The 54,739-nt window shown below is 65.3% G+C and carries 56 protein-coding genes and 1 pseudogene (2 of these 57 running past the window's edge); 37 read left to right on the forward strand and 20 right to left on the reverse strand.

The genetic code is table 11. The annotated features are described in order from the left end of the window. Nucleotides 1-60: the end of an acyl-CoA dehydrogenase gene (locus QHC78_RS17830; RefSeq protein ID WP_319746943.1), read on the forward strand. It extends 1,737 nt beyond the left edge of the window; the window shows 60 of its 1,797 coding nt (coding positions 1,738-1,797); its start codon lies beyond the left edge, outside the window; it ends in the stop codon at nucleotides 58-60. A 56-nt stretch (nucleotides 61-116) separates the two neighbouring features. On the opposite strand, the gene QHC78_RS17835 is transcribed toward QHC78_RS17830, so the two are convergent. Then, nucleotides 117-734 (reverse strand): RBBP9/YdeN family alpha/beta hydrolase, encoded by a 618-nt coding sequence (locus QHC78_RS17835; protein WP_319746944.1) that lies wholly within the window; start codon nucleotides 732-734, stop codon nucleotides 117-119. A gap of 225 nt (nucleotides 735-959) precedes the next feature. On the opposite strand from QHC78_RS17835, the gene QHC78_RS17840 reads away from it, so the two are divergent. From QHC78_RS17840 to QHC78_RS17880, 9 genes are all read left to right on the forward strand, one after another. Then, complete coding sequence (locus QHC78_RS17840; RefSeq protein ID WP_319746946.1) at nucleotides 960-1,604, forward strand: peroxiredoxin; 645 nt, start codon at nucleotides 960-962, stop codon at nucleotides 1,602-1,604. Between the two features lie 87 nt (nucleotides 1,605-1,691). After that, on the forward strand, nucleotides 1,692-2,099 hold the full coding sequence (locus tag QHC78_RS17845; RefSeq protein WP_319746948.1) for a DoxX family protein: 408 nt from the start codon (nucleotides 1,692-1,694) through the stop codon (nucleotides 2,097-2,099). A 275-nt stretch (nucleotides 2,100-2,374) separates the two neighbouring features. Beyond that, entirely contained in the window at nucleotides 2,375-3,397 is a 1,023-nt protein-coding gene (locus tag QHC78_RS17850) for a sulfate ABC transporter substrate-binding protein (RefSeq protein ID WP_319746950.1), read from the forward strand. A 44-nt stretch (nucleotides 3,398-3,441) separates the two neighbouring features. Next, nucleotides 3,442-4,326 carry a sulfate ABC transporter permease subunit CysT gene (gene cysT, locus QHC78_RS17855; RefSeq protein WP_319746952.1) on the forward strand — a complete coding sequence of 295 codons (885 nt, stop codon included), beginning with the start codon at nucleotides 3,442-3,444 and terminating at the stop codon, nucleotides 4,324-4,326. Next, entirely contained in the window at nucleotides 4,323-5,222 is a 900-nt protein-coding gene (gene cysW, locus QHC78_RS17860) for a sulfate ABC transporter permease subunit CysW (RefSeq protein WP_319746954.1), read from the forward strand. Before cysT ends, cysW begins: the two co-directional genes overlap by 4 nt. 22 nt (nucleotides 5,223-5,244) lie before the next feature. Continuing rightward, on the forward strand, nucleotides 5,245-6,303 hold the full coding sequence (locus QHC78_RS17865) for a sulfate/molybdate ABC transporter ATP-binding protein (protein ID WP_319746956.1): 1,059 nt from the start codon (nucleotides 5,245-5,247) through the stop codon (nucleotides 6,301-6,303). Nucleotides 6,304-6,306: 3 nt separating this feature from the next. Then, nucleotides 6,307-7,050, forward strand: coding sequence for a phosphoadenylyl-sulfate reductase (locus QHC78_RS17870; protein ID WP_319746958.1), 744 nt, complete (start codon nucleotides 6,307-6,309; stop codon nucleotides 7,048-7,050). A gap of 10 nt (nucleotides 7,051-7,060) precedes the next feature. Next, complete coding sequence (gene cysD / locus QHC78_RS17875; protein ID WP_319746960.1) at nucleotides 7,061-7,975, forward strand: sulfate adenylyltransferase subunit CysD; 915 nt, start codon at nucleotides 7,061-7,063, stop codon at nucleotides 7,973-7,975. Further along, nucleotides 7,975-9,291 carry a sulfate adenylyltransferase subunit 1 gene (locus tag QHC78_RS17880; protein ID WP_319746961.1) on the forward strand — a complete coding sequence of 439 codons (1,317 nt, stop codon included), beginning with the start codon at nucleotides 7,975-7,977 and terminating at the stop codon, nucleotides 9,289-9,291. The genes cysD and QHC78_RS17880 overlap by 1 nt, the downstream gene beginning before the upstream one ends. 56 nt (nucleotides 9,292-9,347) lie before the next feature. On the opposite strand, the gene QHC78_RS17885 is transcribed toward QHC78_RS17880, so the two are convergent. Both QHC78_RS17885 and QHC78_RS17890 read right to left on the reverse strand, forming a co-directional pair. Further along, nucleotides 9,348-9,794: a YbaN family protein gene (locus QHC78_RS17885; RefSeq protein ID WP_319746963.1), complete on the reverse strand. Its 447-nt coding sequence runs from the start codon at nucleotides 9,792-9,794 to the stop codon at nucleotides 9,348-9,350. Between the two features lie 33 nt (nucleotides 9,795-9,827). Beyond that, nucleotides 9,828-11,963 carry an ATP-dependent helicase gene (locus QHC78_RS17890; RefSeq protein WP_319746965.1) on the reverse strand — a complete coding sequence of 712 codons (2,136 nt, stop codon included), beginning with the start codon at nucleotides 11,961-11,963 and terminating at the stop codon, nucleotides 9,828-9,830. A gap of 91 nt (nucleotides 11,964-12,054) precedes the next feature. Between QHC78_RS17890 and QHC78_RS17895 the strand changes: the two genes are divergently transcribed. Beyond that, complete coding sequence (locus tag QHC78_RS17895; protein ID WP_319746967.1) at nucleotides 12,055-13,191, forward strand: PA0069 family radical SAM protein; 1,137 nt, start codon at nucleotides 12,055-12,057, stop codon at nucleotides 13,189-13,191. Between the two features lie 22 nt (nucleotides 13,192-13,213). Here QHC78_RS17895 and QHC78_RS17900 read toward each other — a convergent pair whose 3' ends face one another. Continuing rightward, nucleotides 13,214-13,669: a TM2 domain-containing protein gene (locus QHC78_RS17900; RefSeq protein WP_319746969.1), complete on the reverse strand. Its 456-nt coding sequence runs from the start codon at nucleotides 13,667-13,669 to the stop codon at nucleotides 13,214-13,216. A 111-nt stretch (nucleotides 13,670-13,780) separates the two neighbouring features. Here QHC78_RS17900 and rpsP point away from each other — a divergent pair, with 111 nt between their 5' ends. The 8 genes from rpsP to QHC78_RS17940 all read left to right on the forward strand — a co-directional run bounded on the left by rpsP (nucleotide 13,781) and on the right by QHC78_RS17940 (nucleotide 18,832). Next, nucleotides 13,781-14,041, forward strand: coding sequence for a 30S ribosomal protein S16 (rpsP, locus tag QHC78_RS17905; RefSeq protein ID WP_319746971.1), 261 nt, complete (start codon nucleotides 13,781-13,783; stop codon nucleotides 14,039-14,041). 4 nt (nucleotides 14,042-14,045) lie between these two features. Continuing rightward, complete coding sequence (rimM, locus tag QHC78_RS17910) at nucleotides 14,046-14,657, forward strand: ribosome maturation factor RimM (protein WP_319746973.1); 612 nt, start codon at nucleotides 14,046-14,048, stop codon at nucleotides 14,655-14,657. Nucleotides 14,658-14,752: 95 nt separating this feature from the next. Further along, nucleotides 14,753-15,526: a tRNA (guanosine(37)-N1)-methyltransferase TrmD gene (trmD, locus tag QHC78_RS17915; protein WP_319747039.1), complete on the forward strand. Its 774-nt coding sequence runs from the start codon at nucleotides 14,753-14,755 to the stop codon at nucleotides 15,524-15,526. 122 nt (nucleotides 15,527-15,648) lie between these two features. Further along, on the forward strand, nucleotides 15,649-16,032 hold the full coding sequence (gene rplS / locus QHC78_RS17920) for a 50S ribosomal protein L19 (RefSeq protein WP_319746975.1): 384 nt from the start codon (nucleotides 15,649-15,651) through the stop codon (nucleotides 16,030-16,032). A gap of 195 nt (nucleotides 16,033-16,227) precedes the next feature. Then, the gene (locus tag QHC78_RS17925; protein ID WP_319747042.1) at nucleotides 16,228-16,875 is read left to right on the forward strand and encodes a CoA pyrophosphatase; all 648 of its coding nucleotides are present in this window, start codon (nucleotides 16,228-16,230) and stop codon (nucleotides 16,873-16,875) included. Nucleotides 16,876-16,955: 80 nt separating this feature from the next. Next, nucleotides 16,956-17,957 carry a CobD/CbiB family protein gene (locus QHC78_RS17930; protein ID WP_319746977.1) on the forward strand — a complete coding sequence of 334 codons (1,002 nt, stop codon included), beginning with the start codon at nucleotides 16,956-16,958 and terminating at the stop codon, nucleotides 17,955-17,957. A gap of 111 nt (nucleotides 17,958-18,068) precedes the next feature. Further along, complete coding sequence (locus QHC78_RS17935) at nucleotides 18,069-18,320, forward strand: hypothetical protein (RefSeq protein WP_319746979.1); 252 nt, start codon at nucleotides 18,069-18,071, stop codon at nucleotides 18,318-18,320. A 119-nt stretch (nucleotides 18,321-18,439) separates the two neighbouring features. Continuing rightward, nucleotides 18,440-18,832 carry a DUF3597 domain-containing protein gene (locus tag QHC78_RS17940; RefSeq protein WP_319746981.1) on the forward strand — a complete coding sequence of 131 codons (393 nt, stop codon included), beginning with the start codon at nucleotides 18,440-18,442 and terminating at the stop codon, nucleotides 18,830-18,832. A 41-nt stretch (nucleotides 18,833-18,873) separates the two neighbouring features. On the opposite strand, the gene QHC78_RS17945 is transcribed toward QHC78_RS17940, so the two are convergent. Further along, nucleotides 18,874-19,137: a hypothetical protein gene (locus tag QHC78_RS17945; protein WP_319746983.1), complete on the reverse strand. Its 264-nt coding sequence runs from the start codon at nucleotides 19,135-19,137 to the stop codon at nucleotides 18,874-18,876. 412 nt (nucleotides 19,138-19,549) lie between these two features. Beyond that, entirely contained in the window at nucleotides 19,550-19,768 is a 219-nt protein-coding gene (locus tag QHC78_RS17950) for a hypothetical protein (protein ID WP_319746985.1), read from the reverse strand. A gap of 151 nt (nucleotides 19,769-19,919) precedes the next feature. Here QHC78_RS17950 and QHC78_RS17955 point away from each other — a divergent pair, with 151 nt between their 5' ends. Further along, a complete protein-coding gene (locus tag QHC78_RS17955) occupies nucleotides 19,920-20,237 on the forward strand; it encodes a hypothetical protein (protein ID WP_319746987.1) in 318 nt (105 codons plus the stop codon). Nucleotides 20,238-20,306: 69 nt separating this feature from the next. On the opposite strand, the gene rng is transcribed toward QHC78_RS17955, so the two are convergent. The 8 genes and pseudogenes from rng to QHC78_RS17995 all read right to left on the reverse strand — a co-directional run bounded on the left by rng (nucleotide 20,307) and on the right by QHC78_RS17995 (nucleotide 27,003). Then, nucleotides 20,307-21,773 (reverse strand): ribonuclease G, encoded by a 1,467-nt coding sequence (gene rng, locus QHC78_RS17960; RefSeq protein WP_319746988.1) that lies wholly within the window; start codon nucleotides 21,771-21,773, stop codon nucleotides 20,307-20,309. A gap of 123 nt (nucleotides 21,774-21,896) precedes the next feature. Further along, on the reverse strand, nucleotides 21,897-22,493 hold the full coding sequence (locus QHC78_RS17965) for a Maf family protein (protein WP_319746990.1): 597 nt from the start codon (nucleotides 22,491-22,493) through the stop codon (nucleotides 21,897-21,899). A 46-nt stretch (nucleotides 22,494-22,539) separates the two neighbouring features. After that, entirely contained in the window at nucleotides 22,540-23,013 is a 474-nt protein-coding gene (gene rlmH, locus QHC78_RS17970) for a 23S rRNA (pseudouridine(1915)-N(3))-methyltransferase RlmH (RefSeq protein ID WP_319746992.1), read from the reverse strand. 79 nt (nucleotides 23,014-23,092) lie between these two features. After that, nucleotides 23,093-23,446: pseudogene (gene rsfS / locus QHC78_RS17975) on the reverse strand (ribosome silencing factor); the annotation flags it as partial. Nucleotides 23,447-23,448: 2 nt separating this feature from the next. Then, nucleotides 23,449-24,063: a nicotinate (nicotinamide) nucleotide adenylyltransferase gene (nadD, locus tag QHC78_RS17980; protein ID WP_319747044.1), complete on the reverse strand. Its 615-nt coding sequence runs from the start codon at nucleotides 24,061-24,063 to the stop codon at nucleotides 23,449-23,451. Between the two features lie 8 nt (nucleotides 24,064-24,071). Then, nucleotides 24,072-24,980 carry an oxygen-dependent coproporphyrinogen oxidase gene (gene hemF, locus QHC78_RS17985; protein ID WP_319746994.1) on the reverse strand — a complete coding sequence of 303 codons (909 nt, stop codon included), beginning with the start codon at nucleotides 24,978-24,980 and terminating at the stop codon, nucleotides 24,072-24,074. After that, the gene (purD, locus tag QHC78_RS17990) at nucleotides 24,977-26,272 is read right to left on the reverse strand and encodes a phosphoribosylamine--glycine ligase (protein ID WP_319746995.1); all 1,296 of its coding nucleotides are present in this window, start codon (nucleotides 26,270-26,272) and stop codon (nucleotides 24,977-24,979) included. The genes hemF and purD overlap by 4 nt, the downstream gene beginning before the upstream one ends. A gap of 2 nt (nucleotides 26,273-26,274) precedes the next feature. After that, the gene (locus QHC78_RS17995) at nucleotides 26,275-27,003 is read right to left on the reverse strand and encodes a YebC/PmpR family DNA-binding transcriptional regulator (protein WP_319746996.1); all 729 of its coding nucleotides are present in this window, start codon (nucleotides 27,001-27,003) and stop codon (nucleotides 26,275-26,277) included. 206 nt (nucleotides 27,004-27,209) lie between these two features. On the opposite strand from QHC78_RS17995, the gene QHC78_RS18000 reads away from it, so the two are divergent. The 6 genes from QHC78_RS18000 (at nucleotide 27,210) to QHC78_RS18025 (ending at nucleotide 34,714) form a co-directional block, all read left to right on the forward strand. Further along, nucleotides 27,210-28,733 (forward strand): helicase HerA-like C-terminal domain-containing protein, encoded by a 1,524-nt coding sequence (locus QHC78_RS18000; protein ID WP_319746998.1) that lies wholly within the window; start codon nucleotides 27,210-27,212, stop codon nucleotides 28,731-28,733. Nucleotides 28,734-28,808: 75 nt separating this feature from the next. Continuing rightward, the gene (locus QHC78_RS18005; protein ID WP_319747000.1) at nucleotides 28,809-29,291 is read left to right on the forward strand and encodes a MarR family winged helix-turn-helix transcriptional regulator; all 483 of its coding nucleotides are present in this window, start codon (nucleotides 28,809-28,811) and stop codon (nucleotides 29,289-29,291) included. Nucleotides 29,292-29,395: 104 nt separating this feature from the next. Continuing rightward, the gene (locus QHC78_RS18010; RefSeq protein WP_319747001.1) at nucleotides 29,396-30,811 is read left to right on the forward strand and encodes an efflux transporter outer membrane subunit; all 1,416 of its coding nucleotides are present in this window, start codon (nucleotides 29,396-29,398) and stop codon (nucleotides 30,809-30,811) included. A gap of 58 nt (nucleotides 30,812-30,869) precedes the next feature. Further along, the gene (locus QHC78_RS18015) at nucleotides 30,870-32,180 is read left to right on the forward strand and encodes an HlyD family secretion protein (protein ID WP_319747003.1); all 1,311 of its coding nucleotides are present in this window, start codon (nucleotides 30,870-30,872) and stop codon (nucleotides 32,178-32,180) included. A gap of 21 nt (nucleotides 32,181-32,201) precedes the next feature. Continuing rightward, on the forward strand, nucleotides 32,202-33,809 hold the full coding sequence (locus QHC78_RS18020) for a DHA2 family efflux MFS transporter permease subunit (RefSeq protein ID WP_319747004.1): 1,608 nt from the start codon (nucleotides 32,202-32,204) through the stop codon (nucleotides 33,807-33,809). Between the two features lie 47 nt (nucleotides 33,810-33,856). Continuing rightward, entirely contained in the window at nucleotides 33,857-34,714 is an 858-nt protein-coding gene (locus QHC78_RS18025; RefSeq protein ID WP_319747006.1) for an N-acetylmuramoyl-L-alanine amidase, read from the forward strand. Between the two features lie 25 nt (nucleotides 34,715-34,739). On the opposite strand, the gene upp is transcribed toward QHC78_RS18025, so the two are convergent. Continuing rightward, nucleotides 34,740-35,390 (reverse strand): uracil phosphoribosyltransferase, encoded by a 651-nt coding sequence (upp, locus tag QHC78_RS18030; RefSeq protein ID WP_319747007.1) that lies wholly within the window; start codon nucleotides 35,388-35,390, stop codon nucleotides 34,740-34,742. 114 nt (nucleotides 35,391-35,504) lie between these two features. On the opposite strand from upp, the gene QHC78_RS18035 reads away from it, so the two are divergent. Both QHC78_RS18035 and lpxO read left to right on the forward strand, forming a co-directional pair. Next, complete coding sequence (locus QHC78_RS18035) at nucleotides 35,505-36,479, forward strand: quinone oxidoreductase family protein (protein WP_319747008.1); 975 nt, start codon at nucleotides 35,505-35,507, stop codon at nucleotides 36,477-36,479. A 36-nt stretch (nucleotides 36,480-36,515) separates the two neighbouring features. Then, nucleotides 36,516-37,415: a lipid A hydroxylase LpxO gene (gene lpxO / locus QHC78_RS18040; protein WP_319747010.1), complete on the forward strand. Its 900-nt coding sequence runs from the start codon at nucleotides 36,516-36,518 to the stop codon at nucleotides 37,413-37,415. 4 nt (nucleotides 37,416-37,419) lie between these two features. Here lpxO and QHC78_RS18045 read toward each other — a convergent pair whose 3' ends face one another. After that, nucleotides 37,420-38,640, reverse strand: coding sequence for an MFS transporter (locus QHC78_RS18045; RefSeq protein WP_319747011.1), 1,221 nt, complete (start codon nucleotides 38,638-38,640; stop codon nucleotides 37,420-37,422). 240 nt (nucleotides 38,641-38,880) lie between these two features. Here QHC78_RS18045 and QHC78_RS18050 point away from each other — a divergent pair, with 240 nt between their 5' ends. Genes QHC78_RS18050 through QHC78_RS18070 form a run of 5 tightly spaced genes read left to right on the forward strand, consistent with a single transcriptional unit; the run spans nucleotide 38,881 to nucleotide 45,167 of the window. Next, nucleotides 38,881-40,116, forward strand: a complete 1,236-nt coding sequence (locus QHC78_RS18050; RefSeq protein WP_319747013.1) for an NAD(P)/FAD-dependent oxidoreductase — start codon at nucleotides 38,881-38,883, stop codon at nucleotides 40,114-40,116. Between the two features lie 8 nt (nucleotides 40,117-40,124). Further along, nucleotides 40,125-42,158 carry a hydantoinase/oxoprolinase family protein gene (locus QHC78_RS18055; protein ID WP_319747014.1) on the forward strand — a complete coding sequence of 678 codons (2,034 nt, stop codon included), beginning with the start codon at nucleotides 40,125-40,127 and terminating at the stop codon, nucleotides 42,156-42,158. Next, nucleotides 42,155-43,801 (forward strand): hydantoinase B/oxoprolinase family protein, encoded by a 1,647-nt coding sequence (locus QHC78_RS18060; protein ID WP_319747015.1) that lies wholly within the window; start codon nucleotides 42,155-42,157, stop codon nucleotides 43,799-43,801. Before QHC78_RS18055 ends, QHC78_RS18060 begins: the two co-directional genes overlap by 4 nt. After that, nucleotides 43,798-44,769: a Bug family tripartite tricarboxylate transporter substrate binding protein gene (locus QHC78_RS18065; protein WP_319747017.1), complete on the forward strand. Its 972-nt coding sequence runs from the start codon at nucleotides 43,798-43,800 to the stop codon at nucleotides 44,767-44,769. Before QHC78_RS18060 ends, QHC78_RS18065 begins: the two co-directional genes overlap by 4 nt. Continuing rightward, nucleotides 44,766-45,167 (forward strand): RidA family protein, encoded by a 402-nt coding sequence (locus tag QHC78_RS18070; RefSeq protein WP_319747018.1) that lies wholly within the window; start codon nucleotides 44,766-44,768, stop codon nucleotides 45,165-45,167. The genes QHC78_RS18065 and QHC78_RS18070 overlap by 4 nt, the downstream gene beginning before the upstream one ends. Before the next feature lies 1 nt (nucleotide 45,168). On the opposite strand, the gene QHC78_RS18075 is transcribed toward QHC78_RS18070, so the two are convergent. Beyond that, nucleotides 45,169-45,897, reverse strand: coding sequence for a GntR family transcriptional regulator (locus tag QHC78_RS18075; RefSeq protein ID WP_319747020.1), 729 nt, complete (start codon nucleotides 45,895-45,897; stop codon nucleotides 45,169-45,171). 353 nt (nucleotides 45,898-46,250) lie between these two features. Between QHC78_RS18075 and QHC78_RS18080 the strand changes: the two genes are divergently transcribed. After that, nucleotides 46,251-47,558: an aromatic ring-hydroxylating dioxygenase subunit alpha gene (locus QHC78_RS18080; RefSeq protein ID WP_319747022.1), complete on the forward strand. Its 1,308-nt coding sequence runs from the start codon at nucleotides 46,251-46,253 to the stop codon at nucleotides 47,556-47,558. A 177-nt stretch (nucleotides 47,559-47,735) separates the two neighbouring features. Then, complete coding sequence (locus tag QHC78_RS18085) at nucleotides 47,736-49,181, forward strand: glutamine synthetase family protein (protein WP_319747023.1); 1,446 nt, start codon at nucleotides 47,736-47,738, stop codon at nucleotides 49,179-49,181. 52 nt (nucleotides 49,182-49,233) lie between these two features. Here the strand turns inward: QHC78_RS18085 and QHC78_RS18090 are convergent, their stop codons facing one another. Beyond that, a complete protein-coding gene (locus QHC78_RS18090; protein WP_319747024.1) occupies nucleotides 49,234-50,253 on the reverse strand; it encodes a class 1 fructose-bisphosphatase in 1,020 nt (339 codons plus the stop codon). Next, nucleotides 50,250-52,949, reverse strand: a complete 2,700-nt coding sequence (pepN, locus tag QHC78_RS18095) for an aminopeptidase N (RefSeq protein ID WP_319747026.1) — start codon at nucleotides 52,947-52,949, stop codon at nucleotides 50,250-50,252. The genes QHC78_RS18090 and pepN overlap by 4 nt, the downstream gene beginning before the upstream one ends. Nucleotides 52,950-53,090: 141 nt before the next feature. On the opposite strand from pepN, the gene QHC78_RS18100 reads away from it, so the two are divergent. After that, nucleotides 53,091-53,774, forward strand: coding sequence for a DUF4136 domain-containing protein (locus QHC78_RS18100; protein ID WP_319747029.1), 684 nt, complete (start codon nucleotides 53,091-53,093; stop codon nucleotides 53,772-53,774). An 18-nt stretch (nucleotides 53,775-53,792) separates the two neighbouring features. On the opposite strand, the gene QHC78_RS18105 is transcribed toward QHC78_RS18100, so the two are convergent. Then, nucleotides 53,793-54,431, reverse strand: a complete 639-nt coding sequence (locus tag QHC78_RS18105) for a TetR family transcriptional regulator (RefSeq protein ID WP_319747031.1) — start codon at nucleotides 54,429-54,431, stop codon at nucleotides 53,793-53,795. 166 nt (nucleotides 54,432-54,597) lie between these two features. On the opposite strand from QHC78_RS18105, the gene QHC78_RS18110 reads away from it, so the two are divergent. Continuing rightward, a protein-coding gene (locus QHC78_RS18110; protein ID WP_319747033.1) for a DMT family protein crosses the window boundary here: on the forward strand, nucleotides 54,598-54,739 show its 5' end (the start). Its footprint extends 203 nt past the window's final position; the window shows 142 of its 345 coding nt (coding positions 1-142); its start codon is at nucleotides 54,598-54,600; its stop codon lies off the right edge, out of view.

The following is a 54,739-nucleotide window of genomic DNA, read 5'->3' on the forward strand; positions in this document are numbered from 1 at the left end:
CGGCGCGAGATTCTCGAGGGCGGCCCCAGCACCCTGGCAATGCCGGTCGACGCGTTCTGACGCGGCGCTGCTGCCCGGCGGTCAGCGCTGGCGGCGCGCGCGGCGTTTTTGCCGGGTCAGGACGCCGGCCGGTGATGGGACTTGGTCGAGGACGGCGGCAGCGGCGGCGTGCGGCACGGGGCGACGGGAATCCGCCAATGAGCGCGGCGTCGCAAGGCCGCCAGCAGCTTCAAGCCTTGGGGCCATTCGCCGTAGCCCGATTCCGCGTTGATATGCCCGCCATCCTCGACTTGCTCGAAGCGGCTGCCCCATGCCTCGGCAAATGCGCGGGCGCGGGCCACCGAGCAATAGGGGTCGTCGGTGCTGGCCACGACCACGCTCGGGAAGGGCAAGGTTTGCATGGGTACCGGGCAGAACGAGCGCAGCTCGGCCGGCGTGCCGCGCTGCTCCACGTCGGCCGGTGCGACCAGCAGAGCGCCGGCAACTCTTTCCCGTATGCGCAGCGGTAAATGGCATACCGTGATGCAGCCCAGGCTATGGGCGATCAGCAGCGGCGGCCGCGACGCTGTTTCTATGGCGGCGGCGAGGGCCGCGGTCCAGTCATGCAGGTCGGGCGATGCCCAGTTGCGCTGCTGCACGCGCACGGCACGCGGCAGGCATGCCTGCCACCGGCTTTGCCAGTGGCCGGGACCGGAATTGTTCCAACCAGGGACGATCAAGGGTTGCAGTCGCATGAGCGCATCATGGCCACGTTCTTCATGACTGGGAACGAAGAATTTGGCTTTTGTTAATAACGCCAGTTTTGATGGCAGCGCCGCCGCGGGCGGAACGGCTTATGCTTGAAAATAAGTATTACGCCCGGGTTTATGGTGGAAAGCTATAAAGATATGTGCAAACATTTGTTCCCGCTTCCCCGGCGGCCCGCCAGAATTCTTTCTTTGAAAACGTAGGAGACCGACATGGCCGCATTGCGACTGGGCGACACTGCTCCCGATTTCGAACAGGATTCCTCCATCGGACGCATCCGTTTCTACGATTACCTCGGCGACAGCTGGGGCGTGCTGTTCTCGCACCCGGCGGACTTCACGCCGGTATGCACGACCGAACTGGGCTATACGGCGAAACTGGCGGATGAGTTCGCCAAACGCAACGTCAAAGTGCTGGCCTTGTCCGTCGATCCGGCCGATTCGCACCAGAAGTGGATAGGCGACATCAACGAGACGCAGGCTTGCTCGGTGAATTTCCCTATCATTGCCGACGCCGACCGCAAGGTGGCCACGCTCTACGACATGATCCATCCCAACGCCAGCGCCACGGCCACGGTGCGCTCGGTGTTCATCATCGATCCTGCGAAGAAGGTGCGCCTCATCATCACCTATCCGGCCAGCACCGGGCGCAACTTCGACGAGATCCTGCGGGTGATCGATTCGCTGCAGCTGACCGACAACTACAGTGTTGCCACGCCGGTGAACTGGAAGGATGGCGACGACGTCATCATCGTTCCAGCTTTGCAGGATCCCGAGGAGCTCAAGCAGAAATTCCCGAAGGGCTACAAAGCGGTACGTCCTTACCTGCGTATCACGCCCCAGCCCAACAAGGAGTAGGCGGCGCTCCGGCATGGCAAAGGGTGGTGCCTGCGTCACGGACATGTGCTGTAATGCGGGCCGTCATCCTCGATCAATAGGAAAGCCATGCTTCAGACCGCCGACGATCTCGGTAAGCTCCTGCTGCGCGTCTCCATCGGGGTGCTCATGCTTATGCATGGCATCCCGAAGGTGATAGGCGGCATCGGTTTTGTCCAAAGCCTGCTCGCTTCGCATGGATTACCCGCCTTTCTCGGGTATTTCGTCTATGTGGGCGAGGTCGTGGCGCCCATCCTGCTGCTGGTAGGCATCTACACCCGGCTGGCCGGGCTCATCGTCGCGATCAACATGGTGGTGGCGATCGCCTTGGCCCACGCCAACCAGATCTTCTCGGTGACCAAGAACGGCGCGTGGGCGCTGGAGCTGCAGGGCCTCTATCTGGCCGGCGGCCTGGTCATCGCCCTGATCGGGGCGGGCCGGTTCAGCGCCGGCGGGAAGGGCGGCCGGTTCAACTGATCCCTCAGTACGGCGCCGGGGCCGCTGGCGTCCGGCCGCTGTCCCTTCGGCGCCCTCTCGCCTCCCGCCTACTATGGCGGCCTCCATGTTGCGTCGCAAGAACGCACCGGGCCGCGCTTGGCCCGGCGGCGCAGCCGCCCGCTCGCATCGGAACATTTGTTCTGTACCGGGCGGCGTTTATACCGGTATGGAATAAGTAACCATCGAAGATGTCGTTCCCAAACAGCGGCGTCTGACCCACCATTCACCTTCCTTCAAACTCGACGGGGTGTCGAATGGCGTGGGTGTGGGGAAGAAAGCTCGGTATCGTCTTGCTGGCGCTCGCCGCGACCGCCGGGCCTGTTGCTGCGCAGCAAAAGCAGATACTGCTGAACGTTTCGTACGATCCTACGCGCGAGCTCTACAAGGATCTGGACAAGGCCTTTGCGGCCGAGTACATGAAAAAGGCCGGCGTGGCGCTCACCATTCGCCAGTCGCATGGCGGCTCCGGCGCCCAGGCCCGTTCGGTGATCGACGGGCTGGATGCCGACGTGGTAACCCTGGCGCTGGCCTACGACATCGACGCCCTGCATGAGCGGGGCAATCTGCTTCCTGCCGATTGGCAGAAGCGCCTGCCGCACAATAGCGCGCCCTATACGTCCACGATCGTGTTCCTGGTCCGCAAGGGCAATCCCAAAGGCATCAAGGATTGGAACGACCTGGTCAAGCCCGGCGTCGCGGTCATCACTCCCAATCCCAAGACGTCAGGTGGCGCGCGCTGGAATTACCTGGCGGCGTGGGCGTATGCGCTCAAGCAGCCGGGTGGCAGCGAGGCCAGGGCGCGGGAGTTCATCGCCGCGCTGTTCAAGAACGTGCCGGTGCTCGATAGCGGCGCCCGCGGCGCGACCACGACGTTCGTCGAGCGCGGCCAGGGCGACGTGCTGCTGGCCTGGGAGAACGAGGCGCTGCTTTCGCTGAAAGAACTCGGCCCGGACAGGTTCGACATCGTCGTGCCGTCGCTGTCCATCCTGTGCGAGCCGCCGGTTGCCGTGGTGGACAAGAACGTGGACAAGAAAGGGACGCGTCAGGCGGCCCAGGCCTATCTGGAGTATCTGTACACCAGGCAGGCGCAGGAAATCATCGCCCGCAACTACTACCGCCCGCGCGATCCCGAGGTTGCCGCCAAGTATGCCTCGGTCTTTCCCAAGGTCAACCTGATCACGATCGACGAGGTGTTCGGCGGATGGCAGAAGGCGCAGAAGACCCACTTCGACGACGGTGGAACCTTCGACCAGCTCTATCAGCCGGGCAGGCGTTGATCTTCTGCCTGCCGTCCCCCGCGTTCATGGAAATCCTGTAGCAGATGTCCTCTTCTTCCATCCTTGCAACCCTCGCGCCGGCTGGCCCGAGGCGGCGCGCGCATCGCTTCGGTGTGCTGCCGGGTTTCGGCCTGAGCATGGGGTTCACGGTGTTCTACCTTAGCCTGATTGTGCTGGTGCCGCTATCGACGCTGTTTTTCAAGAGCGCGACGCTTGACTGGCAGGCCTTCTGGGCAACGGTGACGGCGCCGCGCGTGCTTGCCTCGTATCGGCTGACCTTCGGCGCGGCCTTGCTTGCGGCGCTGGTCAACCTGGTGTTCGGGCTGGCCGTGGCATGGACCCTGGTGCGCTATGAGTTCCGCGGCAAGAAAATCGTGGACGCGTTGGTGGACCTGCCGTTCGCGCTGCCTACGGCCGTCGCCGGCATCTCGCTGACCGCGCTGTATGCCTCCAATGGATGGATGGGAAGCTGGCTGGAGCCGCTAGGCATCAAGGTCGCGTACACGCCGGTAGGCGTGGTGGTGGCCCTCGTCTTCATCGGCCTGCCGTTCGTCGTGCGCACGGTGCAGCCGGTGCTCGAGGATGCCGAGCGGGAGCTGGAAGAGGCTGCCGCCAGCCTCGGCGCCAGCCGTTGGCAGACATTCGTCAAGGTGTTGCTGCCCACCATCATGCCGGCGCTGCTGACCGGCTTCGCGCTGGCTTTTGCGCGCGCGGTGGGCGAGTACGGATCGGTCGTGTTCATCGCCGGCAATATGCCCATGATTTCGGAGATCACGCCGCTGCTGATCATTACCAAGCTCGAGCAATACGACTACGCCGGCGCCGCGTCGATCGCACTGGTCATGTTGGCCCTGGCGTTCGTGTTGCTACTGGTCATCAATCTGCTGCAGTGGTGGCAGGCCCGCCGCGCGGGGAGCAAGGCAATATGAGCGCAACCCCCCGTCCTGCGCACCTGGATGAACCGCCGTGGGTACGGCGCCTGCTGCTGGCCATCTCGCTGGGCTTTCTCGCGCTTTTCCTGATAATGCCGCTGGCAGCCGTATTCTCGGAAGCGCTCAAGAAAGGCTGGGCCTTGTACCTCGAGGCCCTGGTCGAGCCGGACGCTGTTGCCGCCATCCGGCTGACCCTGATCGTTGCAGCCATCGCCGTGCCGCTGAATCTCGTGCTGGGCGTTGCGGCGGCATGGGCCATCACGAAATTCCGCTTCCGCGGCAAGCAAGTCCTGGTGACGCTCATCGACTTGCCCTTTTCGGTGTCGCCGGTGGTGGCCGGCCTGATCTACGTCCTGCTGTTCGGCACCCATGGCTGGCTCGGGCCATGGCTGCAGGCGCACGACATGAAGGTTGTCTATGCGGTGCCGGGCGTGGTGCTGGCCACGCTGTTCGTGACCTTTCCCTTCGTGGCCCGCGAGCTGATCCCGCTGATGCAGGCACAAGGCAGCGACGAGGAGCAGGCGGCGCTCACGCTGGGGGCCTCGGGCTGGAAGATATTCTGGCGGGTCACGATGCCCAACATAAAATGGGGCCTGCTTTACGGGGTCATCCTGTGCAATGCGCGCGCCATGGGCGAGTTCGGGGCGGTTTCGGTAGTGTCCGGCCACATAAGGGGCTTGACCAATACCATCCCGCTGCATGTGGAGATTCTCTACAACGAGTACGCCTACCAGGCCTCGTTCGCCGTAGCGTCCGTGCTTGCCCTGCTGGCACTGGCCACCCTGATCCTCAAGAGCCTGGTCGAATGGCATGGCGCCAAGCCGGCCGAGGCTGCGGTTCTTGCCCCCGAATTTTCCGGCGCCGCGCCGCTGCAACTGAAGGCGGCCGGTTGACCGCCCTCACGGAACGAAAGACATGAGTATCGAAGTTCGCAATCTCTCCAAGCGTTTCGGGAGCTTCCAGGCTCTCAAGGACGTGTCCCTGCACATCGAGTCGGGCGAGCTGGTCGCACTGCTGGGCCCTTCGGGCTGCGGCAAGACGACCCTGCTGCGCATCATCGCGGGGCTGGAAACGCCGGACGAAGGCAGCGTGTATTTTTCTGGCGAGGACGCTACCGACGTGCACGTGCGCGAGCGCCAGGTCGGCTTCGTGTTCCAGCATTACGCGCTGTTCCGGCACATGACCGTGTTCGAGAACGTGGCATTCGGCCTGCGTGTCAGGCCGCGCGGCCAGCGGCCCTCGGAAGCCCAGATCAAGGAGAAGGTCCATCAGTTGCTGAACCTGGTGCAACTCGATTGGCTGGCCGACCGCTATCCCTCGCAGTTGTCCGGCGGCCAGCGCCAGCGCATCGCGCTCGCCCGGGCGCTGGCGGTCGAGCCCCGCGTATTGCTGCTGGACGAGCCTTTCGGCGCGCTCGATGCCAAGGTGCGCAAGGAATTGCGCCGCTGGCTGCGGCGCCTGCATGACGAGCTGCACGTGGCCAGCGTATTCGTGACCCACGACCAGGAAGAAGCTCTGGAAGTCGCCGACCGCGTCGTGCTGATGAACGCGGGACGTATCGAGCAGGTCGGCACGCCGACCGAAGTCTGGGAACGGCCGGCCACGCCGTTCGTCTACGGCTTCCTGGGCGACGTCAACCAGTTCCACGGCAAGGCTCATGCGGGCGTGCTGCAGGCCGAGGGCCTGACGATCCGGTCGCCCGAGCTGGCCAATGCGCAGCATGCCAATGCCACCGCCTACGTGCGCCCCCACGAATTCGATGTGCAGCGTTACAGCGATGGCGACATCGGGCTCGTGACCACCTTCAACCGGGCTTACCTGGCCGGACCGAGCGCGTACCTGGAGCTGACCCGCCAGGGGTCGGACCAGCCTATCGAAGTCGAGCTTCCGGCGGAAGTCTTCCGCCAGCTCGACCTCAAGACTGGCGAAGCGCTCGTCGTCAAGCCCCGCAACGCCCAAGTTTTCCTGACCTGAACCATGATGCCTGCTACCGCCTCCACTTCTTCCTCCCTGTCTGCACGCTGGACGGATTTGCTGGATCGCCTCGAGGCCATCGGCCGCGCGCATGGCGATGTTGCGCTGGCGTCGTCGCTGGCCGCCGAAGACATGGTGCTGACGCACGCCGTGTTCGAGCGGAACTTGCCGATCCAGATCTTTACCCTGGACACTGGCCGGCTCAATCCCGAAACCTTGGCCATGGTGGACCGCATCGCCGAGCGCTACGACCGCTCCATCCAGGTTGTGAGGCCTGATCCGGAAGCTGTCGAACAGTACGTGACGGCCCATGGCATGAACGCCTTTTACGAAAGCGTCGAGCTGCGCAAGGCTTGCTGCGAGATACGCAAGGTCGAGCCGCTAAGGCGCGTCCTGGCAGGGCGCAGCGCCTGGATCACCGGGCAGCGGCGGGAGCAGGCCGTCACGCGGGGCGAGCTGCCGCTCGACGAGCATGATCCGGTATTCGGGCTGCATAAGTACAACCCGCTAGCTCTCTGGACCCAGGAAGACGTGTGGGGGACGATCCGCGCGCTGGACATTCCCTACAACCCCTTGCACGACCGCGGCTATCCCTCGATAGGCTGCGAGCCCTGTACCCGCGCCATCCGCCCCGGCGAAGACGTGCGCGCCGGCCGCTGGTGGTGGGAATCGTCCGACTCCAAGGAGTGCGGACTGCATGCCGGCAATCTTTCGACCATTCCGGTCTCTGTCGTTACAACCAAGTAATCGCTGAATCATGTCCGCTATCTTGAACACCACGCGCAGCCACCTGGATTGGCTGGAATCGGAAGCTATCTTCATCATGCGCGAAGTCGCGGCCGAATGCGCCCGGCCGGTGCTGCTGTTTTCCGGCGGCAAGGATTCGTGCGTGCTGCTCAGGCTGGCGGAAAAGGCCTTTCGGCCCGGGAAGTTCCCGTTCCCGCTGATGCATATCGATACTGGCCACAATTTCGACGAGGTCATTGCCTTCCGCGATGCACGCGCCGCCGAACTGGGCGAAGAGCTGATCGTGCGCAGCGTGGAGGACTCCATCAAGCGCGGCTCCGTGGTCCTGCGCAAGGAAACCGATTCCCGCAACGCCGCGCAGGCGGTCACGCTGCTGGAAGCCATCGAAGAATTCGGTTTCGATGCGTGCATAGGCGGCGCCCGCCGCGACGAGGAAAAGGCCCGGGCCAAGGAACGCATCTTCTCGTTCCGGGACGAATTCGGCCAATGGAACCCCAAGGCGCAGCGGCCGGAGTTGTGGAATCTCTATAACACCCGGGTGCATCCAGGCGAGAACATGCGCGTGTTCCCGATTTCGAACTGGACCGAGCTGGACGTCTGGCAGTACATCGCCCGCGAGAACCTCGCGCTGCCGTCGATCTACTACGCCCACCAGCGCGACGTGGTGCGCCGCAAGGGCCTGCTCGTGCCCGTGACGCCGCTCACGCCGCCCCAGGAGGGCGAGCAAGTGGAGAACCTGACCGTGCGGTTCCGCACGGTGGGCGACATCTCCTGCACCTGCCCGGTAGCCTCCGATGCGGCCGACCCGATGGCCATCATCGCCGAGACCGCGGTGACCGACATCACCGAACGCGGCGCCACCCGCATGGATGACCAGACCTCGGAAGCTTCGATGGAGCGCCGCAAGAAGGAAGGATATTTCTGATGAACGCGATGACCGATCCCGCATTCTTTTCCGCGACCGACAACGGCGTGCTGCGGCTGATCACGGCCGGTTCCGTCGACGACGGCAAGTCCACGCTGATCGGCCGCCTGCTCTACGACAGCAAGGGCATATTTGCCGACCAGCTCGATGCGATCTCGCGTGCCAAGTACAAGCGTACGGTGGGCGACACGATCGATCTGTCGCTGCTTACCGACGGTCTGGAGGCAGAACGCGAGCAAGGCATCACCATCGACGTGGCCTACCGGTACTTTTCCACGCCCGCGCGCAAGTTCATCATTGCCGACGCGCCCGGCCACGAACAGTACACGCGCAACATGGTGACCGGAGCCTCCACCGCCGACGTCGCCGTCATCCTCATCGATGCCACGCGGGTGGTGGACGGGCAATTGCTCACCCAGACCAAGCGGCACAGTACCTTGGCGCACCTGCTCGGCATCCGGCATATCGTGGTGGCCGTCAACAAGATGGACCTGGTGGAATGGAGCCAACCGGTATTCGAGCGTATCCGTGATGCCTATGCGGCGCTGGCCTCCAAGGTCGGGATCCAGCAGTTCCACATTCTTCCGTTGTCGGCGCTGACCGGCGACAACGTCGTCGGCAAGTCGGCCCGCACGCCGTGGTACGAAGGGCCGGCCCTGCTCCAACTGCTCGAAACCCTGCAGGCAGGCAGCGATGCAGCCGGCAAGCCCTTGCGGTTTCCGGTCCAGATGGTGGCCCGCCATGGCGGCGACCGGGCCGATGATTTCCGTGGATACATGGGGCAATTGGCGAGCGGCTCGGTCCGGGTGGGAGACCGGGTCCTGATCCAGCCGTCCGGGGTTCCCGCCAGCGTCAAGTCGCTGGTCGTCTACGGCGGACAAGTGGAACAGGCGGTGGCTGGCGACTCCGTGACCATCGTGCTGAACGAGGACGTGGACGCGTCGCGAGGCGACGTGCTGGTGCACGAATCGGCGCCCGCCACGGTCGTCCGCGAGTTCGAGGCCGAGCTGTGCTGGCTGGACACCCAGGCGCTCAATCCGGCGCGCAAGTATCTGCTTAAGCACGGCACGCGGCTCACCACCGCCAAGATCAAGGCGCTGCTGACGCGGCGCGACATCCACGAGCTGGAAGAAGTGGAAACCGCCGGTACGCCGTTCGCGATGAATGACATCGGGCGCGTGCTCGTGGCCACGCGTGACGCATTGGCCCTGGACCGCTACGACGACCTTCCTGCTACGGGAGCTTTCATCCTTATCGACGAGGCGACCCATCAGACGGCAGCCGCCGGCATGATCAGGGTCGCGGCGGAGCGCTGAGACCGCCCGGCCGAACGGCCGCATCGCGACCCGGGCTACGGATGCGACGCCGGTCCTTATACGGGGCGGTCATCGCCTCCGCCCGGGTCCGCCGTCGGCCGTGGACCCCGGCCGGGCTCCGGACGCAGCCATAGCCAGACCGCGACCGTCAGCATGATGCCGCTCGCCAGCGCGGCAATCCAGAGAGGTACCGGTGCAATGAACAGCACCGCGGCGCAGAATGCCATGGTGATGGCGGCGCTCCACTTCGTGCGGCGGCTGATCGAGCGGTCGGTGTTCCAGTTGCGGAGCATGGGACCGAACACCGGATGGCCTTCGAGCCAGGCCAGCAGCCGTGGGGAACCGCGCGCCGCGAGCCAGGCCGCCATCAGGATGAAGATCGTCGTCGGCAGCCCGGGCACGAAGATGCCGATGACGCCCAAGGCCAGGCACAGCAAGGCGGCCAGCAGTATCAGGCCACGCATGACGGCGTTGGGGTGGGGCGAGGGCGGTCGTTCCTGCATGGTTGGGATGGGCGCTGGACCCGGCTCATTGTTTCATGAGCGACTCGGCCCGTCATCGGACGGCAGCCACTTGGCGAACAGCCGTTTGGGCATTGCCGGCGATATCCACCATTTCCTTTGCACGTTATCCCACTGCGCGCCCAACTGCTTGGCCGCGTCCTTTTCGCTGTACGGCACGGTCAGGTAGAGGCGGCCCGGTGGCACGGGCGCAGCAGGGCGCGCCCGGGCTCCGGCCCGTGCCGAGTCCAGATCCAGCGCCCGGATGAAGTGGCTCTCATGAGCGGCGGGCGTATAGAGGAATAGTTTGTCGCTGGTCCGCGTCATGGCGACGTAGAACAACCGGCGTTCTTCGCCCGGGTCGGCGTAAGACTGCGGGAATTCGCCATCCACGACAAAGGGCATGTGCACGAAGCGCCATTCCTTGCCCTTGGCCGCGCGCGCCGTCGTCAGCGTGAGCGGATGCCGGTTCTTCCGGAAGGCCCCGCTGCGGCGCTGCGCCTGGTGCAATCGTTCGAGCAAGCCGGCGGCATCCAGGCCTGTGGACCTCGCATACGCAATGAACCCGTCGATGGAGCGGGCAACCGCGAGGGCGTCGACCCGGTGCACGAACAGGCGCCGGGTCGTATCCGCCAACCGCAGTTCGCGCGCGGCGAAGGCCAGCAGTTCGCCTGCCGGCAGAGCTGCTACCTGTTCGATCAAGTGGTCGCAGACCTGGGCGAAGCGCGCACGCCACCGCCGCGTGGCAGGATCGACGGTTTCTTGCGCTTCGGAGGTGCGGCTCAGGCGGCCGCTGTAGAAGTAGCGGATCGTCTCGGGAGTGACCGCGATCGTACGCTCTGCGTCGGCCCACTCGCTTTCCGTGTACGACAGGGCTGCGAACAGGCCCAGCGCCCGAAGAATGGCTTGTACCTCGGCCCGCTCGCTCACGGGCGCCATGGACTGCCGCGCGATATGCAGGATGCCTCGCAGCATCAGGATCTCGATACGGTCGAAATAGCTTTGGCAGCCGTCCATCGCATAGGGAATTCCATGCTCGATGAATGCATTCTCCAGCGCGATGCTTTGGTGCGCGTCGCGCAAGACGACTGCGCAATCAGCCAGGCCGCGACCGGACCGGTCCTCGCGTATCCGCGCCAGCGCTTCCACCAGTTTGCCGCAGCAATCATCCGGCGACGCGGCGTCGTAGCGAATGACCTCCACATCGGTATCGTCCTGCCTGCCCGATTGGAACGGCTGGGCAGTCAGCGCCTGGGCGCAGGCGCCGAGCGTTGCCCCGCAACGGAAGGAGCAGGTCAGCGGCAGGCGGCGCGTCCCCGGAAACAGCTGTTCGAAGGCGGTGCCCATGTAGCGGGGGTCCGCCCCGTTCCATGAATGGACGACCTGTTCCTTGTCGCCGGCGGCGATGATTCGGGTGTCCGGGCCGGCCAGCCTGCGGAGCAAGGCGATCTGGGCGGCGTTGGCGTCGTGCCATTCGTCGGCCACGATCAACGCCGGAGAGGGCAGCGATACGTATTCGCCTATTTGTTCGCACACGCTCAAGACGTCGGTGACCAGGTCGTGTTCGCTCTGGAAGGCGAAATGTCCGGCGTCGATCCGGCGCATGCGTTCATAAGTGCGGCAGATGGACACCAGCCCGCGCGGCAAGTCGAGGCTGTCTGCCAGTTCCGCATCCGAGGCGTCTTCGAACCGGGCCAGCGTCAATGTCCCTTTGAGCCGCGACAACTGGTTGATGACGATTTCGGCGTGGAGGTTGTTCAGGTCGTACCCATAGTCGCCATCGGCCCGCGGGTCGGCCGCGGCTTCCTCGATGGCTTCGAGCACGTAGGGCCGCATGGCTTCGGCATTGGCCAGATACACCTGGGCGCCTTCGATGATGCCCTGTTCCCGCCATCGTGCCAGCAGCGAGCGCGCGAAGTCGGCATACGTGGCGACACGGACGTTGCGGGACGCCCCGGCCTCGGCCAGCCGCCGCTGAAAGACCTGCCGCGCGGCATCGGTGAAAACCAGCGCCAGGATTTCGTCCGGCGGGGTGCCCTGGCGTTCCCGGTAGGCCACGCAGTGGGCGAGCGTGGTCGTCTTGCCCGAGCCCGCGACGGCATCCACCAGCAGGAACCGGGCGGTCTGCGCGACGATCTGCCGTTGTTCGGGGGTCAGCAATAGGGAACTCATGGGCGCAGTGTAAAGCACCGTTCCCCGGGCGCCTGGCGGGGCGGCAGACCGGCGCTTGAATTTTTATACTGTATGGATATACAGTATCCGCATGGAACACGATATCCCGCCTGAGCAGGCTTATCCCGACGCGCCGCCCACGCCCCAGCGGGGCCGCGGCGCCGTGGTCAACGTTGCCCACCGGTTCGAGCAGGACCGGCGCAGCCAGGTGGACGACGGGTGGGGTTCCAGCGAGGAAGCGCCGCCTCCCCTGAAAACCGAGGTCGCTATCGAGCGGGCCCGGAAGATACTGTCTCGCAACGACTCGCCCGACATTCCGTTCGACCGCTCGATCAATCCCTACCGGGGCTGCGAGCACGGCTGCGTTTACTGCTTCGCCCGGCCAACCCACGCCTACCTGGGGTGGTCGCCAGGCCTGGACTTCGAAACGCGGCTGGTCGCCAAGGCCAACGCGGTCGAGGCGTTGCGGGCCGAACTGGCGCGCCCGGGATACCGGGTCGACGTTATCAACATCGGCTCGGCCACCGATGCCTACCAACCCATCGAGCGACACTGGAAGCTCACCCGTGGCCTGCTGGAACTGCTGCTCGAAACCCGGCACCCCGTATCGCTGGTGACCAAGGGTGGCCTGGTGGCCCGGGATGTCGACCTGCTGGCCAAGCTGGCCGAGCTCAAGCTGGTCGCCGTCTATGTCACCGTGACTACCCTGGACGCCGGTGTGGCGCGCACGCTCGAGCCGCGCGCGGCTGCGCCGTGGCGCCGGCTGGAAGCGATACGCCAGCTCACCGGCGCCGGCGTGCCCGTAGGCGTATCGCTCGCACCCGTCATCCCTTTCATTACCGACGACCAGATCGAACGCGTGCTGGAGGCCTGCGCTCACGCGGGGGCCCGGGCCGCTTTCTACACCGTGCTGCGTTTGCCTTGGGAGGTCAAAGACGTTTTCGTGGATTGGCTCGACGCGCATTTTCCCGACCGCAAGGCGAGGGTCCTGCACTGTATCGAGGATTTGCGCGGCGGCAAGCTCAACGATCCTCGCTTTGGCAGCCGCATGCGCGGGCAGGGCATCTGGGCCGAGTTAATCGACCAACGATTCAAGCGAGCTGCCCGCAAGCACGGGCTTGCAGGGCGCCGCATCGACCTGGAAACGGGCTTGTTCAGGCCGCCGGCGCCCATGCCGGCGCAGGATGCGTCCGGGCCGCAGGCGCGCCAGCTGTCCCTTTTCCGCTAGCGCGCGGCCGGCCGGCGGCAGGCTAAACCGTTACGCCGTCGAAGATGCTCTGGAACAGCAGGACGATGCCCAGCATCAGGATGGCGGTGCCGATGGCCAGGGTCAGGATGGCTACCAGCACCGGTCCCCAGCCGGTCTGCGAGCGGCGTGCATGGCCGGCGTTGTACCTGGCGTCGAACTTGGCGTCCGGCGTCAGGCAGATGACCAGGGCTTCGATGAATCCCGCCACCGCCGGGACCAGGAACAGGAAGAAAGCGGGGTGGAAATACCATGCTTCGCTGCGTAAGGCCGCGCCCACCATCAGGAGGGAGAACAGCAGAGGTACCCAGGCGCGGCGGCGCCCCAGGTACCACCAATGGGCGCCGGCCCACCCCAGCAGGAAGGCCAGCAGGCCTGCCACGGCCTTGTGCCGGAACGGCGCGCCGGGGTTGGGAGGCGCATCTGCATCGGAATGAGGAGGGGTGTGGTGGGAATCCATCGTGGAATGCCTTGATTTTGAAGGACTTTACCGTATCCTTGCTTGCTAGGCCTAGCCTGGCGGGCTATACTTTATGGCTTTTCTCAGTCAACTCTTTTCCAAGGATTACCTATGGTGGTGATTCGTATGTCTCGCGGCGGTTCGAAGAAGCGCCCCTTCTACAACCTCGTTGCAGCCGATTCGCGCAATCGCCGCGATGGCCGCTTCATCGAGCGCGTGGGTTTCTACAACCCCGTTGCTTCCGAGGGTGAAGAAGGCCTGCGCATCGCGATGGACCGCATCGAGCACTGGACCAAGAACGGCGCGCAACTCTCGCCCGCCGTGGCCCGTCTCGTCAAGCAATACGGCGCCAAGGTCGCTTCGGCTGCCTGATCACGTGGTTTCGGCCGCGTCCTCCGCTCCGGAAGTCGATCCCGCTCCGCCCGCCGATCTGGTCGAGGTCGGGCATGTCGCGCAAGCCTATGGCTTACGCGGCGGGGTCAAGATCCAGCCGTATTCGGCGCAATCGGAATCTTTGCTGGGCACCCGCACATGGTGGCTGGCCAAAGGAACGGAAATGCGGCGCGTCGAAGTCGCCAGCGCCAAAAAGCACGGCGCGGCGGTGACGGCGACCTGGGCCGGCGTAGCCGACCGGGAGCAGGCGCAAGCCTGGAAAGGATGGGCGGTGCTGGTGCCGCGCAGCCAGTTTCCCCCGCTCGCCGAAGGCGAGTTCTACTGGGTGGATCTGATCGGCTGCGAATTGATCGGCAAGGACGCCGCCGGGCAGGATGTCGTCCTGGGTACGGTATCCGAGGTCAGCGACAACGGTGCCCACGCCATTCTCCATGTGGCGTGCGTCGAGCCGGTGGCGCCGGGCCAGCCGACGCAGCCCTTGCTCGACGCCCGGGGCAAGCGGCGCGAAACGCTGGTGCCGTTCGTGCAGGCCCATATCCAGGGCGTGGACCTCGATGCGCGGCGTATCGAGAGCGATTGGCCCGACACGTTCTGACCCGGGCTCGCCGGTACGGGTGACCGCTCCCCTCGATGCGGCGCGGATGACAAAGCGGCAACTGAGGAGTATCGGCCCTGGCCATGGATCGGATGCTGCGGTTCGACGTAATTACGCTGTTCGGCCCGATGTTCGAGGCTGTCAGCCAGCAGGGCGTAACCGGCCGGGCGCATGCGCAGGGCAGGTGGCAGTTGCATACGTGGAATCCGCGTGATTTCACGGTAGACGTGCATCGCACGGTGGACGACCGGCCCTATGGCGGCGGTCCCGGCATGGTGATGCGGATAGAGCCGCTCGAGAAGGCGGTATGCGCGGCGCGCGAGCAGCGCATGCATGCCGATCTGCCCGAAGCGCCGGTGGTTCTGCTGTCGCCGCAAGGCCGGCGATTTGACCAGGCCCAGGCGCAGTCGCTCGCGAGCGGAACCGGTGCCATCCTGGTGTGCGGCCGCTACGAAGGGATAGACCAGCGGTTCATCGACCGCTGGGTGACGCAGGAAGTGTCGCTGGGCGATTTCGTATTGTCTGGCGGGGAAATCGCTGCGATGGCGATGATGGACGCGGCGGTCAGGCTGCTGCCCGGCGTGCTGAACGATGACGAGTCCGCCGTGCAGGATTCGTTCAACGAGCGGCTGTCCGGCTTGCTGGATTGTCCGCACTATACGCGGCCCGAAGTCTATGAGGGCCGTCCGGTGCCCGACGTGCTATTGTCAGGCCACCATGCCAACATCGAGCGTTGGCGGCGCCGGCAGTCGCTGGAGGCGACGCTGAAAAAGCGTCCCGACCTGATCGAGGCGGCGCGCGCGCGGGGCTGGTTGAGCCGCGACGACGAGAAGTTTCTGTCCGGCCTGCAAGGGAAGGACAAGCGCTGACCGCATCGGCGGGCAGCGTCGCAGCAAGCCTGTGGGGCATGGGCCCCGTGGGTTAACCCCATCCTCTGGTGGCGGTGCATGAAAAGCAGAACCGCCTCGCATGATGGTTATCGGAGATGAAAATGGACCTCATCAAAGTCCTCGAGCAAGAAGAGCTGGCCCGCTTGACGGCCAACAAGACCATTCCCGAATTCGCTCCCGGCGATACCGTAGTGGTCAACGTCAACGTGGTTGAAGGCAACCGCAAGCGCGTCCAGGCATACGAAGGCGTGGTCATCGCCAAGCGCAATCGTGGCCTGAACTCGTCGTTCATCGTTCGTAAGATTTCGTCCGGCGAAGGCGTGGAGCGTACGTTCCAGCTGTATGCCCCGACGATCGCTTCGATCGAAGTCAAGCGCCGTGGCGACGTTCGTCGCGCCAAGCTGTACTATTTGCGTTCCCGTTCGGGCAAGTCGGCCCGGATCAAGGAAAAGCTCGTACGCAATACGTCGGCTGCCAAGGCTTGATTCCAGCGGTATCGCAAGACAAAGGCGCCTCGTACGGGCGCCTTTTTTTATCTTTTCCCCATGTCATTGCCCATTCCACCCGGCCGTCCCGATTCCCCAGCCGACGGCTCCCTGGACGATACGCCGGAGGAGATCCAGCCGGCGAGCCTTGCACCGCCGCAAGGCCGGCCCCAGCGGCGGCCGGCCTTCGACCCGATGGAGCAGCCCTGGGTGCCCAATCCGGGAGGGCTGGCGCCCGTGCCTGGAGGACGGCTCACGCCCGACGCCTTGCGCAGCCGATTCGCCGCGCCGCCCGCATGGACGCCCGACGCACAAGACATCAATCCGGCCCGTGCCGCCGACCAGACCATGCGGCTGGCTTCGGTACTGATACCGCTCGTGATGCGGTCCGATGGAATTCACGTCATGCTCACGCAGCGCACCGCGCACCTGCACGACCATGCCGGCCAGGTCAGCTTCCCGGGAGGGCGCGTAGAACAGAGCGATCCGACCGTAGCGGACGCCGCCTTGCGCGAAACCGAGGAAGAGACCGGCCTGCCGCGTAGCCTGGTGGAAATCATCGGCCAGCTGCCCGACTACTTCACCGGGACCGGGTTCCGGGTCGTGCCGCTGGTCGGCCTGGTGCAGCCCGATTTCCAGCCTGTTCCCGACCCTTTCGAGGTGGCCGAGGTATTCGAAGTACCGCTAGGCTTCCTGATGGACCCGGCCAACCATCGCCTGCACCGCGCATCGCTGCCGGCCGGCGAGGTCCGAACCTACTATTCCATGCCGTGGAGGCAGTTCTTCATATGGGGAGCAACCGCGGGAATGCTGCGCAACCTGTATCAGTTCCTGCGGGCATGAGCCCAGCCGCCGGAAGGGCGCGCGCCAGTTCTGTCCGTCCAACCATGCGAAACTACGGTCATGCACTTTAGAATGCGCTCATGAGCTTCTTCGCACTTCTTCTTGCCTTTCTCGCTGAACAAATCAGGCCTTTGCCCCGCTTCAATGCGGTCCATGAGGCTGCACGCGCCATTTGCCGATGGGCGGGCCATGCGCTGGATGCTGGCAGCCGGGGCTATGCCGTACTCGGGTGGATGCTGGTGGCCCTGGTGCCCAGTCTCGCCGTATGGCTGGTCAGTTCGCTGGCCTGGGCCGTGCATCCGTTTTTCGCATTGGTGTTCCATGTCGTCGTGCTCTGGTTCACGCTGGGCTTTCGCCAGTTCAGCCACCATTTCACCGAGATCCAGTTCGCGCTGGCCCGTGGTGACGTCGCGTTGGCGCGCAGCCATCTGCAGGAGTGGCTCGGTGCTTCCCGCGCCGGCGTCTCGGCCGACGCCATGACGGTCCCCGAAGTGTGCCGTACCGCTATCGAGGAAGGCGTGGTGGCGTCGCACCGCAATGTGTACGGGGTGTTGTTCTGGTATGCCTTGCTGCCCGGCCCGTCGGGCGCCGTGCTCTACAAGCTGGCCGGCATCGCGCGCCAGGAATGGGGGCAGCGGGCTGACGCCTTCGGCGACGTGGCGCGCGAAGCCTTCCGCCTTCTCGATTGGATTCCCGCCAGGATGACGGCCATAGGCTTTGCCATCGTCGGCAACTTCGAAGATGCCTTGTACGGATGGCGCCAGCGCGCCGCCGCCTGGGAGGATTCCCAGCGCGGCGTGGTCGTCGAGAGCGCCGCGGGTGCGCTGGGCGTGCGCCTTGCGCCGGCCCCGCACAAATGGCAACCGGCGGCGGCACCCGTTGCACCGGCCGACGACCTGGTGGGACCCGTACAGCCCGCTTCGGCCGCGAGCGAGTTCGCTGCAGCGGCCGAGACTGCCGACGAGCCGGCCCGGCTCCCGGATGCTTCCACCCTGCATGCGGCGGTGGGCTTGTTGTGGCGAGCCGTGGTGCTGTGGATGGTCCTGCTATTGCTGGTGTCCCTGGTGTCCTGGGCATCTTGACACGCGGACAGGCCGGCGCGGCAGCGCGCCTGTCCATGCTGCACTGCAGGAGGCCATTCTGTGCGTCTGGCGCTATATTGGGGCCTCGAACAGACGGAGCGGGGGCCTGCCATGTTCTCTTTCCAGTATTGCCCGAATCGTACTTCCCGCGTGCTGGAGGTGGAAATCGACCCTCACCAGCGCGGCCCGGGCCTGTGGGACGCCAACTGCAAGATTTACGAGCAAAGCGAGGGCAAGCGCCTGTTGCTCGGCCCGACGCTGTCGCTGCGGGGCATCGCGGCGCAATCCGAGGAAGAATGCCTGGACGAAGCCGAGATCCGGATTGCCGACGAAATCGAGCACGACCGCTGGTTCAAGCTCTAGGCTGCCCGATGTTTCTGTAGAAAGTTCATCCCGTTACACACCCGGGGCGGCTGTCCTGCCCGTCCCCGTTACAATCGGCGCAGGCATGTGCCTGCAACCGTAACGACGAGGGGGAAGGTATGAGCATTTTCAAGACGATTCTCAACAAGATTTTTCCGTCCAGCCATCCCGCCGTTGCCGACGCCGCATCGCCCGCGGCCACCCCGGCAGCGCCGGCGGGAGCCCCCGCAGGAACACCGCCCGCCGCCATGCCGGCGGTGGATGTCGCGGCTGTCCTGAACGAGATGGCGTCCAAGCATCCCGAGAAACTGAACTGGAAGACCTCCATCGTCGACCTGATGAAGCTGCTCGGGCTGGACAGCAGCCTGGCGGCGCGCAAGCAACTTGCGACCGAGCTGAATTATGGCGGCGATATGAACGATTCCGCTTCCATGAACATCTGGCTGCACAAGCAAGTGATGCAGAAGCTGGCCGAGAACGGCGGCAAGGTTCCCGACGACCTCAAAAATTGAGCGGACGCCGCGTTCTGCGGCTTCGAACCGTTTCTGTCCCATCAATCGGACGGGCGGGCTCCCGCGGCACGCCGCCGCGCGTAGGCCGCCCAGTCGTCCAGCAATTGCCGGCACAAGGCATGCGCTTCCTTTGGCAGCCCCTCGGGGAGCAGTTCCGCGGCCCCGGTCGACTCACGTTCGAGCGCCGCGGCGATCTGCCATAGGCGCGGATCGTCTGCTTGCAGCCCATCGATCAGTGCGCGCAGTACCGCTCTGTTGACCGAGGCGTGGACGAGTGCTTGCGCAGCCAGAGAAGTGTCTTCCATCTGAGTCTCCCTGTTCGAACAAAGGCGTGCCGCCGGCTCTCGCATGGTTCCTCCTGCGCGAGCCGAGCGGCGTGTAAAGAAAGCCGTTGGCATCGGCTCTCTTCCGGGCGATGGTACCTCGCATGGGCAACACGCCCGCCCGGGGCGATGAGCTCCCGTCCCGGGATATTGAGGATTGTTTGCGCTGCTGGCGCGCCGCCCGTCGTTAAATTTCGTCGCTTGGGCCAACGAGGGGGGCGGTCTTGTTAATAGCAATCCTGCTGATTTGGGCGCTTGGCGCCCTGGCGGTTGTCTACTGGGTGGAGCGCAAAAGAAGGAAGTAGGCCGCTGACGAGGCCCGCATCCGGCTGGTTCGGTGGGCCGGGCCCGGCCGTGCGGGACGCCTGGGCCCGTTGGACGGCCTCACGAATAGTCAGGGTTGTCCGCTGCCGGCATTGGGATCGTCCTCGGCGCGAGAGCGCTTGCCGTGGCCCAGTTGGCGGTGATATTCCACATCTGTCTGGTCACGGTCGGTTTCGCTCATGTCGGGTTCGTCGCGGGGGACGGCAGGCGTGGGGGTGGAGTTATTCGTGTCCTTGAGCTTATCGTCGATGGGCTCGCTGCGGGCAGGTCCTGGTGGGTGGGTTGCCATGTCGGTCTCCTTGAAAGAGGACCATATCGCAGCAAGCCGCGTGCCCCGCGGTCTGGGGCGAGGGCAAGAATCTTCCTACGATAAACGATCGCAAACAGCCGCTCTCCAGGAGCCCTGGAGCAACTAGGATGTAGCTTTCGGTGAGGTGCAAATGGTTGCACGTTCAATGGAGTTTCCAGCAGGGCGGCTGCGCGCGCGGATGCTGCGGAACGTCAGGTCGTACGCGCGCGTTTCCATTTCGGTATCCTCGAGCAAATCGGACCGCATCCTCGAGCAGCGCATGGCCGAGTGGCTGCGTAAGGAGCTGGTTCGCGGCGACCTGTGCGCCCGGGAGTTCTTCGTCCACCGCAGCGCCGGTGACGACTGGCGGCATGCGCTCTACATGGCTTGCGCCGCGATGGGCCATAAGCACGGCGGCTTCGCGGCCCGTGCGCAATTGGACGGCGTGGTGCTTTGCGCCCGTGTCTGAACGGCGGGGTGCCGGAACGGGCTGGGGCCTTCCCGGTGTGCGGCGGCGCTTGCCGGGTGCGGCCGGATATCAGATCAGGATAATGTCGTACTGTTCCTGGCTGTAGATCCCTTCTACCTGCAGCGAGATGGGTTTGCCGATGAAGTCGCCCAGGGCGGCAAGGTTCTGGCTTTCTTCTTCGAGGAACAAGTCCACGACCGCCTGGGATGCCAGGATCCGGAATTCCTTGGGATTGAACTGGCGCGCTTCGCGCAGGATTTCGCGCAGGATTTCGTAGCACAGCGTGCGCGCCGTCTTGACCTGGCCGCGCCCCTGGCAGGTGGGGCAGGATTCGCACAGGACGTGGCTGAGCGATTCACGGGTCCGCTTGCGCGTCATTTCGACCAGGCCCAGTTGCGTGAAACCGTTCAGCGTGATGCGGGTGCGATCGCGCGCGAGGGCCTTGCGCAGCTCGGCCAGCACCGCTTCCCGGTGCTCGGGATTCTCCATGTCGATGAAATCGAGAATGACGATGCCGCCGAGGTTGCGTAAGCGCAGCTGGCGGGCGATGGCCTGGGCCGCTTCCAGGTTGGTCTTGAAAATCGTGTCGTCGAAGTTGCGTCCACCGACGAAACCGCCGGTGTTGACGTCTATGGTCGTGAGCGCCTCTGTCTGGTCGATGATGAGGTAGCCGCCCGACTTGAGTTCGACGCGCCGCGAGAGCGCGCGATTGATTTCATCGTCGACGTTGTACAGATCGAAGAGCGGTCGTTCCCCGTTGTAGTGAACCAGTTTGTCGATGACCGACGGGGTGAACTCCCGGGCCCATGCAAGCAGCCGGGTGAAGCTGCTGCGCGAGTCGATCTGGATGGAGGCGGTTTCGGCACTGACTACGTCGCGCAATACGCGCTGTTCCAGGTTGAGGTCTTCGTGCAGCAGCCACGGCGCACCCTTGGTCCGCGCCTGCTGCTGCATGATGGCCCAGAGCTTGCGCAGGTAGGCGATGTCGGCCGCGAGCTCTTCGTCGCTTGCATCTTCGGCCTGCGTGCGGACGATGTAGCCGCCTTTTTCGTCCTCCGGAACCAGCCGCTGGACGCGGTCGCGCAATTGCGTGCGTTCGGCCTCGGACTCGATACGCTGGGAGATGCCGATGTGCGGGTCGTAGGGCAGGTACACCAGCATGCGCCCCGCGACGCTGATCTGCGTGGACAGTCGCGCTCCCTTGGTCCCGATGGGATCCTTGATGACTTGCACCATCAAGGTCTGGCCCTCGAACAGCAATTTCTCGATCGGGGTGGCGGGGTGCCCTCCGTGTGCGCGCTCCTGCCGGCTCTCGCGGATGTCGGCGATGTGCAGGAAGGCCGCGCGCCCCAGGCCGATGTCGATGAAGGCGCTCTGCATGCCGGGCAGGACGCGGGCGACCCGGCCCAGGTAGATGTTTCCGACGTAGCCCTTCTGCGAGGTGCGCTCGATGTGGAGTTCCTGCACGGCACCTTGCTGGATGACGGCAACCCGGGTTTCGTACGGAGAAACGTTGATGAGGATGTCTTCGGTCATGGAACCTGCCGGTGAGCATTGCGCGACTATGCGCAGCTTACCGCGACTCGGCTGCGGGCGGTGCACGCCGGGGGGCGGCACGGGTGCCGCCGCATGCCGAAGGCGCGATAGGCGTATAGGCGCTCAAGGCAGCACGATGCCGGCGCACGCAAGGAGACGGGCCGTCTCGTACAGCGGCAGTCCCATGACGCCGGTGAAGCTGCCGGAGATGTGCCGCACGAAAATGCCCCCCAGTCCCTGTATGCCGTATGCGCCGGCCTTGTCGTAGGGCTCGCCGGTATCGCAATAGCGCTCGATGTCGCGCGGCGTCAATTCGCGAAACTGAACCTGGGTGATCGACTCGTCCTCGTGCAGGACGCCTCGGCTCACCACGGCGAGCGCCGTGTGAACCACGTGGGTCGATCCGGACAGCCGCTGCAGGATGCGTACCGCGTCGGCCCGGTCGACGGGTTTGCCCAGCACGTCTCCATCGAGGATGACCGTGGTGTCCGCAGCCAGGAGGGGGCGTTCGGGCATATGCCGCAGCCGCATGGTCTCGGCGCCCAGCAGCGCTTTCTCGCGTGCCGTGCGGCGCACATAGTCGGCCGCGGGCTCGCCCGGCAACTGGGGCTCGTCCGGTCCCGCGGCCGGAGGGGCCAGCAGCACGTCGTGCTCGACGCCCAGCTGGGCCAGCAACTCCGTCCGGCGCGGGCTTCGAGAGGCAAGGTAAATGGCAGTCATTATTCGCTCCGGGGTGACCCTGGCGCGTGCGGCGGCCGGACCGACGCTAACCTCCCCTATGGTAGGGGTGGTTCGCCAGGATAGACCAGCTTCGATACAGTTGTTCGGCTAGCAGCACGCGGACCATGCCATGAGGCAAGGTCAGGCTGGATAGACGCAGCATCCCCGCGCACCGGCGCTTCAGCTCCGGATCGAGTCCATCGGGTCCGCCTATGATCAGGCCGACGTCCTGTCCATGATCGCGCCATTGCTGCAGCTGACGGGACAGCTCCACTGTGGTGAGGTCGCGCCCGCGTTCGTCCAGGGCGATCCAGCGTCCGCCCGCCGGTAACGCGGCTTCGATGCGCTTGGCCTCCAGCGCCTGCATCTGGGCGGCCGTCTTGCCCGTCGTGCGAGGCTCCGGACGGACTTCCCGCAGTTCGATGGGGCAATCGGGAGGCAGGCGCTTGGCGTAGTCGGCGAACGCCTCATCCACCCACCCCGGCATCCGGTGGCCCACCGCAACGATTACGAGTTTCATCGAGTTCCCATGCCCATCAGGGGCGGCGGATCGGGCTTCGCCGGTCCGCCTGTATCACAGTTGCGAGTGCGCCTTAGCGAGCGGGTGGCGACGCAAGCTTCATGCGCACCGGCTTGCCGCCCCACACTTCTTCGAGGTTGTAGTAGTCGCGGATGGCCGGCTGCATGATGTGGACGACGATGTCGCCCAGGTCCACCAGCACCCACTCGCCGGTCTCTTCGCCTTCGGTGGCAACGACCTCGCCTCCCAGGGCCTTGACCTTTTCGCAGACACTGGAGGCCAGTGCGCGGGTCTGCCGGTTCGACGTGCCGCTGGCGATGACGACACGGTCGAACAGGCTCGTCAAGTGCGTGGTGTTCAGTACGGTGATGTTTTGTGCTTTGACGTCCTCGAGGGCATCGACGACGGCGCGTTGTAGTTTGCGTATGTCCATGTTTAGACCTGATACAGGCGATGCTGCCTGATGTATTGCAGCACGGCGGGGGGGACGAGGCCGTCGACCGGTTCGCCCCGGGCGAGTCGCTGCCGGATGGCGGAGCTCGATATCTCCATTTCCGGCATGGGCAGCCTGTGCAGGGTGCGCCCGTGCGTGGCGAGTGCGGCATGCAGTTCGGCGCTCGGGCCGGGCTCGGCGCCGGGTCGGCTGGCCACTGCGAGATCGGCCAGCGCAACGATGTCTTGCCAGTCTTTCCAGGTACAGAAATTGGCCAATTGATCTGCCCCGAGTATCCAGACGTATCGCACGGGGCTAGCAAGCGGCGTGCCCATGCCGGCCGTGAGCGCACGCAAGGTGTCGATAGTGTAGCTCGGGCCGCCGCGGTCGATCTCGATACGGTTCAGGGCCAGGCCGGGCTGGCCGGCGATAGCCAGCGCCACCATTTCGGCCCGCTGGTCGGCAGTGGCCGCCAGCGGTTGGCGTTGCCACGGCGCGGCTGCGGGGATGAGCTGGACCGAGTCGGCAGCCAGATGGGCAAGCGCGGTCCGGGCCAGGGCCAAGTGGGCCTCGTGGATGGGATCGAAGCTTCCTCCCAGCAATCCGATGCGAGAGATGGGCGAAGTCAAATCCATTCCCGTGGCGGCAGCAGTTCGTAGAGGCGGGCCTCGGGCGAACCGGGCTCGGGATGCCAGTCGTAGCGCCATTGGGCATGCGGCGGCATGGACATCAGGATGGACTCGGTGCGCCCGCCCGATTGCAGGCCGAACAGGGTACCGCGATCGAACACCAGGTTGAATTCGACGTAGCGCCCGCGGCGATAGGCCTGGAAATCGCGCTCGCGCTCGCCATAGGCCAACGGTAGCCGGCGCTGGACGATGGGGAGGTAGGCTTCGAGGAAGTGGTCGCCCACGGAGCGGGCGGCGGCGAACGCGTGGTCGAAGCCGCCTTCGTTGAAGTCATCGAAGAAGATGCCCCCGAGCCCCCGGGCTTCCTTGCGGTGCTTGAGGTAGAAGTAGTCGTCGCACCACTTCTTGAAGCGCGGGTAGAGGTCGGTACCGCTAGGGTCCAGCGCTGTCTTGCAAGTGCGGTGGAAATGGACCGCGTCTTCCTCGAACGGATAGTAGGGCGTCAAATCCATGCCTCCGCCGAACCAGAACACGTCGTCGGCGTCCGAGAGGTGGACGGATTTGGCGATGAAGACCCGCACGTTCATGTGCACGGTCGGCACGTACGGATTGCGGGGGTGCAGCACGAGGGATACGCCCATGGCTTCCCACGGCCTTCCGACCAGCTCGGGCCGGTGGGCGCTGGCCGAGGGCGGCAGGGTGGCGCCGGTCACGTGGCTGAACAGCACGCCGCCGCGTTCGAATACCCGCCCGTTTTCGATCAAGCGCGAAATGCCGCCACCGCCCTCGGCGCGTTGCCAGGCATCGGAACGGAAGGGCTGGCCTTCGATGCGCTCGAGGCTCTCGACGATGCGCGATTGCAGGCCCGTGAAATAGTCGCGGGTCAGCGCGGTGTCGATGATCATGCCGTGCCGGGCTCCGTCGTGGCCGTGCGGCGCGACATCGCACGCCAGCCGATGTCGCGGCGGTATTGCGCACCGTCGAAGTGTATGGATTGCAGTACGTCGTACGCGCGCTGCTGGGCTAGCTTGACCGAATCGCCCAGCGCGGTGACGCACAGCACCCGCCCGCCGCTGGTCTTGACCACGCCGCCGCTTTGGGTCGTGCCGGCATGGAACACCATGCTGTCCGGCGTCTCGGCCGGCAGGCCGCTGATGACGTCGCCGGTGCGCGGCGTGCCGGGATAGTTGTGGGCCGCCATGACCACGCCCAATGCGGTGCGGCGGTCCCAGTTGATGTTCGCCTGGTCGAGCGTGCCCGCCACCGCGTGCTCGAAGACTTCGAGCAGATCGCTCTTGACGCGCATCATGATGGGCTGCGTTTCCGGATCGCCCATGCGGCAATTGAACTCCAGCACCTTGATGCCCTGCGCGCTTATCATCAGCCCCGCGTACAGGAAGCCGGTGAACGGAATGCCGTCCTTGGCCATGCCCTGGATGGTGGGCCAGATCACCTCGCGCATGATGCGGCCGTGAAGCTCGGGCGTGACGACCGGCGCGGGCGAATACGCGCCCATGCCGCCGGTGTTGGGCCCTTGGTCGTTGTCCTGGAGCCGCTTGTGGTCCTGGCTGGTGGCCAGGGGCAGGACGTGCCGGCCATCGCACAGCACGATGAAGCTGGCTTCTTCGCCTTCCAGGAACTCTTCGATCACGACGCGGGCGCCGGCCTGTCCGAGCTTGCCGTCCCCCAGCATCGCATCGACGGCGGCATGCGCCTCTTCCAGCGTGGCGGCCACTACGACGCCCTTGCCCGCGGCCAGGCCGTCGGCCTTGACCACGATGGGCGCGCCTTGCTGGTCGAGATAGGCGTGTGCCTGGGCCGGGTCGGTAAAGGTCTGGTACTTGGCGGTGGGAATGCCGTGCCTGACCATGAAGGCCTTGGCGAAGTCCTTGGAGCTTTCGAGCTGCGCGGCGGCCTTGGTGGGGCCGAAGATCTTCAGGCCCCGCGCGCGGAAAATGTCGACCACGCCGGCCGCGAGCGGCGCCTCGGGCCCGACCACGGTCAGTCCTATGCCTTCTTTTTCGACGAAGTCCGCCAGCTGTGCCGGATCGGTAATGGGAACGTTCTGCAAGTGCGGGGTCAGCGCCGTGCCGCCGTTGCCGGGCGCCACGTAGACCTTCTGGGTCTTGGGCGATTTGGCCAGTTGCCAGGCCAGGGCGTGTTCGCGGCCGCCGGAGCCGATGACGAGAAGTTTCATGGTCACTGCTCGTCCATGACCGCGGTGGTGTAGACCTCCTGGACATCGTCCAGGGATTCGAGCGCGTCCAGCAGCTTTTGCATTTTTTCCGCGTCCTCTCCGGTCAGGGCGGTTTCGTTGAGTGCCTTCATCACGATGCCGTCCATTTCCGCCTTCAGCCCGCCCTTGTCGAAGGCCTGCTTGACCGCGGCATAGTCGGCCGGGGCGCTGATAACCTCGATCACGCCTTCGTCGTCGGTGATGACGTCTTCCGCGCCGGCCTCGAGCGCGAGCTCCATGACCTTGTCTTCCGAGGTGCCGGGCGCGAACAGGAACTGGCCGCAGTGCTTGAACATGAAAGCCACCGAGCCTTCCTGGCCCAGGTTTCCGCCATGCTTGGAGAATGCATGGCGCACTTCGGCCACCGTGCGCGTGCGGTTGTCGGTCATGCAGTCGACGATGACGGCCGCCCCGCCCACGCCGTAGCCTTCGTAGCGGACTTCCTCGTAGTTGTCGCCGTCGGCGCCGCCGGTGCCCCGCGCGATGGCGCGCTGGATGGTGTCCTTGGGCATGTTGGCGTCAGTGGCCTTGTCCCATGCCAGGCGCAGGCGAGGGTTGGTTTCGGGATCGGGCCCGCCCGCGCGGGCCGCCACGGTGACTTCACGTATCAGTTTGGTCCACAGCTTGCCGCGCTTGGCGTCCTGACGCCCTTTGCGGTGCTGGATATTGGCCCATTTACTATGTCCGGCCATGGAAATCGCTTGTGTTGTAACGGTGAGGTGTCCATTTTAGCTTGACCGGCAAGGCGGGGGCGCCGGGGAATGTCCTCTTGCTGCCGATACCACAGCCGAGCATCATGCAGGAGGCGCCGCCCGCGGCCGCGGTTTTGACAAGCCGCGGCCTTGCGCACAGAATCCCCGGCTATCCCATCCTTCTGCCCCTGCATAACGGAACCGCCATGGTCGACCCCATCCTTCTCGCCAAGAACGCAAACACCGATCTCTTCCTGCTGCCGGGCATGGCCAACCGCCATGGCTGCATCACGGGGGCGACCGGTACCGGCAAGACCGTGACGCTCCAGGTGATGGCTGAATCGTTTTCCCGCCTGGGCGTCCCGGTGTTCATGGCCGACGTCAAAGGCGACCTGACCGGGATTTCGCAAGCCGGCGTGGCGACGCCCAAGCTGACGGCGCGGCTGGAGTCGCTCGGGCTGGACCAGCCGGTCTGGGGCGGCGCGCCCGTCACGCTGTGGGACGTCTTTGGCGAGCAAGGGCACCCCGTGCGCGCCACGGTCTCGGACATGGGGCCGTTGTTGCTGGGCCGGATGCTCAATCTCAACGATACCCAGGCCGGCGTGCTGACCATGGTGTTCCGCATCGCCGACGACAACGGCTTGCTGTTGCTCGACCTGAAAGACCTGAGGGCCATGCTGCAATACGTGGGCGATAACGCCGCCCAGTTCAAGACCCGCTATGGCAACGTCTCGCCTGCCTCGGTAGGGGCCATTCAACGGGGGCTGCTGGCCCTGGAGGAGCAGGGGGGCGACCGCTTCTTCGGCGAGCCCATGCTGAACATCGACGATCTCATGCAGACCGACGGGCAGGGCCGGGGCGTGGTCAATATCCTGGCCGCCGACAAGTTGATGCAGTCGCCTACGCTTTATGCGACGTTCCTGTTGTGGATGCTGTCGACGCTGTTCGAGCACCTGCCCGAGGCGGGGGATACCGACAAGCCGAAGTTCGTCTTCTTTTTCGACGAAGCCCACCTCTTGTTCGACGACGCGCCCAAGGCGCTGCTGGACAAGATCGAGCAGGTGGTGAGGCTGATCCGTTCCAAGGCAGTGGGGGTGTATTTCTGCACCCAGAATCCGCTCGATATTCCGGAGGCGGTACTGGGCCAGCTGGGCAATCGCGTGCAGCATGCCCTGCGTGCCTTCACCCCGCGTGACCAGAAGGCGGTGAAGTCGGCCGCCGAGACGATGCGGCCCAATCCCGCGCTCGATGTCACCGCCGCGATCACGGAATTGGGGGTGGGCGAGGCGTTGGTGTCGCTGCTGGACGAGAAGGGCCGGCCGGGCATGACCGAGCGCGTCTACGTCGTCGCGCCGGGCAGCCGCATCGGCCCGGCTACCGATGCCGAACGCCAGGCGCTGCGCCAGTCCTCGCTGGTAGCGGGCGTATACGAGAAAACCGTCGACCGGGAGTCGGCCTACGAGATGCTGACCAGCCGGGCAGCCGGGGGCGAGCAGTCCGCCGCGGCCTCGCCCGCGGAACAGGAGGCCAAGCCGGCAAAAGCCGACGACGACGGGCTGATCGGCGGGCTGCGCGACGTGTTGTTCGGCTCGACCGGGCCCCGCGGCGGAAGGCGCGAGGGCGTTCTTGAATCGGCCGCCCGCAGCGCCGTACGGTCCATGGGTACCCAGCTTGCGCGCGACCTGACGCGGGGCCTGCTTGGTTCCCTGCTGGGCAAGCGTCGCCGCTGATTTGCAGATCCGCAGATCGCTGGGGCCGTCTGTTACTGCATTGACAATCATTGCCCATGCAGCAATAATCACCGCATGGCAGATTCCGTTTCTTCTCGCGACCGGTCGCCGCCGGCTTCCGCCGGCCGCTACGATCCTGGCGACAGCCTGGGCTACCTGATCAAGCAGGCCCACAACTCACTGCAACGGGCCGTCGATGCGGAGATGACTGCGCTCGACCTGACCGCGATGCAGTGGGGGCCACTCATGCTGCTTGCCATGGGGCGAGGCGACACCGCCGCGGAACTGGCCCGCTCGGCCTGTTCGGATACCGGCGCAATGACGCGCATGCTGGACCGGCTCGAATCCAAGGGCTTGATCCGCCGGGTGCGCAGCGCGGAAGACCGCCGGGTCATCAAGCTGGAGTTGACCGAGGAAGGCATCCGTGCCACCGAGCAGATCCCCCAGCGGTTGCGCCATGCGGTCGATCAGCATACGCGCGGGTTTTCCGACGAGGAGGTGCAGCAATTGAAGGCCTTGCTACGGCGCATGATCGCTAACGGTTCGTCCCCCGGGTAGGTCGCGCGGGTGCGCGCCCGGCTGTTTTTTAACCATATAGCTGCCTAAGCAGTAATAGCCTGGGCAATTAAATTCAGCAAATCGTAAGGTTTATGAGAAAGCTCTTGTTAGTTCCCCTGGTGGCCGCGTTGGCGGCGTGCGCCAGCATGGACCGGGAGGCCGCTCCCCAGGCCCGGCTGCTCGATGGAAGTTCGTTGGCCGCGGAACAGGCCGATGTGCAATGGCCGGTGCAGCAATGGTGGCACCGTTATGGCGATCCCCAGTTGGACGCCTTGATCGACGAGGCGATTGCCGGCAGCCCGTCCGTCGTCGTGGCGCAGGCGCGCCTGGCGAGGGCCGAGGCGGCCGTCGGCGCCGCGCGGGCCGACGGACTGCCGCAGGTCGACGGAACGTTCAGCGCGACGCGGCAACGCTACACCGAACACGGCGCCATTCCGGCGCCGTTGGCGGGCGGGGTCCGCACCGACGCGCGCCTGGCTGTGAACGTCGGCTATGAGCTCGATTTCTGGAACAAGAATGGCTCGCTGCTGAAGGCCGCCGTGTCTGAAAGCCGTGCCGCTCAAGCCGAAAACCAGGCCGCCGTCGGTATCCTGGCCAGTTCGGTCGGCTCGGCATACTTCAACCTCCAGCGCCTGTTCGCCCAGCGAGACGTGCTGCAGGCGGCCATTGCGCAACGCGGGCGAGTCGGCACATTGACGCGCCAGCGCTACGCCTCGGGGCTCGATACCCAGGTCGAAGTCAAACAGGCCGAGTCGGCATTGGCGCAGGCCCGTACTCAGCTGGCGCAGGTGGATGAAGCCATCGCCCTGCAGCGCAACGAGATCGCTGCGCTGGCGGGTGCCGGCCCTGAGCGCGGCGCAGCCATCCAGCCCGTGGCGCTGGCATCGCCAGAGACCGCGGTGCCGGCGAATGTGCCGCTGTCGCTGCTGGGCCGCCGTGCCGACATCGTTGCGGCCCGGTGGCGCGTCGAGTCGGCGCTGCGCCATATCGATGCCGCCAAGGCCATGTTCTATCCCAACATCAACCTGGCGGGCTTCGTCGGCACGTCGGCGCTCGGACTCTCCAACCTGTTCAAGTCGGGCAGCCAGATCGTCGGCGTCGGTCCCGCCATCACGCTGCCCATTTTCGAGGGCGGGCGGCTCAACGCGAATCTGAAGGGTACGGCCGCGGACGCGGACCTGGCCATTGCTTCCTACAACCAGACCGTGTTGCATGCGGTGAACGAGGTGGCCGATACCCTGGCTTCGATACGGGCACTGGGCCGCGAGCGCAATGAGCAGCGCCAGGCCAAGGAGGCGATCGAGCATGCCTATGACCTCGCCGTCGAACGTTATCGCGCGGGGCTGGGCAACTACCTGAGCGTGCTCGCCGCGCAGAGCGCGGTACTGGAGCAGGCCAGGCTGGACGCCGATTTGAAGGCCCGCGCGCTGACCTTGGACGTTGCGCTGGCCAAGGTGCTGGGTGGCGGTTCGGAGCTGCCGCCCGCCCCGGGCGAGGCCGTGGCCGCAACGGGCCAATAAGACATCGACGAGTTGAAGGGCTATGCCGCGCCACGCGTGCGGAGCAAGGAAAACACAAATGGAAACCGTACAAGATACTTCGAGCAATTCCCGCAAGCGGCTGCTGCTGGGCGCGGCCGCCGTCTTCGCCGTGGCCGCCGTGGGCTATGGCGCATGGTGGGCCCTGGTGGCACGCCACTACGAGCATACCGACGACGCTTACGTACAGGGCAACCTGGTACAGATCACGCCGCAGATCGCCAGCACGGTCGTGGCCATTCATGCCGACGACACCGACTACGTCAAGGCCGGCGATCCCCTGGTCCTGCTCGACAAGGCCGACGCTCAGGTCGCGCTCGATCACGCCCAGGCCGCGTTGGCCCAGACGGTGCGGCAGGTGCGTACGCTCTATGCCAACAATGGGGCCTTGAGCGCCAACATTTCGGTGCGCAAGGCGGAAGTCGAGCGGGCGAAGGCCGACCTGGCCAAGGCGCAGAACGATGCCAACCGGCGCCAGAACCTGGCGGCCTCGGGTGCGGTGAGCGGCGAAGAATTGCTGCATGCGCAGACGGCGGTCAGCAACGCGAAGGCGGCACTGGCTTCCGCGCAGGCAGCGCTGGCGGCCGCCCGCGAACAGCTCGCCACCAATACGGCGCTGACCGACGGCACCAGCGTGGAACAGCATCCCAATGTGCTGCAGGCCGCGGCCAAGGTGCGGGAGGCCTATATCAGTCTGTCGCGCACGACGCTGCCTGCGCCGGTGACCGGATACGTGGCCAAGCGCAGTGTGCAGGTCGGCCAGCGCGTGGCGCCCGGCGCTTCGTTGATGACCATCGTGCCGCTGAACCAGGTGTGGGTGGATGCCAACTTCAAGGAAGTGCAGCTCGGCCGCATGCGGATTGGACAACCTGTGACGCTCGAGGCCGACCTCTACGGGTCCACGGTCGAATATCACGGCAAGGTCGCCGGCCTGGGCGCAGGCACCGGCAGCGCGTTCGCGCTGTTGCCGGCGCAGAACGCTACCGGCAACTGGATCAAGGTGGTGCAGCGGGTGCCGGTGCGGATCGCGCTCGATCCCAAGGAAGTCGAGGCGCATCCCCTGCGCGTCGGCCTCTCGATGAACGTCTCGGTGGACGTTTCCGCCACCGACGGCCCGGTGCTGGCTGAAGCCGGCCGTACTGCGCCGGCCTACTCGACGACGGTCATGGACCATGCCAGCGAAGATGCCGATGCGCTCGTCGCCGCCACCATTGCCCAGAACCTCGGTGGGCACGCGCCGGAAGCGAAGCCGGCCGTCGCCAAGGCGGCGCCGCAGCATATTTCCAGTACGGCCCCGGCCGCCGTGGGCCGAGAAGTGGCCGCCGTGCGCCCCGGCGCCGGCACGCTCTGAGATCGCACCGACGGAGTCTTCATGACGAACGCCGCTTCTTCTTCCGCGGGCGGACCGTCCGCCGGGCCCGCGCCGGCCGCTCCGCAGGCCTCCTACCCGCCACTGGCGGGCGGACAGCGGCTGCTGGGCACGGTGGCACTGTCGGCCGCCGTCTTCATGAACGTGCTGGATACTTCGATCGCCAATGTGTCGCTGCCCGCGATATCGGGCGACCTGGGCGTCAGCACCAGCCAGGGCACCTGGGTCATCACGTCGTTTGCGGTGGCCAACGCCATTGCCTTGCCCCTGACGGGCTGGCTGACCATGCGCTTCGGGCAGGTACGGCTGTTCGTCGCATCGGTGCTCTTGTTCATCCTGGCGTCATGGCTGTGCGGACTGGCGCCGAACCTGCAGTCGTTGATCGCTTTCCGCGTGTTGCAAGGCCTGGTGGCCGGACCCATGATCCCGCTGTCGCAGGCGCTCATGCTGGGCAGCTACCCCAGGGAAAAATCCGGGATGGCGCTTGCCCTCTGGTCCATGACGACCCTGGTCGCGCCCGTGGCCGGGCCCCTGCTTGGCGGCTGGATTTCGGACAACTACTCCTGGCCCTGGATCTTCTACATCAATATTCCCGTCGGGCTGGTATCGGCGTGGGTCAGCTGGAGTATCTACCACAAGCGGGAGTCGCCGATCCGCAAGTTGCCCATCGACACGGTGGGACTGGTCCTGCTGGTCGTCTGGATCGCGGCATTGCAGATCATGCTGGATAAGGGCAAGGAGCTCGACTGGTTCGCCAGCGGCACCATCGTCGCGCTGGCCGTGGTGGCCGTCGTGGGCGTCGTGTTATTCGTCATCTGGGAGCTGACCGACAAGCATCCGGTGGTGGACCTGAGGCTGTTCGCCGGACGCAATTTCACGGTGGGCGCGTTGACCCTGTCGGTGGCCTATGCGGTCTTCTTCGGCAATGTCGTGCTGCTGCCCTTGTGGTTGCAGACACAGATGGGATATACCGCCACCGACGCCGGGCTGGTCACCGCGCCTATCGGCTTGCTGGCGATCGTGCTGACGCCCGTTATCGGCCGCATGATGACGCGGGCCGACCCGCGCGTGCTGGTGACGGTCGCTTTCGTCGTGTTCGCCGCGGTCAGTTTCATGCGCTCGGACTTCACGCCCCAGGCCGACATCGTGACGCTGCTCGAGCCCACGGTGCTGCAAGGCGCCGGCATGGCCGCATTCTTCGTGCCGCTGGTGTCGCTGACCCTGGCGGGGCTGCCTCCCGACAAGATCGCCAGCGCGTCGGGCCTGTCGAATTTCCTGCGCATTACCGCCGGAGCCTTCGGCACTTCCATCTCTACGACAATGTGGGAGAATCGGGCGGCCATGCACCACGCCCACCTGACCGAGCACATCACGGCCGGCAGTGCGCCGGCGTCGCAGGCCATGTCGGCCATGCAGGGCGCCGGCATGGCGCCGGAGCAGGCGCTTGCGTCGGTCGACAACTTGATCAACGGCCAGGCGTTGACCATGTCGGCGGTCGATATTTTCTATGGGTCGGCCGTGATCTTCCTGGCGTTGATCGCCATGGTCTGGTTCGCGCGGCCGGGCAAGCCCGGCTCCGGCGCCCCGGTCGACGCGGGAGGCGCGCACTGACGTGGTGCCGGGCAGCCCCGAGCCACAGGAGAAAGGAGTCCCGTCCCATGCGTTTCGCCCGTTCCGCATCCTTGATAGGCGTTGCCATCCTGCTGCTGGTCCAGGGGTGCGGATCGGTACGGCCGGGGCCGGGCGGGCTGGACATCGACAGCTCGATCACGGCGCGCAGCCAGGGCAGCCGGGTCCGGTTTATCGTGCTGCATTACACGGTATCCGACTCACCCCGGGCGCTCAGCCTGCTGAGCCAGGGGGAGGTCAGCAGCCACTACCTGGTGACCGACGACGATCCGCCTCGGGTCTACCGGCTGGTGGATGAGGATCGCGCGGCCTGGCATGCGGGCGAGAGTCAATGGCAGGGCTATACCTGGCTCAATCGCAGTTCCATCGGCATCGAGATCGTCAATCCCGGCCCGGTAGGCACCGCGGCCGACGGTAGCGCCGCCTGGCAGCCCTATAAGCCGGCCCAGATCGGGGCCGTGACGGCCCTGGTGCGCGACATTGCGCAGCGGCATGGCATAGCGCCGGAGAACATCGTCGGGCATAGCGACATTGCACCGTTGCGCAAACAGGATCCGGGCCCGTTGTTTCCGTGGCGGGAACTGGCGCAGGCGGGCGTCGGTCGCTGGTATGACGAGTCGGTGGCCCAGGCCCTGCGCGCCCGTTTCGAGTCGCAGGGCCTGCCGGATACCGCCTGGGTCCAGCGCCAACTGGCGCGTGTCGGGTACGCCGCGCCGCGGACCGGCGTTGCCGACCGTGAGACGCAGGCGGTGCTGGCCGCTTTCCAGATGCATTACCGGCCCCGGCGTTACGACGGCATGCTCGATGCTGAAACCGCCGGTGTACTGGCGGCGCTGGTGGCGGCGTCAGGGCCGGGGCAGGGCGATGCGGACCCGGCTGCCTGGTAGCTTGCCCGCGGCGCGGCAGGGGGCGTCAGTTCTTGGTGCCGAAAAGCCGGTCGCCGGCGTCCCCGAGGCCCGGCACGATATAAGCGTGGTCGTCCAGGTAGTCGTCCAGCGCGGCCAGGAACATGGGCACGTCGGGGTGATGGTCGCAGTAGACGCGCATGCCTTCCGGCGAGGCCACCAATGCGACGAAGATAATGTTGGAGGCCGGCACCCCGCGTTTTTTCAGCACTTCGACCGCATGGGCCGCGGAATAGCCCGTGCCTATCATGGGATCGCACAGGATGAAGGTGCGTCCCTCGATTTCGGGCAGCCGCACCAGGTACTCGACGGGCCGGTGCTGGTCGTCGCGGTACAGGCCGATATGGCCGACCCGCGCGGAGGGCACCAGGTCGAGCAGGCCGTCGGCCATGCCGCTGCCGGCGCGCAACACCGGGACCACGGCCAGCTTCTTGCCGGCGATGACGGGCGCGTCCATCCGGGTCATGGGGGTTTCGATCGGCCGCAGTTCCAGCGGCAAATTGCGCGTGACCTCGTAGCCCATGAGCTGCGAGATCTCCCTGAGCAGCAGGCGGAACGTCCGGGTGGAGGTGTTCTTGTCCCGCATGTGCGTCAGCTTGTGCTGGATCAGCGGATGGTCGAGGATGAAGAGGTTGGGAAAGCGCGGATCGGTCTTCACAGGCGTACCTTGCGGGTTGGGCAGCGCGGGATGCCCCGGGGCGGCCGATATTCTCCGCGAGATTGTATGCGCGATTAGAATGCGGCATGTACGTTCCTCATCTAGGAGATCCAGATGTCCAAGGCGATCCGCATCGAGCAGTACGGCGGCCCGGAAGTGCTCAAGTTGGTGGATGTCGAGGTGCCCCCGCCGGGACCCGGCGAAGTGCGGATCCGGCAATATGCGGTCGGCCTGAACTTCATCGACATCTATTTCCGTACCGGCCTGTATCCCGCCTCGCTTCCCGCCGTGCTGGGCTTCGAGGCCGCCGGAGTGGTCGACGCGGTGGGGCCCCGGGTCAAGCACCTGAAAGTCGGGGACCGCGTGGCCTACGGACAGAGCCCACTGGGGGCCTACGCCGAACTGCGGAACATGCCGGCCTTCCAGGTGGTCAAACTTCCGGACGGCATCAGCTTCGAGGATGCCGCCGCCATCATGCTCAAAGGGCTGACGGTGCAATACCTGTTCCGGCAGACCTATCGCCTGCAAGGGCACGAAACCATTCTGTTCCATGCCGCCGCCGGGGGGGTGGGGCTGATCGCCTGCCAGTGGGCCAGGGCTCTCGGCGTCAAGCTGATCGGCACGGTTTCGTCTCCCGAAAAAGCCGCGCTGGCCAAGGCCAACGGCGCCTGGCGAGTCATCGACTACACGAAGGAAAACGTCGTCGAGCGGGTGCGTGAACTGACCAAGGGCAAGAAGGTGCCCGTGGTTTATGACGGCGTCGGCAAGGACACCTGGGAAACTTCCCTCGATTGCCTGCAGCAACGCGGCCTGATGGTGAGCTTCGGGAATGCCTCGGGCCCGGTCTCGGGTGTCAACCTCGGCATCCTGGCGCAAAAGGGTTCGTTGTTCGTGACCCGGCCTACCGTCGCGCACCATGTCGATACGCTGGAAAAAATGCAGGCGGCTGCCTCCGAGCTGTTCGACCTGGTGGTCGCGGGCAAGATCAAACCGCGTATCGAGCAGCGTTTCAAACTCGAGGAAGTGGCCGCGGCGCACGAGTCGCTGGCAGCCCGAAAAACAACAGGTTCTACGGTATTGATGGTGTGATCCGCCTAGGGCGAAGGCGGGTACCCGGGAATTGATATGAAATGGATCATCGTTGCGCTGTATCTGGGCGCCATTGGTTATGTGCATTTTCGAGGGAAGGTGAGGCTGCGTTTTTTCCGGCAACTGTTTGACCACTCCTCGATCGTGGCGCCGATCAATGCGTTCATGTATTTGTTTTCCAAAGTACCCGCCGTGCCGTACATCCCCGTGCGGCAGCTGCCCGGCCTGCAAGCGTTGGACGACAACTGGGAAGTCATCCGCGACGAGGCGGTCCGGTTGCGTGACGCTCAGCGCATACGCGCCGCCGAGAAAAACAACGACGCCGGTTTCAATTCGTTCTTCAAATCCGGCTGGAAGCGTTTCTACCTGAAATGGTATGAGGCCCAGCATCCTTCGGCGCATGAATATTGCCCGCGTACTGTGGAGATCCTGCGCGGCATCCCGGAGGTCAAGGCCGCGATGTTTGCCGAGCTGCCTCCCGGCGCTCGGCTCAATCCGCACCGCGATCCCTTTGCGGGCTCGCTGCGCTACCACCTGGGGCTGGAGACGCCGAATGACGACCGGTGCTTCATCGAAGTGGACGGGCAGCGCTATAGCTGGCGCGACGGCCAAAGCGTCGTATTCGACGAGACCTTCATCCATTGGGCCGAGAACGGCACCGATCGCGACCGCATCATTCTTTTCTGCGATGTCGAGCGTCCGCTGCGCTATCGCTGGGCGCAGGCCTTCAACAAGTGGATGGGGCGCAAGGTGATGACCGCGGCCAGCTCCCCCAACGAAGAAGGCGACAAGACCGGGTTGATCAACAAGCTGTTCCACGTCGTCTGGGTGTCGGGCCAGTATCGCCGCCGGTTCAAGAACTGGAACCGCACGGCGTACCGCGTGACCAAGGCGGCGCTCGTCATCGGTGTGGTCGCGCTGATCATCTATATCTGAGGTTCTACAGCCCGCGCGAGCGGACGAACAGGCCCAGCCCCAGTCCCAGCGTGGCGCACGCCGCCATCAGCGGCAGCGCATGCGACCACTCGGGTACCGGTCCGCCCACCGTGACGGCCCAGGTCACCAAAGGGGCTGCCACGAACTGCCCGAGATTGGAGCCCTGCAGAAAAAGCCCCTGCAGGCTCGCCATCTGGTCCGGCGTCCGGGCCAGCCGTACCGCTGCCGAGAGCGTCGCGGCCGGGAGGATCCCGCCTACCAGGTTGAGGCTGATGCACGCGGCAAAACGGACGGGATCGGGAAGCCACTCCAGGAAAATCGAGCATGCGGATACGCCCACTACGACGTGCGCGGCCATGATCAGGGCGCTGCCTCGCATGCCGCGCTGGAGAAGCGAGGCGCCCAGCGCCGAGCCTCCCGCGTTGAAAAAGATCACCACCGCCGTCAGCGTCGAGGCCGTCCGCAGCGACAGCCCGCGTTCCTGGATGGCCCAGGTGGGCAGGAAGGTCATGACAGTGAAGAACTGGATCGCGTAGCAGGTGAACGAGAGCGCCAAGACCCAGGGCGCCAGCTGGCGCAAGCCCCCGGTGAGCTGGCGCCAATCGAGCGCGCGCTTGCCGGGCGCCACCGGCGACGCGTAGCGTGGCCGCCATCGTGCCATCCACCCCGCGCAGATGGCGGTCAGGCCGGCAATGAGTAGCCACAGCCCACGCCAATGTCCGCCTTCCAGCAGCAAGGGGGCGGTCAATAGGGCGAGGCTGATACCGAGCGGCATGTAGGCCGACCACAACGCCAGCACCAGGCGTGTCTGGTGCGGCGCGCTTCGTCCAGCCAGCAGCGCGGGTACCGAAATGACGATGGCGATCTGTCCGGTGCCTTCCAGGATGCGGCTGGCCAGCAGCATGGCATAGCTATCGGAGGCCGCGCCCAGCAGGCCGCCCGCGACCAAGGCACAGAGGCCCGCTACGGTGAAGCGCCAGGCGCCGATACGGCCCGATGCCAGCCCCATGCCGACCGCGCACAAGGTCGCGATCGTGCTGAATACCGACACCACCCATCCCACTTCGCGCAGGCTAAGTCCCAGGTCCTGTTGCAGCAGGGGCAAGGCGGGGGGCATTTTGCCGACGCACAGCGCGACCAGAATCCCGCATGCGACTCCCAGGGCGACACCGGGCCAGTCGGTGGTGTCCCGCGGTGTCGCGGGCACGATTGTTTTTGACTGCATGCAGAGCTGTCTCCAGTATAGGGGTGGTTTGATTCACCCTTGAAGCAAGAAAGGGGTCGAATCTATTTTTTTAGAAAAATCTCGGGTTTATGCAGCTATCTTGCCGTTTTTTCTCTATTGCTGTGCAGGTTTTTAAAATCCTTGACACACAAAGGCTGGGCTACCTAGTATGGCCGCCGGGTTTTATGAATTCAATTGTTTGAAAACTGGATCCAGAGCGGTCCGGAGGCGAGGGGTGGCATGCATGTAGTGGTTGTTGGCACGGGCATTGTCGGGGTGTGTACGGCGGCATGGTTGCAGCGGGATGGTCATGATGTCACGTTTGTCGATCCCCGCCCGCCGGGCGAAGCCTGTTCGTTCGGCAATGCCGGCTCGCTGTCGCCTAGCGCCTGCCTGCCCGTCGGCATGCCGGGCATGTGGAAGAAGGTTCCGGGATGGCTGCTCGATCCGCTCGGGCCGCTGACGATACGCTGGCCCTACCTCCCGGTCGTGCTGCCGTGGCTGATGCGGTTCCTGCGGCACTCCCAGCCGGCCGAAGTGGTGCGTATCGCCACCGCCATGCGCAACTTGCTGGCGCCGATTTTCGAGAACTATGGTCCGTTGCTGGAACGGGCCGGCGCGCAGGGCCTCGTTCGCCGTACCGGCTGTCTGTATGTGTATTCCGGGCGCGAAGCCGCCCAGCAGTGGCAGTGGGGCATGGACCTGCGCCGCAGGCTGGGGGTCGAGATGCGCGACGTGGCCCAGGACGAACTGGAATCGCTGGAACCCGACCTCAAGGGCCGGTTCCGTTTCGGCATCCTGGCGCCTGAAAACGGGTCCACGCTGGATCCGTCCGAACTGGTCAAGGCGCTGCATGCACAGTGCGAGCGCGACGGGGCGCGAAGCGTGCGGGCGAGTGTGACGGCTTTCGAGCAACGGGGCGACGCCGTGCGGGCGGTCCGGACCGATGCGGGCGAGACCATCGAATGCGACGGCGTAGTGGTTGCGGCGGGAGCGTGGTCGGGCGGCCTGGCGGTCAGCCTGGGGTTGCGCGTGCCGCTGGAGAGCCAGCGCGGCTACCACGTGACGGTAAACAGCTCGAATCTGTCGCTGCGGCATACCGTCATGGCCGTCGAGTACAACATCATGGTCAATCCTATGGCCAAGGGGCTGCGCCTGGCGGGGTCGGTGGAGTTTGCGGGCCTGGCCGCGCCGCCCGACTACCGGCGGGCGCAGGTCCTGTTGCAGCGAGGTAAAGAGATGTTCCCGCATCTGGATGCCAGCCGCTATACGGAATGGATGGGGCATCGTCCGTGCCTGCCGGACAGCATGCCGGTGATCGGCCGGGCGCCGCGCCTGGCGAATGTCTGGCTGGGTTTCGGTCATGGGCACGTCGGCATGTGCGGCGGTGCGACGACCGGGCGGGAAATCGCCAATCTGGTCGCAGGCCGTCCCACCGGTGTCGACCTGACGCCGTTCGCCCCGGACCGGTTCTAGGCCTGGCCATGATGCATGATTCGGATACGGGCCTGTGGGACATAGGGATCGACGTGGGCGGGACCTTCGTCGACGTGGCCGCGGTGGGTCCGGACGGCAGCGTCCACGCTTCCAAGCATTCGCGCCGCAGCGGCGATCCGGCGCAGGCGGTCCTCCAGGCGCTCGACGAAGTGGCGCAGGCGCTGGCGTTCGGGCCGTCGCAGGTCGGTCGCCTTCTGCATGGCACCACCATCGCGACCAATATCCTGCTCGAGCGCAGCGCGGCGCCCATCGGCGTGATCGTCACGCGGGGCTTTGCCGACGTGCTGACACTGGGCCGGCAGAATCGCCGCGACCTCTATGCGGCGTGGGTGCCATGCCAGACGCCGGTTGCGTTGATGCCGGAGGCGTTGCGTTTCGAGATCGGCGGCCGTATCGATGCCCGAGGCCAGGAATGCGAGCCGGTAGACCGTGCCGACATCCGCGATGCCCTCGAGGCGCTGCGCACCGCCGGCGTGCGCAGCGCCGCCGTGTGCTTGCTGTTCTCGCATTGCAATCCGGTGCACGAGCGCCAGGTGCGCGCCTGGTGCGAGGAAATGGCGCCCGAGATAGGCATCTCCCTGTCGTCTGAAGTCGATCCGCGCGCGCGGGAGTTCGAGCGCTGGTTCACGACCGCCATGGACGCGTACGTGAAGGCCGGCGTGACGGACTATTTGCGCCGGCTGCGGGACGGTCTTGCGCAAAGAGGCTATGCCTCGGCCCTGGTCATGCGGTCGCAAGGAGGTGTCGCCACGCTGGAGGCCTGTCTGCGCCGGCCATTGACGCTCGCCATGTCGGGGCCGGCGGCGGCGGTCAACGGCGTGGCTGGCATGCTGGATGAGGTTTCGCTGGTTGGGGATGCGCTGAGTCTCGACATAGGGGGCACCACGTCCGACCTGAGTTTGATCCAGCGCGGCCGGGCTCGTCATACGCTCGAACTGGGCGTGGCCGAGATGAGCCTGCGCCTGCGGTCGGTCGACGTGCTGTCCGTGGCAGTGGGCGGGGGCAGTTATGTGTCGGTGCACCCTGGAGGCGGGATCCGCGTCGGACCGGAATCGGCCGGTGCCCGGCCCGGTCCCGTGGCCTATGGCCGCGGCGGGACGCGCGCGACAGTCACCGATTGCCTGTTGGTGCTCGGTATCTTGCCTGAGCGCCTGGCAGGAGGGTTGATGCTCGACCGTGGCGCCGCGGCGCAGGCGGTCGATGAGTCGCTGGCGCGGCCGCTGGGGCTATCGGTCGAGGCGGCGGCGCTGGCCGCCGTGCGGGTCGCCAACGGCATGCTTGGAGAAGCGGTCAAGCGGGCCGCGTTTGCAGTCGGCAGCGACCCCTGCCGGTTGACCTTGGTGGCGGCCGGGGGCGGCGGCGCGCTGCATGCGGCCGAGGTGGCGCAGCTGGTGGGTATCCGCCGGGTGGCCGTGCCGCCATTGCCCGGCGTGGCGGCGGCTTACGGCCTGCTGCGCAGCGACTGGACCGATGTCGCCGAGCACGCGCTGGACCTGCCCTTGCGCGACGATGCGTGGGCAGACATGCGGCGGGTGGCGCGGCAATTGGCCGATGATCTGCCGCAGGCGGCCGTTGCGGGTTACGGCGCTGCACGCGATGCGTGGTATCTCGATGTGGGATACGCGGGGCAGGAGTTTGCTCTGGAGATTCCGGTCGATCTGGAGCACGATTCCGCTACCGAGGTGGGCCGGCGTTTCGATGAGGAACACCGCCGCATTCGTGGCCAGGCTTTTTCCTCGGCGCATAGGGTACGGGGGCTGCGGCTCGTCGCCAGCCGTGCCCCGCTGGCCGGGCCGGGCCGTACCCAGCCCGTGCCCGGGGGTGCCGAAGCCGGGGGCGAGCGTGCGTTACAGCTGCCCGATGCCGGTTCTTGCCCGGTTTATGAACGTGTCGGCCTGGCGGCAGGGGAGGAGGGCGCGGGACCGGCCCTGGTCGTAGCCGGAGATTCGACCGTATGGGTGCCGCCGGGTTGGCGCTGGCGCGTCGATGCTTCGAGCGTATTGATTCTGGAGCAGGCATGATGCAGTCCACCGTTACTGAGCCTGCCGGCCTGGATCCGGCTGCACTCGAGATTTTGCGCATGCAGCTGGACGGCGTGGCCGAACGCATGCAGGACGCGCTGGTCCGGTCGGCTACCTCGTCCATCGCCCGCGAGGGCATGGATTGCGCGGCCGCGCTGTTCCTGGCCGATGGCCGGGTCATCGCCCAGGCCCGTTCACTGCCCTTGCTGCTGGGCAGTCTGCTGCCGGCCGTGGAAGGCGTATTGAAGCGTTTCCCCGTGCAAAGCATGCGGGCCGGGGATGCCTACCTGCTCAACGACCCCTGGTCCGGCGGCACGCACCTGCCCGACTTGGCGGTGATCCGGCCCATCCTGCACGACGGCCGTGTGGCGGCCTTTGCGGCAGCCATCCTGCATCATCAGGACGTAGGGGGCAGCACGCCCGGCTCCATTCCGCCGGATGCCACCGAGATCTTCCAGGAAGGCCTGCGCATTCCGCCCATCAGGTGGCGGCAGGACGGTGAAGTTTGTGAAGACGTGGCGCAACTGCTCTATGCCAATTCCCGCACACCCGGCAACTTGCGCGGCGATCTGGACGCCCAGTGGGCTTGTGTCTCGCTGGGCGAACGCGAGGTGGCGGGTTTGATCGGCGCATATGGCATGCAAGCGTTCGCATCGGGTTGCGATGCCTTGATCGCGCAGGCCGACCGTATGACACGGGCGGCCCTGGCGACGCTGCCCGATGGCGTCTATCGGCATACAGACAGGCTGGACGGTTGCGGTGCGGAGCCGGTATGCATACAGGTCAGGCTGGAGAAGCGAGGCAGCAGCATCGACATCGATTTCACGGGGTCGTCGCCGCAGGTGGCCGCACCGGTGAATGCGACTTATGCCGCCATGCTGTCCGCCTTGTTCTTCTTTATGCGTACGCTGGCGCCCGACGCGCCCAACAACCATGGCTGCCTGCTGCCTGCGCGCTGGACGCTGCCCGAAGGATCGGTGGTCAATCCGCGCTACCCCGCGCCGGTGAATGCCCGCACCGCGACGGTCAAGCTCGCGTGCAACGCCATGCTGGCGGCCTGGGCCGGCGTCGACCCGCGGCATGCGCCTGCGCCCAATTCAGGCGTGGCCCTCGTGATGTCGGTGGGCGGCACGCGCAGCAGCGGCACGCGCTATTTCTTTACGGAAATCATTGCCGGCGGCGCGGGCGGTTCGCCGTGGGGCGAGGGCGCTTCCGGCATCTCTACCGATGTCGGTAATGGCAAGAACCTGCCCGTGGAGATGCTCGAGGCGCAGGCGCCGATACGGGTGGAGTGCTACCGCCGGCGGCGGGGCTCGGGCGGCCCGGGCGTGCATGGCGGCGGGGACGGCGTGGTGCGTCAATATCTTTTGCTGGAGGGCGAGGCCGTGGTGTCGTATCGCAGCGAGCGCCACGAAAGCCGTCCTCCCGGCGCAGCCGGCGGTATGCCGGGCATGTCGTCCTCGGCCGTCCTGGTGCGTGCCGACGGATCGCGCCAGGAGCTTCCGTCCAAGTCCCGTTTTCAATGGAAAGCCGGAGAGCGCCTCATTATCGAAACCGCCGGCGCAGGCGGGTGGGGGGACCCAGCCGGGGCGCGCAGCGCTCCAGTCGATGTCACAAGGACGACAACTCGGGAGGTCGTATGAAGAAGTGGTATGGATGCATAATCGGCGCCTTTGCCGCCACTGCGCTGGCACCGGCCGTGCACGCACAGGATTATCCGAGCAAGATGATCCGGATCGTCGTGCCGTTTCCGCCGGGCGGCAGTACGGACCTGCTGGCGCGCCAGTTGGCTGAAAAGCTGGCTCAATCGCTCGGCCAGACGGTCATCGTCGAGAACCGGCCCGGCGCCGGCGGCACGGTGGGGTCGGCCTACGTCGCCAGGGCGGCGGCCGACGGATATACCTTGCTCATGGGAGTGACCGGCTCCCATGGCGTCAGCTACAGCCTGTACTCGAAGCCGCCGTACGATCCGGTGAAAGACTTTGCGCCGGTTTCGATGGTGGTCAATTCTCCGCTCATCCTGGTCCGGACGCCCGACGTACCCGCCAAGACGGTACAGGAGTTCGTGGCCTACGCCAAAGCCCATCCCGGCAAGCTGACTTACGGGTCGCCGGGTAACGGAACGTCGATGCACCTGACCGGCGAGATGTTCTCGCAAGCGACCGGTGTCAGCCTGCTCCACGTGCCTTACAAGGGCAGCGCCGGCGTGTTGAACGACCTGCTGGGCGGGCAGTTGCAGTCTGCCTTCGCGGACCTGCTGGTCGTCCAGCAGTTCATCAAGTCGGGCAAGCTGCAGCCGGTCGCGGTCACGTCGTCGAAGCGGCATCCCATGTTTCCGGATGTGCCCACGATCGCCGAGAGCGGGGTGCCGAATTTCGAGGCACTTTCCTGGCAGGGACTGTTTGCGCCGGCAGGCACGCCGCCGGAGGTAGTGAACAAGCTCAACGGCGCCGTGGTCAAGGTGCTGGAGCGGCAGGACATGAAAGATTTCTTTGCCTCGCAGGGCTTTATCGTGGCGCCTACGTCGCCGGAGCAGTTCGGGCAGTTCGTCGCCGCGGAGGTCAAGAAGTGGGGCGCGATCGTCAAGACGGCAGGAGTGCAGATCGAATGAGTGGACGTTTCCCTGCCATCGAGCATCGCGGCGGCCAGGTGGTGCGGCGGGGCGTGGTCCAGCCCATCACGCCCGCGGTGATCGCCACCGGCCGGCTGGTATTCGTGTCGGGTCAGATACCCATGATCGATGGCGCGCCGGCGGCGCCCGACATCGAAGGGCAGACCCATGCGGCCATCGACATGATCGAGGCCATCCTGGCCGATTGCGGCTGCGGGCTCGACCGCGTCGTCAAGACGACCGTATGGCTGGTGCATGCCGAAGACTATGAAGGGTTCAATCGCGCCTACGGAGAACGTTTCCCGCATCTGCCGCCCGCACGCGCCACGGTGGTCAGCGCACTGGTCCCGCCCGTGCGCGTCGAGATCGAAGCCGTGGCGGTGCTGGACGAAGCTTGATTCAGGTCCGGCCGAACACGATCTTCATGGCGGGCAGAAGCTGCGCGGCCGTCTCGGGGCGTTCGAGGGCGTATTCCAGGTTCATCTGGGCGACGTCCACGTGCTCCTCGGCCAAGGCCTGCGCCCGCGCGCCTTCGCCTTTTTCCATGGCCTGCACGAGCCGGTGATGCTGCAAATGGGCGTAGAGCATCCATTTCTGCCGCTCGTCACCGGTGTTCTGCATGGGCAGCATGGTGCTGGGCGAGGCGAACGGAAGCCGGTTGTTCATCTCGATGGCCCGTGCCAAGGCGAAGTTGCCCGCCGCATCGATGATCAACTGATGGAAGCGATCGTTCATTTCGCCGTACAGCGCGTAGTCGTCGTAAGTCATTTCGGATTTGTTGACGACGCGGTCGCCATCACGCAGGCATGCACGCAGGTCCAGAGACAGCTGCCGCGACACACCGTGTTCGGCCACCAGGCGCGCCGCCATCCCTTCCAGGTGGCCGCGCACCGCGATGGCGTCGTGGATCTCGCGCGGCGTGAAGCGCCGCATCATATAGCCGTTGGTGGGCGAAGGCTCGATCAGTCCTTCCTGCTCAAGGGCGGCCAGAGCCAGTCGGATCGGCGTGCGCGAGACCCCCAGCTTTTCCGCCAATGGGACTTCGGCAAGCCGCTCGCCGGGCGCGAACTCTCCCTTCAGGATCAGGTCCCGCAGCTGTACCAATACCCGCGTTTGTTGCGATTCCAACGTTGTTCTCCTGGTGGGCCGCCCCGCGCTCCCGCGGCTCGGCGTGGCGCCCTGCGCTTTATTGTATCCAATTGGCGGGCTGGATCCAGTTTAGCGGTTTTTTGCGGTTGGCGGGGGTCGGGGTGCGGGCGGGTCGGTCGCTCGGGGAAAGTCCTATGTACAACATAAGATTCTGAATTTTAAGTATATTTTTTAGATCGACCAAGGCATGGCAGGAATGCGGATGCAGTGCCGGGTACCGGAGCGGTTTACAGGGCTGGATCCATAGAATAGTATTCTGCATACACTGTTGCACCAAGGCCGGCGTCCACTTATCTTTTTGGTGGCCGGTGTCGAATCCATGTAAGGAGTCCATGATGTCCCCCGAGCAGAACGAACGCATCACCCGTGTGGGGTTGGGTACGCCGGCCGGCACGCTGTTGCGCCAATATTGGCAGCCCGTGGCGCTGGTCGACGAACTGGAGACCGAACGTCCCATTCGTCCCGTCAAGCTGATGGGCCAGGAGTTCGTGCTGTTCCGGGACGACCAGGGACGCTACGGACTGCTTGATCGCGATTGCCCGCATCGCGGCGCGGACCTGGCTTTCGGACGCCTGGAGGATGGCGGGCTGCGATGCTTGTTCCACGGCTGGCTGTTCGACGTCAACGGCGCCTGTCTGGAAACCCCGGCCGAACCCGAGGGCAGCAAGCTGCCCCAGCGCATCAAGCAGAAATCCTATCCCGTGGTCGAGAAGAGCGGCATCCTGTTTGCCTACATCGGGGAAGGCGAGCCGCCGGCTTTCCCGCATTTCGACTGCTTCGTCGCGCCCAGCGAATACACCTTCGCGTTCAAGGGTTACCTCGACTGCAACTGGCTGCAGGCCTTGGAAGTGGGCATCGATCCGGCGCACGCTTCGTACCTGCACCGTTTTTTCGAGGATGGCGATACCGAGGCCAGCTATGGCAAGCAGTTCCGCGGTGCTTCGGCCGATTCCAACCTGCCCATCACGAAGGTGCTGCGCGAGTTCGACCGGCCCGAAATCAAGGTCGATCCCGCCGACTACGGCTTGCGCCTGACGGCGCTGCGCCGGCTCGATGAAGAGCAAACGCACGTGCGCGTGACCAATCTGGTGTTTCCCCAGGCCTTCATCATCCCCATGAGTTCGGAGATGACGATCGCGCAGTGGCACGTGCCGGTGGACGATACCAGCTGCTATTGGTACGCCATCTTCACCAGTTTCGGCCAGCCGGTCGACAAGAAGCAGATGCGCGAGCAGCGGCTGGCGCTGTATGAACTGCCCGACTACATGCCCCGCGTGGGCCGGTTCAACAACTACGGCTATAACTCCAAGGAGCAGGCGACGCAGACCTATACCGGGATGGGGCACGATATCAACGTGCACGACCAGTGGGCCGTCGAGTCGCAAGGCAAGATCCAGGACCGCTCGCGCGAGCACCTGGGGTCGACGGACAAGGGAATCGTTGCCTATCGCCGGCTGCTGCTAGAAGCCATCGACCAGGCTGCACGGGGAGAAAAAGCCCTGATGATGATCGACGAGGCGCAGGCGAGCGCATTCAGCGGACCGCCTTCCATTGATGGCATCGGCCCCGGCGACTCATGGAGCGACTATTGGAAGATCGCGGACGAAAAACGCCGCAAGACCTCCAAGTGGGCGGCGTAGGCATATTTTCGGTGCGCCAGCCGTAATTCGCTGGCTGACCCGGGCAGGCGAGCGCCGTTCCGGGTCAGCCCGGTAGTGCCCCGGGTAGGCGGATCCGGCTCCGCCGGTTCGCAGTGCCGCCCCTTTGGAGGGAGCGTGCGAGGCCTGCAGGGGAGTGGGCTTTTCTTGGAGTTCCTTATGTCTTTCGTGGATCGGTTCGGTCTCTGGTCCGAGGCGCAGCAGCACGCCGCGCGCGATGTCGTCGCGGCGATCGAACGCGGTACCCTCGACGTCGTCAGGTTTTCGTTTCCCGACCAGCATGGCATCTTGCGCGGCAAGACGCTGGTGGCCGAGGAGGCCGTGCGCGCGCTCAAGAGCGGCGTCACCCTGACCACCACCATGTTCGCCAAGGATACGTCGCATCGGACGGTATTCCCGGTCTTTACGTCGGGAGGGGGATTCAGCCGCCCGGAAATGCAGGGCGCGGCCGACGTGCTGATGGTGGCCGACCCGACCACGTTCAAAGTTTTGCCGTGGGCGCCCAACACCGGCTGGCTGCTCTGCGATACATACTTCCAGAGCGGCGAACCCGTGCCTTTCGATACGCGCCAGCTGTTCCGCAAGGCCCTGGCCGGGCTCAACGATTCGGGGTACGAGCTGATTACGGGCCTGGAGGTCGAGTGCCATGTATTCAAGGCCGTGCAACATCACATGCGCCCCGAGGATGCCGGCCAACCGGGCCAGCCGGGAGTGCCGCCCGACGTCGAGCTGATGTCCCATGGCTACCAGTACCTCACCGAGTTGCGCTACGACTCGGTCGACACGGTCATGGAGCTGGTGCGCAAGACGGCCCAGCAATTGGATCTGCCGCTACGTTCGCTCGAAGTCGAGTTCGGCCCGAGCCAGTTCGAGTTCACTTTTGCGCCGGGCAACGCGCTGAAAACCGCCGACGACATGATTCTGTTCCGCAGCGCGGTCAAGCAGGTATGTCGCCGGAACGGTTTCCATGCGACCTTCATGTGCCGCCCGCGCATTCCCAACGTGGTATCGAGCGGCTGGCATCTGCACCAGTCCTTGCGGCGCCTGGCCGATGGCAGCAACGCATTCGTGCCTACCGAGTCCGGTAGCGATTTGTCGCCCGTCGGACGCCATTATCTGGGCGGCTTGCTGGCTCATGCTTGCGCAGCCACCGCCTTGTCCACCCCGACGCTCAATGGCTATAAGCGCTATCGCCCTTATTCGTTGGCGCCGGATCGCGCCATATGGGGCCGCGACAATCGCGGTGTGATGCTGCGCGTGCTGGGCGGCGTCGGCGACGCGGCGACCCGTATCGAGAACAGGGTGGGCGAGCCGGCTGCCAATCCTTATCTGTACTTTTCGTCCCAGGTGCTTTCCGGCATGGATGGCATCGAGCGCAGCATCGACCCCGGGCCGTCGGCCGACGTTCCCTACGAGGCGAAGGCGGCGAGCCTGCCGCGTACCCTCGGGGAAGCATTACAGTGCCTGCGCGACGATCCGGTACTGTGCGAAGGCCTGGGCGTAGGCTTCGTCGATTACTTCTGCCATATCAAGGAAGCCGAGATCGCGCGCTTCAATCTCGAAGTCAGCGAATGGGAACAGCGCGAATACTTCGATATATTCTGATGCGGCGGCCCGCCCTCCTGGCGGACCGCCGCCGGACGGCGGGCCGGCGAAGTCAGGCCTGGCCCGCCTCGTGGTGGTAGCGGGTGACGAGGTCCACTTCGTTCTTGGATCCCAGGACCACCCCGATGCGCTCATGCAGGGCGGAAGGCTGCACGTCCAGGATGCGCTGGAAACCGTTGGTAGCGGCGCCGCCGGCCTGTTCCACCAGCATGCTCATGGGATTGGCTTCGTACATCAGGCGCAGCTTGCCGGGCTTGGTCGGCTCGCGCGCATCCCACGGGTACATGAAGATGCCACCCCGGTTCAGGATGCGGTGGACGTCGGCCACCATTGAGGCGATCCAGCGCATGTTGAAGTCCTTGCCGCGCGGTCCGGTCTTGCCCGCCAGGCATTCCTCGACGTAGCGCCGTACCGGCGGCGCCCAGTGCCGCATGTTCGACATGTTGATGGCGAATTCCTTGGTATCGGCCGGGATCTGGATGTTTTCCTGGGTCAGTGCCCACGAGCCCACCTCGCGATCTAGGGTGAAGCCGAAAACCCCCGTGCCGACGGTCAGCACCAACATGGTCTGCGGGCCGTACAGCGCATAGCCGGCCACGACTTGCCGGGTGCCCGGCTGCAGGAAGTCCTGTTCGGTGATCTCGCGGCCTCTGGCGGATTCCGGCACACGCAGCACCGAAAAAATCGTGCCGATGGATACGTTCACATCGATGTTGCTGGAACCGTCGAGCGGGTCGAACAGCAGCAGATATTCACCCTTCGGATAGTGGGTCGGGACGAGATGGACGGTCTCCATTTCCTCCGAGGCCATGGCAGCCAGCTGGCCGCCCCATTCGTTGGCCTCGAGCAGGATTTCGTTGGAGAGCACATCGAGTTTTTTCTGTACCTCTCCTTGCACGTTCTCGCTCTCGAGGCTGCCCAGGACGCCGCCCAGGGCGCCTTTGCCGACGGCATGGCCAATGGCCTTGCAGGCGCGGGCGACGATTTCGACGAGCAGGCGGACTTCGGCGGGCAGGGCAGCGGGCCCCCGTTGCTGCTCTATCAGGAATTGCGTAAGCGTCTTGCGCTTCATGCGGCGATCTCCAAGGCTTTAGAAACGATTTCGGTAACGTTGCGCGACAGGCCCGCATGGTTGCGAACCTGCTGCAGCGCGCGTTGCATCGGTTTGCTCAATTCGGGTACATAGCGGACCCAGCGGTCCATCGCGCGCGCCAGCCGGGCGGCTATTTCGGGATTGATGGCGTCCAGAGCCAGCACCTGCTTGGCCCAGTAGCGATAGCCGCTGCCGTCGGCGCGGTGGAACCCGTAGGGGTTGTTCAAGCAGAACTGGAAAACCAGCGAACGCGCGCGGTTGGGATTGCGTAGCGAAAAGGCGGGATGGACCATCAGCCCTTCCACGGCTTCGACGGTGGTGGCGCGTGCCGTCGCCTGGAGCGCAAACCATTTGTCCACGACCAGCGGGTCATTCTGCCAACGCTCGTAGAAATCGGTCAGCGCTTCCTGCGCGGCAGAGCGTGGGCCGAAGTTGACCAGCGCCGACAGGGCCGCCATGCGGTCGGTCATGTTGCGCGCTTGCGCATACTGCCGCGTGGCTTGCTGCGCCGCGTCGGTCTCGCCACCGGCATTCAGCATGGTCAGCGCCAGGTTCTTCAGCGCACGCCTGCCGGCGCTGATGGGATCGGGGCTATAGTCGCCCGGCGTCTGGTGGCTTTCGTATGCCGCCTGCCATTCGGCGGCCAGCGCGCGGCCCAGCGCCGCCTGGGTCTCGTCGCGTACCGTGGCCAACGCGATCGGATCGACCTCGCTCATGTGTTCGGCCAGCGTCTTCTCCGAAGGCAGGGTCAACGCGCGCGCGCGGTAGGCGGCATCGAGTCCCGGCGCGGTCAGGAACGCCCGCCAGGCCTCGATGAAATCATGGCGCAGCACGAAGGATTTCCCCTCGCGTCGCTCGCGCGTGGCGGCCAGGATGACCCGGGTGGCCAGTTGCTGGCCGGCTTCCCAGCGTGCGAAGGCGTTGCCGTCGTGCTTCATCAGCAGTGCCAGCTCGTGATCGCTGTAGTCATACTCTACGATCACCGGTGCCGAAAAATCGCGCAGCAGGGAGGGGACGGGCCGGGCATCGACGTTCTCGAACGTCCATTCGGCCTGTTCGGTGGCGAGCTCGAGCAGCGCGGTGTCGCGCACCATCGTATCCCCGGCGAGCTTGAGGGGCAGTGGCCGGCCTTCGCCATCGAGCAGGCCGATGGCGAACGGGATGTGGAACGGCTGCTTGGCCGGCGCGCCGGGCAAGCGTTCTACGCCCACCGGGTCGCAGCGCTGGGCCAGCGTGACGGTACATTGCCGCGCGGCCGGATCATGTCTTAGCGTCACCTTCACTCGCGGCGTGCCGGCCTGGCTGTACCAGCGTTTGAATATCGAGAGGTCTTGCCCCGGATGGTCCTGCACGTAGACCGACTCCATGGCATCGACGAAGTCGTCGCAGGTGACCGCCTCTCCGTCGTGGCGGCGGAAGTATTCGGCCAGGCCGCGCTGGAATCCTGCAGGCGTCAACAGCGTTTGCTGCATCCGTATGACTTCGGCGCCTTTCTCATAAACGGTGGCGGTGTAGAAGTTGCCGATTTCCTGGTAGCTCTCCGGCCGGATGGGGTGGGCCATGGGCCCCGCATCTTCCGGAAACTGGGCGGCGCGCAAGGTGACGACGTCGTCGATGCGCTTGACCGTGCGGGCGCTGGCGGCCGCCTCGGCGTCCAGGCCCCGGGCCATCATGTCGGCCGTGAATTCCTGGTCGCGGAATACCGTCAGTCCTTCCTTCAAGCTGAGCTGGAACCAGTCGCGGCAGGTTACCCGGTTGCCGGTCCAGTTATGGAAGTACTCATGGCCGATCACTGCCTCGATCGCGCTGTAGTTGGCGTCGGTGGCGGTTTCGGGATCGGCCAGCACGTAGGCGGCGTTGAAGATGTTCAGGCCCTTGTTCTCCATCGCGCCCATGTTGAAATCGCGCGCGGCCACGATCATGAAACGGTCGAGGTCGAGCTCTAGTGAAAAGCGCTGTTCGTCCCATCGGACGGCCCGCTCCAGCGATTCGAGCGCGTATTGGGTCTTGTTTTCGCTGCCTGGGTCGCTGTAGACCTGCAACAGGACCTCGCGGCCGGAGCGGGTGCGGATGCGCGACTCGCGCCAGGTCAGGACGCCGGCAACCAGGGCAAACAGGTAGCACGGCTTGGGGAAGGGGTCTTCCCAGCGTGCTTCGTGCCGACCGTCGGGAAGTTCCGACTGGGCGACCAGGTTGCCGTTGGAAAGCAGCTGCGGAAACCGCGCCTTGTCGGCCCTGAGCACGACCGAATAGCGCGACATCACGTCGGGCCGGTCCGGAAACCACGTGATGCGGCGGAACCCTTCCGCCTCGCATTGCGTGAAGAACACCCCATTGGAGACGTAAAGCCCCATCAGGGTCGAATTGGCCGACGGATGGCAGCGCGAGGTGATTTCGACCAGCGCTTGGGCGCCCAGTCCGTCCAGCGTCAAGGTCTGCTCGTCCAGCTGATAGCGGCTGGCGTCCCAGTCCTGGCCATCGACTTTCAGTGAAACCAGCTCGATATCCTCGCCGTTCAGCACCAGCGGGCCGTTGGTCTTGCGCTGGACTTGCAGGCGCGAGTGGACGAGCGTGTGATCGGGGTCGAGGTCGAACTCCAGATGCACTGACGCAATATCGTACGGAAACGGTAGGTAATTCTGGCGTCTGATCGTGACGGGAGTATCGGTTCGCATAATCGGGCAGAAACGAGTGACGGCGCTGGGGATTGTAGCGGGGTGGGGCAGCATGCGCCGGTACAGAACCGATCCATGCCATTCTGGTCCAAAAATCCATACCGGTTAAAGTACGATTCTTACCTCGGATGCGAAAGCGCCATGTCGATATCCAAATGTAATTTTCTCTTCGGGCCCGCGCGATGGGCATGGGCAGCGCGGGTGGTCCAGCTTGCCGCGGTGGCGCTGTTGGCGGGATGTGCCACCACGGTTCCCGCGCGGGTGACGACCTTCCAGCAGTGGCCGGCCGACGCCGTGGGGGCCGCCTGGAGGTTCGATCCGGCTGCGGCGGAGCGCGAGAGCCTCGAGTATGGCGAATATGCCGACATGATACGTGCCGGCATGGGACCTACCGGCCTGGTGGAGGCCAAGGCCGGCCAGCCGGCCCGTTTCACTGTCAGTTTCTCGTATGGTGTCGAGCCCGTTCAGGTCCGGATCGAGCGTCCGGCCTACGACCCGTTCTACGGACCCTGGGGGCCCTGGGGATACGGATGGGGCGGATTCGGCTATCGCGGGCGGGGCGGCCTGGGCTTTGCATGGGGCCCGCCCTATCCGCCCACCTGGACTTCCACGACGGTCGACGCCTCGCGCGCCACATTGAAAGTCGAGATCCGGGACGCCCGGCAGAACGGTCTCAAAGTCTACGAGTCCACGGCCGTGAGTACGGCGGCGGGCGATGCGCTGCCGCAGGTCATGCCTTACCTGGTGCGGGCGATCTTCGACCGTTTCCCCGACACCAATGGCCAGGTTCGGGACGTCAGCTACGAAGTAGAGAAGCGGCGCTGAAGGGGCGCAGGAACGCGGTCAATCCGCCCCGGCGGCACGTCCGCGGTTCTTGAGTCCGGTCAGGAAGTCATCGATGACTTGACCACCCACTTCCTTGATGTCGAAGGCCTGCGGCTCGAGCATCCAGTCCATGAACAAGCCATGCATGATGGCGTGCAGGCCGAGCGCCGCAATGGACGGGTCGGTCCCGGCAGGTAATTGCCCCAGCTCGACGGCGCGCCGGAAACCTTCTTCGTACCGGGTCAGCGCAATCTTGCGGCTTTCGACATGTCGCCGGCGCATGTCCGCGGTCTCGGCCACGTATTCGCATTTGAACAGCAGGATTTCACAGACGCGCTGCGCGCTGGCCCCTTCGGACACCATCCTCAGCGCATCGACCGCGCTGCTTCGCAGTTGGCCCAGAGGATCGGCGGAATTGAGGTCGCAGCTGCGGTCGAGCGCGTCCTCGATGGGCATCTTGACGCGTTGGAGCATGGCGTCGAGCAGGTCGGTCTTGTTCTTGAAGTGCCAATAAATCGCGCCCCGGGTTACATTGGCGGCCGCTGCGATGTCCTGCAGTGATGTATGGGAAACGCCCTGCTCGCTGAAGATCTGCTCTGCGGTTTCGAGTATGCGGGTGCGGGTTTCGAGCGCTTCCTCTTTCGTTTTGCGTACCATGGCCATGCCCAGCCGGTGGTGTCCGGGGCCAGCATGCACTGTTGCCGGACAAAAGTGTGTGAGTAACTAGCGGGATCCGCAATGGATGTGCCACTCTGCGTGATGCTTATATACATGCATGGATGTATGTAAGCATACCACGTTTCGATAGAGGATATGAGAACGCATGTTAGCCCAGGTATTGGGATTCGTAGCGCTGCTGGCTTTGTCGAATACCTTTATGACGTTTGCCTGGTACGGGCACCTGCGCTATGCGCACGCCAGTCCCTGGTACATCGCGCTGTTGGCCAGCTGGGGGCTGGCTTTTT

This window comes from Pigmentiphaga sp., assembly GCF_033795525.1.
Classification (GTDB): Bacteria; Pseudomonadota; Gammaproteobacteria; order Burkholderiales; family Burkholderiaceae_B; genus Pigmentiphaga.

Bases quoted from the DNA above. Each gene is read 5' to 3' on its own strand.
- QHC78_RS17835 (WP_319746944.1), bottom strand. From the start codon at position 734: ATGCGACTGCAACCCTTGATCGTCCCTGGTTGGAACAATTCCGGTCCC.
- QHC78_RS17840 (WP_319746946.1), top strand. From the start codon at position 960: ATGGCCGCATTGCGACTGGGCGACACTGCTCCCGATTTCGAACAGGAT.
- QHC78_RS17845 (WP_319746948.1), top strand. From the start codon at position 1,692: ATGCTTCAGACCGCCGACGATCTCGGTAAGCTCCTGCTGCGCGTCTCC.
- QHC78_RS17850 (WP_319746950.1), top strand. From the start codon at position 2,375: ATGGCGTGGGTGTGGGGAAGAAAGCTCGGTATCGTCTTGCTGGCGCTC.
- cysT (WP_319746952.1), top strand. From the start codon at position 3,442: ATGTCCTCTTCTTCCATCCTTGCAACCCTCGCGCCGGCTGGCCCGAGG.
- cysW (WP_319746954.1), top strand. From the start codon at position 4,323: ATGAGCGCAACCCCCCGTCCTGCGCACCTGGATGAACCGCCGTGGGTA.
- QHC78_RS17865 (WP_319746956.1), top strand. From the start codon at position 5,245: ATGAGTATCGAAGTTCGCAATCTCTCCAAGCGTTTCGGGAGCTTCCAG.
- QHC78_RS17870 (WP_319746958.1), top strand. From the start codon at position 6,307: ATGATGCCTGCTACCGCCTCCACTTCTTCCTCCCTGTCTGCACGCTGG.
- cysD (WP_319746960.1), top strand. From the start codon at position 7,061: ATGTCCGCTATCTTGAACACCACGCGCAGCCACCTGGATTGGCTGGAA.
- QHC78_RS17880 (WP_319746961.1), top strand. From the start codon at position 7,975: ATGAACGCGATGACCGATCCCGCATTCTTTTCCGCGACCGACAACGGC.
- QHC78_RS17885 (WP_319746963.1), bottom strand. From the start codon at position 9,794: ATGCAGGAACGACCGCCCTCGCCCCACCCCAACGCCGTCATGCGTGGC.
- QHC78_RS17890 (WP_319746965.1), bottom strand. From the start codon at position 11,963: ATGAGTTCCCTATTGCTGACCCCCGAACAACGGCAGATCGTCGCGCAG.
- QHC78_RS17895 (WP_319746967.1), top strand. From the start codon at position 12,055: ATGGAACACGATATCCCGCCTGAGCAGGCTTATCCCGACGCGCCGCCC.
- QHC78_RS17900 (WP_319746969.1), bottom strand. From the start codon at position 13,669: ATGGATTCCCACCACACCCCTCCTCATTCCGATGCAGATGCGCCTCCC.
- rpsP (WP_319746971.1), top strand. From the start codon at position 13,781: ATGGTGGTGATTCGTATGTCTCGCGGCGGTTCGAAGAAGCGCCCCTTC.
- rplS (WP_319746975.1), top strand. From the start codon at position 15,649: ATGGACCTCATCAAAGTCCTCGAGCAAGAAGAGCTGGCCCGCTTGACG.
- QHC78_RS17925 (WP_319747042.1), top strand. From the start codon at position 16,228: ATGGAGCAGCCCTGGGTGCCCAATCCGGGAGGGCTGGCGCCCGTGCCT.
- QHC78_RS17930 (WP_319746977.1), top strand. From the start codon at position 16,956: ATGAGCTTCTTCGCACTTCTTCTTGCCTTTCTCGCTGAACAAATCAGG.
- QHC78_RS17935 (WP_319746979.1), top strand. From the start codon at position 18,069: ATGTTCTCTTTCCAGTATTGCCCGAATCGTACTTCCCGCGTGCTGGAG.
- QHC78_RS17940 (WP_319746981.1), top strand. From the start codon at position 18,440: ATGAGCATTTTCAAGACGATTCTCAACAAGATTTTTCCGTCCAGCCAT.
- QHC78_RS17945 (WP_319746983.1), bottom strand. From the start codon at position 19,137: ATGGAAGACACTTCTCTGGCTGCGCAAGCACTCGTCCACGCCTCGGTC.
- QHC78_RS17950 (WP_319746985.1), bottom strand. From the start codon at position 19,768: ATGGCAACCCACCCACCAGGACCTGCCCGCAGCGAGCCCATCGACGAT.
- QHC78_RS17955 (WP_319746987.1), top strand. From the start codon at position 19,920: ATGGTTGCACGTTCAATGGAGTTTCCAGCAGGGCGGCTGCGCGCGCGG.
- rng (WP_319746988.1), bottom strand. From the start codon at position 21,773: ATGACCGAAGACATCCTCATCAACGTTTCTCCGTACGAAACCCGGGTT.
- QHC78_RS17965 (WP_319746990.1), bottom strand. From the start codon at position 22,493: ATGACTGCCATTTACCTTGCCTCTCGAAGCCCGCGCCGGACGGAGTTG.
- rlmH (WP_319746992.1), bottom strand. From the start codon at position 23,013: ATGAAACTCGTAATCGTTGCGGTGGGCCACCGGATGCCGGGGTGGGTG.
- hemF (WP_319746994.1), bottom strand. From the start codon at position 24,980: ATGATCATCGACACCGCGCTGACCCGCGACTATTTCACGGGCCTGCAA.
- purD (WP_319746995.1), bottom strand. From the start codon at position 26,272: ATGAAACTTCTCGTCATCGGCTCCGGCGGCCGCGAACACGCCCTGGCC.
- QHC78_RS17995 (WP_319746996.1), bottom strand. From the start codon at position 27,003: ATGGCCGGACATAGTAAATGGGCCAATATCCAGCACCGCAAAGGGCGT.
- QHC78_RS18000 (WP_319746998.1), top strand. From the start codon at position 27,210: ATGGTCGACCCCATCCTTCTCGCCAAGAACGCAAACACCGATCTCTTC.
- QHC78_RS18005 (WP_319747000.1), top strand. From the start codon at position 28,809: ATGGCAGATTCCGTTTCTTCTCGCGACCGGTCGCCGCCGGCTTCCGCC.
- QHC78_RS18015 (WP_319747003.1), top strand. From the start codon at position 30,870: ATGGAAACCGTACAAGATACTTCGAGCAATTCCCGCAAGCGGCTGCTG.
- QHC78_RS18020 (WP_319747004.1), top strand. From the start codon at position 32,202: ATGACGAACGCCGCTTCTTCTTCCGCGGGCGGACCGTCCGCCGGGCCC.
- QHC78_RS18025 (WP_319747006.1), top strand. From the start codon at position 33,857: ATGCGTTTCGCCCGTTCCGCATCCTTGATAGGCGTTGCCATCCTGCTG.
- QHC78_RS18035 (WP_319747008.1), top strand. From the start codon at position 35,505: ATGTCCAAGGCGATCCGCATCGAGCAGTACGGCGGCCCGGAAGTGCTC.
- lpxO (WP_319747010.1), top strand. From the start codon at position 36,516: ATGAAATGGATCATCGTTGCGCTGTATCTGGGCGCCATTGGTTATGTG.
- QHC78_RS18045 (WP_319747011.1), bottom strand. From the start codon at position 38,640: ATGCAGTCAAAAACAATCGTGCCCGCGACACCGCGGGACACCACCGAC.
- QHC78_RS18050 (WP_319747013.1), top strand. From the start codon at position 38,881: ATGCATGTAGTGGTTGTTGGCACGGGCATTGTCGGGGTGTGTACGGCG.
- QHC78_RS18055 (WP_319747014.1), top strand. From the start codon at position 40,125: ATGATGCATGATTCGGATACGGGCCTGTGGGACATAGGGATCGACGTG.
- QHC78_RS18060 (WP_319747015.1), top strand. From the start codon at position 42,155: ATGATGCAGTCCACCGTTACTGAGCCTGCCGGCCTGGATCCGGCTGCA.
- QHC78_RS18065 (WP_319747017.1), top strand. From the start codon at position 43,798: ATGAAGAAGTGGTATGGATGCATAATCGGCGCCTTTGCCGCCACTGCG.
- QHC78_RS18070 (WP_319747018.1), top strand. From the start codon at position 44,766: ATGAGTGGACGTTTCCCTGCCATCGAGCATCGCGGCGGCCAGGTGGTG.
- QHC78_RS18080 (WP_319747022.1), top strand. From the start codon at position 46,251: ATGATGTCCCCCGAGCAGAACGAACGCATCACCCGTGTGGGGTTGGGT.
- QHC78_RS18085 (WP_319747023.1), top strand. From the start codon at position 47,736: ATGTCTTTCGTGGATCGGTTCGGTCTCTGGTCCGAGGCGCAGCAGCAC.
- QHC78_RS18090 (WP_319747024.1), bottom strand. From the start codon at position 50,253: ATGAAGCGCAAGACGCTTACGCAATTCCTGATAGAGCAGCAACGGGGG.
- pepN (WP_319747026.1), bottom strand. From the start codon at position 52,949: ATGCGAACCGATACTCCCGTCACGATCAGACGCCAGAATTACCTACCG.
- QHC78_RS18100 (WP_319747029.1), top strand. From the start codon at position 53,091: ATGTCGATATCCAAATGTAATTTTCTCTTCGGGCCCGCGCGATGGGCA.
- QHC78_RS18105 (WP_319747031.1), bottom strand. From the start codon at position 54,431: ATGGTACGCAAAACGAAAGAGGAAGCGCTCGAAACCCGCACCCGCATA.